40 protein-coding genes and 11 pseudogenes are annotated in these 56,804 nt (G+C 58.7%); 26 read left to right on the forward strand and 25 right to left on the reverse strand.

Translation table 11 applies throughout. The features are described from left to right. Together AAHG09_RS27645 and AAHG09_RS32000 are read left to right on the forward strand one after the other, a co-directional pair. The coding region (locus AAHG09_RS27645; RefSeq protein ID WP_342110928.1) for an integrase core domain-containing protein at nucleotides 1–145 on the forward strand (145 nt) is incomplete at its 5' end. A gap of 48 nt (nucleotides 146–193) precedes the next feature. Further along, a pseudogene (locus AAHG09_RS32000) lies at nucleotides 194–316 on the forward strand (IS3 family transposase); the annotation flags it as partial. A gap of 262 nt (nucleotides 317–578) precedes the next feature. Here AAHG09_RS32000 and AAHG09_RS27650 read toward each other — a convergent pair. From AAHG09_RS27650 to tnpB, 6 genes and pseudogenes are all read right to left on the reverse strand, one after another. Then, a complete protein-coding gene (locus AAHG09_RS27650; RefSeq protein WP_342110855.1) occupies nucleotides 579–884 on the reverse strand; it encodes a hypothetical protein in 306 nt (101 codons plus the stop codon). A gap of 193 nt (nucleotides 885–1,077) precedes the next feature. Continuing rightward, the gene (locus AAHG09_RS27655) at nucleotides 1,078–1,596 is read right to left on the reverse strand and encodes a hypothetical protein (protein ID WP_342110857.1); all 519 of its coding nucleotides are present in this window, start codon (nucleotides 1,594–1,596) and stop codon (nucleotides 1,078–1,080) included. Then, complete coding sequence (locus AAHG09_RS27660) at nucleotides 1,597–2,025, reverse strand: hypothetical protein (protein ID WP_342110858.1); 429 nt, start codon at nucleotides 2,023–2,025, stop codon at nucleotides 1,597–1,599. Between the two features lie 229 nt (nucleotides 2,026–2,254). After that, nucleotides 2,255–2,597 (reverse strand): annotated as a pseudogene (locus AAHG09_RS27665) (integrase core domain-containing protein); the annotation flags it as partial. A gap of 19 nt (nucleotides 2,598–2,616) precedes the next feature. Then, nucleotides 2,617–3,153: pseudogene (locus AAHG09_RS27670) on the reverse strand (IS66 family transposase); the annotation flags it as partial. After that, nucleotides 3,143–3,310: pseudogene (tnpB, locus tag AAHG09_RS27675) on the reverse strand (IS66 family insertion sequence element accessory protein TnpB); the annotation flags it as partial. The pseudogenes tnpB and AAHG09_RS27670, both read right to left, overlap by 11 nt. Nucleotides 3,311–3,803: 493 nt before the next feature. Between tnpB and AAHG09_RS27680 the strand changes: the two are divergent. The 6 genes and pseudogenes from AAHG09_RS27680 (at nucleotide 3,804) to AAHG09_RS27705 (ending at nucleotide 7,102) form a co-directional block, all read left to right on the forward strand. Next, on the forward strand, nucleotides 3,804–4,724 hold the full coding sequence (locus AAHG09_RS27680; protein WP_342110860.1) for a disease resistance family protein: 921 nt from the start codon (nucleotides 3,804–3,806) through the stop codon (nucleotides 4,722–4,724). 32 nt (nucleotides 4,725–4,756) lie between these two features. Continuing rightward, complete coding sequence (locus tag AAHG09_RS27685) at nucleotides 4,757–5,224, forward strand: hypothetical protein (protein WP_342110863.1); 468 nt, start codon at nucleotides 4,757–4,759, stop codon at nucleotides 5,222–5,224. A 115-nt stretch (nucleotides 5,225–5,339) separates the two neighbouring features. Continuing rightward, a pseudogene (locus AAHG09_RS27690) lies at nucleotides 5,340–5,793 on the forward strand (DDE-type integrase/transposase/recombinase); the annotation flags it as partial. Between the two features lie 108 nt (nucleotides 5,794–5,901). Next, nucleotides 5,902–6,174 (forward strand): hypothetical protein, encoded by a 273-nt coding sequence (locus AAHG09_RS27695; protein WP_342110864.1) that lies wholly within the window; start codon nucleotides 5,902–5,904, stop codon nucleotides 6,172–6,174. 181 nt (nucleotides 6,175–6,355) lie between these two features. Continuing rightward, nucleotides 6,356–6,907 (forward strand): transposase, encoded by a 552-nt coding sequence (locus AAHG09_RS27700; protein ID WP_412760100.1) that lies wholly within the window; start codon nucleotides 6,356–6,358, stop codon nucleotides 6,905–6,907. A gap of 3 nt (nucleotides 6,908–6,910) precedes the next feature. Beyond that, nucleotides 6,911–7,102 carry a hypothetical protein gene (locus AAHG09_RS27705; protein ID WP_342110868.1) on the forward strand — a complete coding sequence of 64 codons (192 nt, stop codon included), beginning with the start codon at nucleotides 6,911–6,913 and terminating at the stop codon, nucleotides 7,100–7,102. Nucleotides 7,103–7,388: 286 nt separating this feature from the next. On the opposite strand, the gene AAHG09_RS27710 is transcribed toward AAHG09_RS27705, so the two are convergent. Next, nucleotides 7,389–7,955, reverse strand: coding sequence for a hypothetical protein (locus tag AAHG09_RS27710; protein ID WP_342110870.1), 567 nt, complete (start codon nucleotides 7,953–7,955; stop codon nucleotides 7,389–7,391). 452 nt (nucleotides 7,956–8,407) lie between these two features. Next, the gene (locus AAHG09_RS27715) at nucleotides 8,408–8,935 is read right to left on the reverse strand and encodes a hypothetical protein (protein WP_342110872.1); all 528 of its coding nucleotides are present in this window, start codon (nucleotides 8,933–8,935) and stop codon (nucleotides 8,408–8,410) included. Nucleotides 8,936–9,051: 116 nt separating this feature from the next. Here AAHG09_RS27715 and AAHG09_RS27720 point away from each other — a divergent pair. From AAHG09_RS27720 to AAHG09_RS27755, 8 genes and pseudogenes are all read left to right on the forward strand, one after another. Further along, nucleotides 9,052–9,608: pseudogene (locus tag AAHG09_RS27720) on the forward strand (transposase); the annotation flags it as partial. Nucleotides 9,609–10,019: 411 nt separating this feature from the next. Beyond that, nucleotides 10,020–11,708 carry a trypsin-like serine peptidase gene (locus tag AAHG09_RS27725; RefSeq protein WP_342110875.1) on the forward strand — a complete coding sequence of 563 codons (1,689 nt, stop codon included), beginning with the start codon at nucleotides 10,020–10,022 and terminating at the stop codon, nucleotides 11,706–11,708. Between the two features lie 2,027 nt (nucleotides 11,709–13,735). Then, entirely contained in the window at nucleotides 13,736–14,101 is a 366-nt protein-coding gene (locus AAHG09_RS27730; protein WP_342110877.1) for a recombinase family protein, read from the forward strand. A gap of 30 nt (nucleotides 14,102–14,131) precedes the next feature. Then, a pseudogene (locus AAHG09_RS27735) lies at nucleotides 14,132–14,574 on the forward strand (transposase); the annotation flags it as partial. 178 nt (nucleotides 14,575–14,752) lie between these two features. Next, nucleotides 14,753–15,973 (forward strand): IS256 family transposase, encoded by a 1,221-nt coding sequence (locus AAHG09_RS27740; RefSeq protein WP_342110879.1) that lies wholly within the window; start codon nucleotides 14,753–14,755, stop codon nucleotides 15,971–15,973. A 247-nt stretch (nucleotides 15,974–16,220) separates the two neighbouring features. Further along, nucleotides 16,221–16,529: a hypothetical protein gene (locus AAHG09_RS27745; RefSeq protein ID WP_342110881.1), complete on the forward strand. Its 309-nt coding sequence runs from the start codon at nucleotides 16,221–16,223 to the stop codon at nucleotides 16,527–16,529. 132 nt (nucleotides 16,530–16,661) lie between these two features. Then, entirely contained in the window at nucleotides 16,662–16,922 is a 261-nt protein-coding gene (locus AAHG09_RS27750; protein WP_342110883.1) for a hypothetical protein, read from the forward strand. A 761-nt stretch (nucleotides 16,923–17,683) separates the two neighbouring features. Further along, the gene (locus AAHG09_RS27755; RefSeq protein WP_342110885.1) at nucleotides 17,684–20,392 is read left to right on the forward strand and encodes a Crp/Fnr family transcriptional regulator; all 2,709 of its coding nucleotides are present in this window, start codon (nucleotides 17,684–17,686) and stop codon (nucleotides 20,390–20,392) included. Between the two features lie 280 nt (nucleotides 20,393–20,672). Here AAHG09_RS27755 and AAHG09_RS27760 read toward each other — a convergent pair whose 3' ends face one another. Next, a complete protein-coding gene (locus AAHG09_RS27760; protein ID WP_342110887.1) occupies nucleotides 20,673–21,665 on the reverse strand; it encodes a toll/interleukin-1 receptor domain-containing protein in 993 nt (330 codons plus the stop codon). Nucleotides 21,666–22,006: 341 nt separating this feature from the next. After that, nucleotides 22,007–22,651, reverse strand: coding sequence for a hypothetical protein (locus tag AAHG09_RS27765; RefSeq protein ID WP_342110889.1), 645 nt, complete (start codon nucleotides 22,649–22,651; stop codon nucleotides 22,007–22,009). A gap of 403 nt (nucleotides 22,652–23,054) precedes the next feature. Here AAHG09_RS27765 and AAHG09_RS27770 point away from each other — a divergent pair, with 403 nt between their 5' ends. After that, the gene (locus AAHG09_RS27770) at nucleotides 23,055–24,434 is read left to right on the forward strand and encodes an MFS transporter (protein ID WP_342110890.1); all 1,380 of its coding nucleotides are present in this window, start codon (nucleotides 23,055–23,057) and stop codon (nucleotides 24,432–24,434) included. A 36-nt stretch (nucleotides 24,435–24,470) separates the two neighbouring features. On the opposite strand, the gene AAHG09_RS27775 is transcribed toward AAHG09_RS27770, so the two are convergent. Beyond that, a complete protein-coding gene (locus tag AAHG09_RS27775; protein WP_342110892.1) occupies nucleotides 24,471–26,795 on the reverse strand; it encodes a type IA DNA topoisomerase in 2,325 nt (774 codons plus the stop codon). Between the two features lie 570 nt (nucleotides 26,796–27,365). Between AAHG09_RS27775 and AAHG09_RS27780 the strand changes: the two genes are divergently transcribed. Together AAHG09_RS27780 and AAHG09_RS27785 are read left to right on the forward strand one after the other, a co-directional pair. Further along, nucleotides 27,366–27,878, forward strand: coding sequence for a hypothetical protein (locus tag AAHG09_RS27780; RefSeq protein ID WP_342110894.1), 513 nt, complete (start codon nucleotides 27,366–27,368; stop codon nucleotides 27,876–27,878). A 350-nt stretch (nucleotides 27,879–28,228) separates the two neighbouring features. Further along, nucleotides 28,229–28,843 (forward strand): hypothetical protein, encoded by a 615-nt coding sequence (locus AAHG09_RS27785; RefSeq protein WP_342110896.1) that lies wholly within the window; start codon nucleotides 28,229–28,231, stop codon nucleotides 28,841–28,843. Between the two features lie 84 nt (nucleotides 28,844–28,927). Here AAHG09_RS27785 and AAHG09_RS27790 read toward each other — a convergent pair whose 3' ends face one another. The 3 genes from AAHG09_RS27790 to AAHG09_RS27800 all read right to left on the reverse strand — a co-directional run bounded on the left by AAHG09_RS27790 (nucleotide 28,928) and on the right by AAHG09_RS27800 (nucleotide 31,030). After that, nucleotides 28,928–29,716, reverse strand: a complete 789-nt coding sequence (locus AAHG09_RS27790) for a hypothetical protein (RefSeq protein WP_342110898.1) — start codon at nucleotides 29,714–29,716, stop codon at nucleotides 28,928–28,930. Nucleotides 29,717–29,833: 117 nt separating this feature from the next. After that, nucleotides 29,834–30,100, reverse strand: a complete 267-nt coding sequence (locus AAHG09_RS27795; RefSeq protein WP_342110900.1) for a helix-turn-helix transcriptional regulator — start codon at nucleotides 30,098–30,100, stop codon at nucleotides 29,834–29,836. 108 nt (nucleotides 30,101–30,208) lie between these two features. After that, complete coding sequence (locus AAHG09_RS27800; RefSeq protein WP_342110902.1) at nucleotides 30,209–31,030, reverse strand: hypothetical protein; 822 nt, start codon at nucleotides 31,028–31,030, stop codon at nucleotides 30,209–30,211. Nucleotides 31,031–31,439: 409 nt separating this feature from the next. Between AAHG09_RS27800 and AAHG09_RS27805 the strand changes: the two are divergent. Next, a pseudogene (locus AAHG09_RS27805) lies at nucleotides 31,440–32,532 on the forward strand (IS3 family transposase). Between the two features lie 38 nt (nucleotides 32,533–32,570). Here the strand turns inward: AAHG09_RS27805 and AAHG09_RS27810 are convergent. Both AAHG09_RS27810 and AAHG09_RS27815 read right to left on the reverse strand, forming a co-directional pair. Further along, nucleotides 32,571–32,831, reverse strand: a pseudogene (locus AAHG09_RS27810) (IS481 family transposase); the annotation flags it as partial. Nucleotides 32,832–32,888: 57 nt separating this feature from the next. Next, nucleotides 32,889–34,664 carry a hypothetical protein gene (locus AAHG09_RS27815; RefSeq protein WP_342110904.1) on the reverse strand — a complete coding sequence of 592 codons (1,776 nt, stop codon included), beginning with the start codon at nucleotides 34,662–34,664 and terminating at the stop codon, nucleotides 32,889–32,891. A 298-nt stretch (nucleotides 34,665–34,962) separates the two neighbouring features. On the opposite strand from AAHG09_RS27815, the gene AAHG09_RS27820 reads away from it, so the two are divergent. Both AAHG09_RS27820 and AAHG09_RS27825 read left to right on the forward strand, forming a co-directional pair. Next, nucleotides 34,963–36,282, forward strand: coding sequence for a hypothetical protein (locus AAHG09_RS27820; RefSeq protein WP_342110905.1), 1,320 nt, complete (start codon nucleotides 34,963–34,965; stop codon nucleotides 36,280–36,282). Then, nucleotides 36,279–37,517, forward strand: a complete 1,239-nt coding sequence (locus tag AAHG09_RS27825; RefSeq protein ID WP_342110908.1) for a tetratricopeptide repeat protein — start codon at nucleotides 36,279–36,281, stop codon at nucleotides 37,515–37,517. The genes AAHG09_RS27820 and AAHG09_RS27825 overlap by 4 nt, the downstream gene beginning before the upstream one ends. A 778-nt stretch (nucleotides 37,518–38,295) precedes the next feature. On the opposite strand, the pseudogene AAHG09_RS27830 reads toward AAHG09_RS27825, so the two are convergent. Beyond that, nucleotides 38,296–38,460 (reverse strand): annotated as a pseudogene (locus AAHG09_RS27830) (IS630 family transposase); the annotation flags it as partial. Nucleotides 38,461–38,648: 188 nt separating this feature from the next. Then, a pseudogene (locus tag AAHG09_RS27835) lies at nucleotides 38,649–38,944 on the reverse strand (IS66 family transposase); the annotation flags it as partial. A gap of 39 nt (nucleotides 38,945–38,983) precedes the next feature. On the opposite strand from AAHG09_RS27835, the gene AAHG09_RS27840 reads away from it, so the two are divergent. Beyond that, nucleotides 38,984–39,532, forward strand: coding sequence for an integrase core domain-containing protein (locus AAHG09_RS27840; RefSeq protein ID WP_412760101.1), 549 nt, complete (start codon nucleotides 38,984–38,986; stop codon nucleotides 39,530–39,532). Nucleotides 39,533–39,641: 109 nt separating this feature from the next. Here AAHG09_RS27840 and AAHG09_RS27845 read toward each other — a convergent pair whose 3' ends face one another. The 7 genes from AAHG09_RS27845 to AAHG09_RS27875 form a co-directional block, all read right to left on the reverse strand. After that, nucleotides 39,642–41,150: a hypothetical protein gene (locus tag AAHG09_RS27845; RefSeq protein WP_342110910.1), complete on the reverse strand. Its 1,509-nt coding sequence runs from the start codon at nucleotides 41,148–41,150 to the stop codon at nucleotides 39,642–39,644. Between the two features lie 2 nt (nucleotides 41,151–41,152). Beyond that, nucleotides 41,153–42,196, reverse strand: a complete 1,044-nt coding sequence (locus AAHG09_RS27850) for a hypothetical protein (protein WP_342110912.1) — start codon at nucleotides 42,194–42,196, stop codon at nucleotides 41,153–41,155. A gap of 6 nt (nucleotides 42,197–42,202) precedes the next feature. Continuing rightward, entirely contained in the window at nucleotides 42,203–44,797 is a 2,595-nt protein-coding gene (locus AAHG09_RS27855; RefSeq protein WP_342110930.1) for a virulence factor SrfC family protein, read from the reverse strand. 13 nt (nucleotides 44,798–44,810) lie between these two features. Next, nucleotides 44,811–47,939, reverse strand: a complete 3,129-nt coding sequence (locus AAHG09_RS27860) for a virulence factor SrfB (protein ID WP_342110914.1) — start codon at nucleotides 47,937–47,939, stop codon at nucleotides 44,811–44,813. A gap of 7 nt (nucleotides 47,940–47,946) precedes the next feature. After that, nucleotides 47,947–49,419 carry a hypothetical protein gene (locus AAHG09_RS27865; protein ID WP_342110915.1) on the reverse strand — a complete coding sequence of 491 codons (1,473 nt, stop codon included), beginning with the start codon at nucleotides 49,417–49,419 and terminating at the stop codon, nucleotides 47,947–47,949. A 12-nt stretch (nucleotides 49,420–49,431) separates the two neighbouring features. Further along, nucleotides 49,432–51,159: a trypsin-like peptidase domain-containing protein gene (locus AAHG09_RS27870; RefSeq protein WP_342110918.1), complete on the reverse strand. Its 1,728-nt coding sequence runs from the start codon at nucleotides 51,157–51,159 to the stop codon at nucleotides 49,432–49,434. 350 nt (nucleotides 51,160–51,509) lie between these two features. Next, a complete protein-coding gene (locus tag AAHG09_RS27875) occupies nucleotides 51,510–52,523 on the reverse strand; it encodes a hypothetical protein (RefSeq protein WP_342110921.1) in 1,014 nt (337 codons plus the stop codon). An 883-nt stretch (nucleotides 52,524–53,406) separates the two neighbouring features. Between AAHG09_RS27875 and AAHG09_RS27880 the strand changes: the two genes are divergently transcribed. From AAHG09_RS27880 to AAHG09_RS27890, 3 genes are all read left to right on the forward strand, one after another. After that, nucleotides 53,407–53,901 carry a hypothetical protein gene (locus AAHG09_RS27880; RefSeq protein ID WP_342110923.1) on the forward strand — a complete coding sequence of 165 codons (495 nt, stop codon included), beginning with the start codon at nucleotides 53,407–53,409 and terminating at the stop codon, nucleotides 53,899–53,901. 182 nt (nucleotides 53,902–54,083) lie between these two features. Continuing rightward, complete coding sequence (locus AAHG09_RS27885; RefSeq protein WP_342110925.1) at nucleotides 54,084–54,779, forward strand: GDSL-type esterase/lipase family protein; 696 nt, start codon at nucleotides 54,084–54,086, stop codon at nucleotides 54,777–54,779. A gap of 1,031 nt (nucleotides 54,780–55,810) precedes the next feature. Continuing rightward, nucleotides 55,811–56,347 carry a M15 family metallopeptidase gene (locus AAHG09_RS27890; RefSeq protein WP_342110926.1) on the forward strand — a complete coding sequence of 179 codons (537 nt, stop codon included), beginning with the start codon at nucleotides 55,811–55,813 and terminating at the stop codon, nucleotides 56,345–56,347. Nucleotides 56,348–56,804: the final 457 nt, after the last annotated feature.

Here is a 56,804-nt window from a genome sequence, read left to right on the forward strand (position 1 = left end):
CCTGAACGAGCATCTGTTCCGGAGCCTGCCGGCGGCCCGGACCATCATCGAGGCGTGGCGGGTCGACTACAACACCTGCCGCCCGCACACGAGCCTCGGCGGGCTCACCCCGAACGCGTTTGCAACCCGGTCCAAACAGGACTAGAACCAGAACGGACTCTGGTTATGAGCGGGGGCAAACAGGGGGCAAGGTCAGACGGCCCAGGGCAAGAGTTTAGCCCATGCATACAAGGAGGCGGAGATCTCCGAGCAGAGCTATTACCGCTGGCGCAAGGAGTACGGCGGCCATCCTTCAGACGCTCATCAACGTCGAAAGAAACCGGGCTGACCGCGCATCGCAGCACCTCACAGGCCGACGATGCCATCACATCACGAAACCCCTCAAACCGCGAGGTTTTTGGATGTGCCCAGTCGTAGCTAGAAACAGAGCCGACGCGCGTTAAAATCTATTAATAATGGTTTCATAGCTTTTTGCATCTCAATGAAATCAGCAAATTTCAGATTATTTGATAATATACATATTATATTATGATAAGTCTTCGGTAATAATCAACCAATATCGCTACTTGAAAAGTTGTTCAATTCATAACGTTATTCTCGATCTCCTTGATCTGGTTTGGAGTAAGACATTTAAACTTTTTTAATTGCATGAATGCCGCTGCGTATTGCGCGGGAAATTTTTTTCTAGCCTTCTCTACCGCTTCATACACATCTAAAACGTACTCTGAGTTGTCGTACAATTCTACGCGACCAGTCAGAAAAAGTATTTCTGCCGCCTTCTTAGTATCCACTTCTTTCGAACTAGACATACGGATAACTTCGTCCGAAAGCTTGTTGGAGTCATCCACAGATAAATTTCCATTAGAAGCCTTGGTTTGACGCATACAAATGTCTTTGCATGGAGGACAATTTTCTCCAGCGCTTAGAGATCCAATTGCTGCGAACGAAAGCATTAGTATAAGATTCGTTCTCAAAATATGAATTCTCATCTTCGATATTTACTCCCTTCGGTGGCACTCGACAGATTTTTAAATTTCTTAAATGTTTATGTACGCTCCATTACATATGATAAAATTATCATTGCTTCGAGAAAATAAGTATTTCACTTTGACGTGACAAAAAAACTGAATTTGCCTTTTTTATAGGGCCGCTGATATAGGTAAAATCAAGACATGTCAAGCAAGTCGAGAATAGACTTATACGTTTTTCCGGATCAGTAATAATGACAGCTGTCAATCCCGTATCTTGCCCCAGCATTTCTTCCGCTTTCTGGCCCGATTTAAAGACAAGAGTGTATCCTTTAGCCTCCCAATGTCCCCATATTTCGTTATTCGGAGACATTTTTAATACGCATCTCTTTGTATTGCAATCTATGCCTGTTTTTTCTTTAATAGATGATGCATCTTTAATAATTTTACTATTTATACATTCTCTACGTTCAGATCCTGACGAAAATTTAGTTTTACAGTAACTCGGATAATCGGCGAAATCCTCAGCAACCGAAGGCAATAAGCTCATACTTACAAAAACTATGCCAATTAGCATGCTTAGACGATTTACATGCTTGTTTAGTTTGTAATAAACGACTTGGTACATCTACCCATTCCCACTTCGCATCAGCTTTCTTCCATATGCACGCTTAAGTTGTAAGTAATGTTGTTGTGACGGGTTCCTTTTTGATACCGCTGAGCTTAACTCATTCGTGTGCGTGTTCCAAATACCATCCAATTGACAGGTTAAATCAGTGCTGTTTTGTTTTTCTTCGTACGGTATAGCAGTAATCAGAAGATCTATGATACAATCAGCGTCTTGATTCGTTATGAATTTACGCCTACCTTTAGCAATAGGGGCCAAAAAAATTACAATTCTATCTATATTATCTTCAGAACTTACAGCTCCATTGGCAATCAATTCGGATCTTAACGTATTTGCTGCAACACAGATGTTGTTTTTATCTGCAAAACTTTGATTAAAAGGAAATACTGACCATAGCAATACAGCCGTCAGATAGCGATACCTCTTCATATTTATCTCCATTTTGATTTCGCTGAGCATTAAAATCTATAATTATATATAGTGATTTTGTATCACTGTATATAAGTGATGAATTATAGATACTAAAATTTTAAGTCCTTGTCTCGGCAAAGCCCCATTACCTTGGTTCTTGTCTATGACTTATCGCCCTCTGGTAAATTAGTTGCAATGTTATTGCACGCGCGGTTTGTAGCTTATCCAGTCTGCGGGATCCGGCGTATGCAAATTTTCGGTCTATGCCAGCTTGTTTCGCAAAGGCTCTGGACGTCAAGCCGCCCAGGACGGTGTGTGGTCGATCTTCGTTACAGTGTCACTTCCATCCCTTGATGCGCTTGCTGGCATCGACCAGCGATAGGAACCACGAGGCGTTCAAGCACTTCGCCCGTAGGTGACCATTGAACGACTCGATATAGGCGATATCGGTCGATTCTCTGGCTGCGAGAAGTCGATCTCGACCCCGTTCAGGTATGCCCCTGTTCGAGCATGCGGCCGGCAAACTCCAATCCATTGTCCACCTGTAGACTTTTGAGACGACCTCGCAGCCAGACCAAGACGTCGAGCGCCTAGGTCATACGCCGAGAGCCGGCTGGTCTTCATCTTGCCCACGCCGGGCGCCAGGATCGGCACCGTCGTATCGTCGCCATGCAGGGCGTCCGAGCCGGCGATCACCTCCTCGCGGAGCTGATCGATCAGCGGGGCCAGCGCGGCGGCCGTCGCGCCCATTCAGTCGGATATGGTCGAGGTCTGCAACATGACGCCGTCCTGCGCATAGATCTCGGCCTGACGATACAGTGGCACGTGATCGTCGAACTTTGCCACAGCGATATGCGCGAGCAGCCCGGGTCCGGCACGGCTGTGGGCGATGGCGTGGTAAGGCGCCGGAACCTGCACGACGGTCTCGCAGGCGCGATAGGAGAAGGCCTCGCGCAGGTGCCGCACCACCTTGAAGCGGCCCGGCACGTAATCGAGGCTCTCCGTCTCGTCCTCGCCGATCCGGCGCAGGCGACCGCCGCAGGCCGGGCAGGCACAGGGGCTGGAATGAGCGACAATCTCGCGTGACAGATGATTGGGCAAGGGTTGGCACCCCGGCCCCCGGCTTCGAGAACAAGCACAGCCCATGGCCGTCCCACCACAGGATCTTGATCAGCCGCCCCGCACGGCTGCAGAAGACGAAGGCCTAACCGGAGAATGGATCATGGTGCAGGTGGCCCTGGACCAGCGCGGTGAGCCCGTCAAAGCCCTTCCTCATGTCCGTGTAGCCGTTGGAAGGCCACACGCGCGGGCCCGAGGAACGGGGATCATCGATCCAGCAACGCCGCGAGAAGATCTCCCACTAAGGCTAGGGCCACTTTCTGCCGTGACAGGCTCGGCTTCCCACGCCGCGGCCGGGTACGATCAACTCCACAATATGCCCACCGCGGGCGATGCAAGCCGCTTCCTCACGCCTCTGCTGGTCGGCAATCTCAGCGTTGGAGAGACTGTGGCCATTCTGCATGAATATGATTTTTGTGACCATCATGGCGACGATGGTCCCTGCAAGAACCAGGGCAAGGAGCGACTGCCACCCTCCTCCAAATCGGAACTCATCCCACCACCCTTGAGTGCGGGTCCGCCTCATACCAGCCTCTTAAAACCACCGAGCAAGTTGCAAGCATCAAGCCAATTGTCCTCGCGCATTTTTGATAGCCTTCAAAATCCTACTGCAACTAGCTAATATAGTAATTTTGCCAAAATGATCACAATCGATATATCGTCAATCTTTGTGAGCTGTGCCGACGATCAATCTGACAGTGTTGCCCAGCGGCCTCTTCGTCGGACGCGATCTGTACCTGCAGGGCTGCATCGGCCTGACGACGCTGCCTGATGGCCTGTCCGTGGAGGGCAACCTGTCCCTAAGTCGTTGCACCAGCTTGATTGCGCTGCCCGACGGCCTTTCCGTGGGGGGCGACCTGAGCCTGTGGGGGTGCACCAACCTGACGGCGCGGCCTGACGATCTCTCCGTCGGAGGCAACCTGTCCTTGCGGGGCTGTACTGGCCTGACGGTAATCAGACCCAGCCTCTCTGTGGGGGATAATCTCCACCTGGACGGATGTACCAGCTTGACGGCGTTGCCTGCCAGCCTCTCCGTCGGAGGCAATCTCTACTTGGACGGATGTGCCAGCCTGACAGCATTGCCGAACATGTTGCATGTCGCTGCTGACCTGCACCTCAATCATTGCACATCCCTCACCAATTTGCTCAATAATCTCACCGTCTACAGCGGTCTGCATCTCTGTAGTTGTACGGCTCTGACTAACCTACACGATAACCTCGTTGTCTGCCAGGATCTCAATCTACGTGACTGCAGCCGCTTGATGCGATTATCCGACGACCTTGTCGTCGGGGGCGACCTTAACCTTGCCGCCTGCGCTAGTTTGCAGCGTCTGCCCGAAGGCCTGTATATCCCTGGCCGTCTCTACCTAAACGGCTGCAGCGCGCTCTCTACGCTCCCAGAACGACTCTCGGTGGGTGACTGGCTTGACCTACAGGGCACCCAGGTCGCAGCACTCCCGGCCGCAGCCTGGGTCTTAGACCACATCAATGGGGTTTCGCTTACCGACGCGCGCGCTCTCGTATATGGCTTCGTATGCTGGAGACAGTTGTCCCTTATGGCGGCAGCAAACGAACTTAGTTCCAATCGCGAGTATTGATTGCTATTTTGAACAGAGAAAATGATCATACAATGCGCAAAATGTACAGATTACCTATCGCGTCAGTAATGACGCTGTACTTAGCAGGACCAAGTTATGCCTTAGAAGCCGGTAGGTACGAAAACTACGTTCGACACATAATAAAATCCACCGTCAACGGTCGCAATGTCGAAGAAGATTTATTTGATAAGCAGTTGTTATCGTATTGGAATAAAATTATAAAAAAACATAAGTGCTTCACTGTTCAAGGCTTAGACGCGGAACTTTCGATGCATCAAGATAGCAATGTTCACAACATTATCATTCATACCCCCACTGCAACAAAGATTGGATATAAAGTCAGGGCCACATACATTGTGTCTGGCGATAAAATTGATAAAGATTTTTACCTTGTGGAGCAAAGTAATTCGCTAAAAATTTATGACGTATGCGATCATCCGTCTGTGGTTGGTGATCAATGCTACAGATTTATAATTAAAAAAGGGATATGCATGGATTGAAACATGTATATCGAATTATCGCACCGTATCTCAAATCCTCCTTGCATAGCTTTTAGTCCTCTCACGGGGGCGACCAGTGGTGCTGAGGCAGCCGGGTAGACGCCTTAATCTCATGAGCACACCGTGCCGGGTGTGGAACCACCTGTAGGCCGAGGTCCGCGCACAGATCGTCACCCTCGCGCTGGAGGAGCCGGAGCTCAGCCCGCGCGAGCTGGCTGTGCGCTTCACCGACGAGCGGCGCTACTTCGTCTTGGAAGCGACCGTCTACCGCCTGCTCCAAAGCTCAGAACCTGATCACCGGCCCAACCTACATCGTCGTCAAGCCCACGCACGAGTTCCGCGAAAAGACCACCGCGCCCAACCAGCTTTGGCAGACGGACTTCACCCACCTGAAGGTCGTGGGCTGGCGCTGGCACTGCCTGTCGACTGTGCTGGACGACTTCTCACGCACCATCGTGGAGTGGAAGCTGTGTCCGACGATGCAGGCTATCCACGTCACCGCCACGCTCGACCTGGCGCTGGCAGCCGCCGGTCTCAATCATGGGCCGGTGATGTATCGCCCCGGGCTATTCTTTTATCATCTAACTCAAAATTACTGCCGAAGAAAATTGCAAAGATGGAGACCCGATCTGGGCATTTGGGAGCGTATCCAGCGCGAAGAGCATTGACAGGTCTATATGCAGTTTCGCACAGTGCTTGATGAGAGGGGACGGATCTCGGATATGTATAAAATTTTTGCAATCTGCGTGTTGGCTGTGTATACTAATGCAACCGCATCTGCAGATATGTTGGTTATACCTGATGGTGCCATATTGCTAAATATAGAAAAAGATAGTAATTATAAAAAGCAGATACCTCCAAAAAACAACGTAAAATCAAAAGATAATTCCAAAGGTCGAACAGGAGGTAGGCGAAATAAAATAGGAATAAAATCATCTCAAGATAATTGAATATAGAAATTGGCCGTCAAGTTGTAATTACCCAGACACTTGCGCGGGTTGGGTTTTGCTGATTCCTTCGTGGGATGGGGCGCAGCGATCTTGAGCGGCTGAGCCGCGAGGAGCTGATCAATCCTTCGACAGGCTCAGGATGAGGCTGATGCTGCTCGCTCTGATCCCCTAGGCGGGGCGCATCTGGGCGCCACCGTTCCGGACCGCGCTGGTGCCGTCAGAGCGTGCCTGCCGCGGCCGGGGCCGTCGCCACAAGCCGCTGCTCGATGTCGGACGTCAACTCGCTCTGCAGGCCCGCCGCCGGCTGCCGGGGCGCGACCTCGTCCTGGTGGGCGATGGCGGTTTCTCGGCCCTCCTGTTCCTCGATGCGATGCGGCGCGGCGGCATCACGCCGATCACCCGCCTGCGGCTCGACGCAGCCCTTTACGAACCTGCCCCGCCGCGCCCGCCTGGCACGATCGGACGCCCGCGCACCAAAGGCGCACGGCTACCCACACTCGCTGCGCGCCTCGTGGCGAAGGACACGCGCTGGCGCAAGGTGGTGGTACCGGGCTGGTACGGGGCGGGCGAGTGCACGATCGAGATCGCCACGGACACCGCGGTGTGGCGGCACGGGGGCCTGCCCGTCGTGCCGATCCGATGGGTGCTCCTCCGCGATCCCGAGGCGCGCTTCCCGCCCCAGGCCCTGCTCTGCACGGATCCGACACGCGAGCCCGCGCAGATCGTCGGTTAGTTCGTGCGGCGCTGGAGCGTCGAGGTCACCTTCCAGGAAGCGCGTGCCCGTCTGGGCGTCGAGACGCAGCGGCAGTGGTCCGACATGGCGGTTGCCCGCACCACGCCCTGCCTGCTTGCCCTGTTCTCGATCGTCACGCTGTTGGCTGCGCAACTCCCAGCCCACCGGCGGCGACGGATCGCGGCCGCCGCGTGATACCCCAAACCGCGCCCGACCTTCGCCGATGCCCTGGCCGCCGTACGCTGTGCGATCTGGCGTGAGCGGACTTTGGCAACATCACCGCGCCGACGCGCCCGAACAAAACCCCGCTTCCAATTGCCCGCGCCCTGGGCCTATGGCCTCTGCCACGCCGCATGATGGGCCAAAGTCGAGCTAAGAGCCCGTCCGGTGATACCCCTGACTTGTCAAACGAGCTCTTACAATTTGCGATGCAGAGCACCTATAGAGAATATAACGATGGCAAACCGGCGATTGTGAAATTTTACTTGATATAACTAGAAGTTGATTTTCTGTATGTCGACCACCAAACGGTCGCGCCGCTCGCTCCTCCGGCAAGCCCCATTAGCAGATCAGTTATGACCCGATCGTGTGACGCAAATTCGAACCCAGATGAAATGAAGGTTATCAGAAATGCTAATACTGCTCCTAGAATGATTGCAACCCATATATTTTGAACACGTCGCCAGCAAATCAAACTCCAGATCTGGATGCTCATCGCAATAGCGATACTCCAACAAAAAATCATTATAATAAATAGCGCTAAGATGCCAAAAAACGATTCTATTTCACTGTTGGCAGGCGAAGTGATCGCAAACAGCTGCTGATCTCTAAATATGAGTGCGTAAGCGTATACAGAAACAATAGGAATAATCGGATAAATTAGTGCTCCTACTATCGCTCCAGGCAACACGCCCCTTAGCGCATCCCATCCCTTTGGCCCCTTGTGAGTTGGAAGCGGCAAGTGCAACTTTACCGCCAGACGATTACGGAATGATCGCCAAGAAATCTGTAATATAATTACGAAACATACAGCCATAATGAAAGTCATAATTTTTCTCCGGTTGTAAACAAGATACTATATATCATTTAAATACATACATATTGACCTGAACCGTCCGCAAGATTAGCTCACAACATCTCAATGAGCATTAATTTACGTACATTTATCAGTAATTTGGCTATGTTTTTTATTGATATACGTATAATCTATCTAAAATATTGTATGTATAAAATGCTTCGGTTCAAGTTGTGAAGTTTATAGCGATGTGCACATGGGATTATTTATATAGCAACAGGGCTCTAGAGTCGGCAAGCTGCGTCGAGTTGGAATATACGTTCAATAATGCCCCACGCGGCGGGCTCCGCCCGCCGCAGGGAGAAAGGAATTCGTATGTTTGGAGGACGTTCGCGACTCATGGTAACCCGCCTCATTCATAGCTTAGGATGCACGAAAGATGTGCGTCTAGCCTGAACTAGTTCGCTGGATCGGGATCATAGGCTCTAGTAGCCAACGTTGACGATGTATCCCTGCATCAGCTGCCCACGGATCGGGGTTGTGCAAGACAGTCCGACTTTCTGGAAGATTCCCGGACCAGAGAGGCCGTAAGCTGTGTAGCAGCGGTTCCCTATCTGACCACCGCCCTGCATTCCACGAGTGTCCCTATAACCCTGCCCCACACCGTACATCGGCTGAGCATCGGTATAGGCCGGGCCAGCGTTGATGAAGCGCTGAGACTGCTCTGCCTGACGGCGGAATTGGTCCTGCCGTTGCCATACGGTGCCGATACCCGCACCCACCGGACCCGCCGCCACCCCGCCCATGGCAGGGGCCAGCCGGTCGAGAGGGCGACCAATACCGGCATGGAAGGCATCCAGACTATTTGCTGTCTGCTTGTTGATCAAGCCTGCCCGGCAGGCAAGGTCTGCTAGGGCACCCTTGGAGCAGCCAGCCTGGGCGGAGTTTGTGCCGAGGCTCATGGTGACCATAGCGAGGGAAAGGCCGAGCGTAGTGAGCTTGAGCGTCTTCATGGAAGGTCTCCCGTCCCGTCTGGGACTTACCGGACAGCCCCTGTGGCCGTCTTCACGAAAAGACCATCGCTAAATTCCAATCCACCCTGTGTGGCTCAACCTACAATCGGAAGGCGGGCGTCGAGGGTCTGCTGCGCGACAAGACACGTCCGCCCGGGACACCACCCCATTCGACCGAGACGGTCGCCGGGGTGCTGGCGCTGACCTGCTCGGAACCGCCGGGCGAGGTCACGTACCGGACCGGACGGGCCATGGCTCGCGCGGTCGGGATCTCGTTGCGTGCCGTGCAGCGGATCTGGGACGCTCACCGCCTCCAGCCCCATAGGCTGCGCACGTTCAAACGCTCGCGCGACCCCGCCTTGGCCGCCAAGGTCGAAGACGGGATCCCATCGAACCTATTCTATGGGATCCCCGTGTGGTGGGCCTGTACATGGATCCGCCGGCCCAAGCGGTGGCGCTGTCCATCAATGAGAAGAGCCAGATCCAGGCGCTGGAGCAGACTCGCCCCGACCGTCCGCTCGCCTCCGGCCATCCCGCCGCCCAGACCCACGTCTACACACGCCACGGCACCACGACGCTTTTTGCCGCCCTCGACGTCCTGGCCGGCACCGTACTCGGCCGTTGCATGCAGCGCCATCGGAACGGTGAGTTCATCCGGTTCCTCAACGCCATGAGTTATTCCTCCGTCTAGGAAATGCGTGCTCTCCCACTTGAGTCTCGCGGAGTCGCAATTTATGCTACTAACTGAAAAAATTTAGTCGAGGCTCTTTGTCGTGAAATTTGATATACGCGCTATATGCTTGGCGGAGATATTGATTTATCCTTTTTTTAGCTGGCCATCCTCAACTATTCGGCCGGTGAAGACCTCGCATAAGGAGGAAAATTATACAGCGTCGACTAATCAAAAATTTGCTCGAAGTAGAGAGTCGCGCAGCGAGTATAATTGGTATGATCAGTGTAAATCGGAGTCTTAGCAATCCTACTGCTGCTCGATGATACCCTTCGATGTACAAAACTGCATTTGTGATTGAAAATCGGCCGATATTTGGGGTTAGAAATGGTCCTACCATACCTTCGATCGATTATGACAACTCTAATTTTGCTTCTAAATCTGGTATTTTCAATAACTGCATCCGCCCAAGTAGTTAAATCTAATGATTTTTCAACGAATAATGTCATCGATTCCATACCACAATCTGAAACTACATCCGTTGTGCCATTTGTCAACACTGATCGACGTTATGGAATTGACGAAGGTGGCTCATTGCTCAGCTTCTCGGAAGCCGAAATAGCATGGCTCAAGAGTGTAACTGGTTTGATAAAATGCGTTAATCCGAAAACACGCCGTGGCACTATGGCATCCGCGAGTATTATTGAGAATGGTGGTTATATCACAACAGCAGCGCATGTAATTTACCGCGCTAAGGAACTTGGGGCGCTAGACTGCCAATTCGCGCCAGCATCAAATCCCTCGCCTCCCCGCAAGGTTTTAATTAACAGCAGTTCCAACTTTCAAGGATCAAGCTCTAAAAGAGATAAAAACGACGATGATTACGCGGTTTTGGAATTGGCAAATCCCATAAAAGGTATCATTCCAATCGTAAGAGCGCCTCGATCATCGGTCAGCCTCGGCAGTCAAATATATATGGTCTCTGCCTTAGCCATGTATATGAAGAGACAGATAAAGCCTAACGAACCCATTGTTCAGAAGTGCATGGTTCGATCCGTAGACTTGTATAAAGATAATTCCAGCTCTCAGATAACTTATGATTGCATCACTACCCACGGACAATCTGGGTCCGTGGTTCTTCACAGGCGGCCAACGGGTAAACTTGAGGCTGTCGGAATTGCAATACAGTCAAGGACCGAGCACGGTAGAAATGAGGAAAATATAGGCGCTCCTTTTGATAATGAGAAAAACGCTGGTATCGGTGTGTCGATTGATGGAAATCTGGATGTTTATTTCCGAATGATTGATAATATCAATAAAGGTAGTGATATTGGATATCATACTGATTTGACTATCAAACATAGATCCACTGAAATTGATTACCAAACAACATTGCAGATTTCTAATATGATTGGTTCTGCGCTTGGAACCGTCGCTTGTCCTGGCACCGAAAATATCGCACCCTTGAAGGTATTTGCAACCTTGGTAGATCACAATGACCGTATCGTTATGCAGGCGCACCCCCTACTCACAAAAGAGGGTAGGATTCGGCAAGATATCAATAATTGCGAATTTTATAATTATGAAATTCCGACTATAAGAACTAAGCTAAAATTTTTTGATCCTGGAACTGTGTTAGGAACTAGAATTCCTAGAGACGAACCTTTGAGAGATTTTGCCATTGTTAGACTTGCCTCACCTTTAGGCCATGCAAGGCCTTTGAACTCGGCAGAGCAATATCACATCGATTCAGATATAGAAGAGGTGTATATTCCGGCTAACAATGTTATAAATTCTAGCGCGATCCCTCCTGACAACAATTTTACAGTGCGAAAATGCGCTCCGAAACTTGCTCAGCAGGAGTCTATATATAACGGATCGATATTGAGAACTAATTGTGTTTGGATAGCGGATAATGCTGGATCTCCCGTGCTGAGGCTTAAAACGAGTGGCAATGTTGAATTCGTTGGCATCGCGTCGCATCCACCCCCATTCAAGTTTCTAAAAGCGAATATTTCATCCCAAAAGATAACAAATACTGATGTGATTATTTTAAATGGGGATTTTTTCCGTCAGTTTGAGTGGAGCGGGAAACAGCCATAATAATCGTATGGTCCAGGTAGAACACATTACAAAATTTAAAATTTATATCGGTTACTTTATCTTAGGATTAGCGCACGTATCTTCCATATTATATAGAACGTAGACTAATGAAGAATTAGACTCAGGATTTGACAGCTTTGTTTGCGAAGGCTCGGAGTGTCGAGCCGCCCACACGGTCAGGCTAAACGGCAATGATCTACGGAAATCTGCTATGGTCCATAGCTGGGCTTTTCGCTGCCGTAGCGGCGGTATCCATTTTCTGGGCAATCAAAGCTAGTCGCGTGAGGCTATGGCGAGACATGTCGATCGCCTTAGCCGCTGCTCTACCATGTGTACTTATCTGCATAGCATTATTGATCTATGGATCGTACCAACCTACTACCAATATGCGCGCAAACGTTGGCTATCCCCCCAACTGGAGTTGTTTTAATCCGGGTCGAAGTGCAGGCACCATTTGTGGTCGTGATTCAAGAGGTTTCGAATAAGTACACTTTCTATCCTTATTTGGATTTTGATTTAGTATAAATACTAAAGTTAGCTAAAATAAGACAGACTATAGTACCGGATCGGTACGGTGTATGAAATTTCACCGGAGACAATCAGCTTTGTGTGACTTTAATTGCTCTATCCACGTTTTTCTACCTATCTCAGAAGCTGCGCCATCCCTCTCAAGGACAATGGTTGGGTTGGGTAGCGTATTGTACGAACGCGATGCTCCTACGAAGCACTGGCCCGGCCCCCCTAACTAGACGCCGTAATACTGCGAAGAGTTCAGTCGAACCGACCACTTTCCGCCCCAAGCAGTCATCCAGCTGCCTCAACCCTTATATATAGAAAACGACTGTTTTCCCGACGGCACGCAGCTCGCGTAAGGACGTACTATGGGGCAGTTTTTTCAACGCCGAGATCAGCCCGAACGCCAGCCTCCAGATCGACTCCACGATGGTAGTGACCGAACCTCGATCTGTCGGGACTGACGCTTACCAAGTTGCTACATGAGATCGCCCATATTGCCTGGTAGAACGGCTACATCGTCCTGAGTGGCCGCCCCAGTCTAACAAAGATTTTGGAACTTGCTAACGTGTCAACTATGATTTAGAAGACTGCACTGGCTTTTTAATATAGATCAATAGTAAACAGGACTTTTTATGAACACCTCGATAATCAGTCGGTTTGTAATTTCGGCCATTATTTTCCTTATACTCATAGTAATGTACAGCTTTACCAAAACAGGCAGTCATGTAAATCGATTCCGCACATCCGCACCTAATAAAGACGCTATAAAGAACCGCTCTATAGTTTACAATGCCGCCGTTAATATTGGGTAAAATAAAACCGAAAGGGAAATTAAAAATAAATCTCTGACCGCAGATTACCATCTAGACACTTTAGATCTTGCGGAAATATTTGTTGCATTTTGTAGAGAGAGGGAAGTCTCCTACGAGAAATTTGCGAATTTCTATAGAGTAGGTCGTCAAGAAGGACAAGCATTGAGGGACGATTTTGGAAATCTGGTTCAACGTGTTGGCATTCTATCCAAGAAATTTTCGGCGTCTGAACGCTCAAAGTTATTGCGCTCTGGGACGGTAGGAAACCCGACAGAGATTAGAGAAATTCCTGACGTTCTGAACACTGTAGAGGCTGTCGGAAAGATGTTTCGTGTCATCGAAGGTCTTAAGAATGATGACACCGACTGGAAAAAATAAGAATAAATATGTCATAACGTATATTATGTTCCTAACAGGTGCTTGACCTAACTGATCATAGGCGCTTCCCGTTAGCGGGCGTAGGGCTTTCGGCATTGTCTGAGGAGCCACCATCGCGCTCGGCATGCGGATCCTGATGGTCGGCCGACTCGTGCTACTTTGGCTGCGTGGCGCTTTTGCATGTGTGTCCGCAAGGGGATCGATCAGCGGACACTGAGCAGCACGGTAAGCGAAGAGTCGATCCACCTGCACAGCATTCGTCTCAATAGATTGGTACGATAAAAATTGCAGTGAAGGGACCTCATACGTTACATCGGGTCCATGACGCACGTTCTAATCGGCTACGCCCGCTGTTCGACAGACAAGCAGGACCTAGAGGCCCAGCGCCAGGCGCTGATCCAGCTCGGGGTGGCGCCTGATCGCATCTACACCGACAAGGGCTTCACCGGGACGAACCGAGCTCGCCCCGGCCTCGATCAGGCGCTGGCCGCGGTCCGGAGCGGCGACACCCTAGTGGTGCCTAAGCTTGACCGGCTCGCCCGCTCCGTGCCCGACGCACGTGCGATTGGCGACGCACTCGCCATCCGGGGTGTGAAGCTCCAGCTTGGCGCCAGCGTGCATGACCCCACTGACCCGATGGGCAAGCTGTTCTTCGTGACCTTGCCCCCTGTTCTGCCCTCGTTCTGAAGCTAGGGTCCGTCGATGAGGAGACGGACGATGAAGAAGAGCCGGTTCAGCGAAGAGCAGATCATCGGCATCCTCAAGGAGCAGCAGGCCGGGCTTCGGGTGGCTGAGATTTGCCGCCGCCACGGCATCAGCGACGCGACGTTCTACACGTGGCGCTCGCGCTTCGGCGGCATGGAGGTCTCGGACGCGCGCCGCCTGAAGGCGCTCGACGAGGAGAACCGCAAGCTCAAGAAGCTCCTGGCTGAAGCGATGCTCGACGTGGCGACGCTGCGTGAGGCACTGGGAAAAAACTTCTGACGCCCGGCGCACGGAGAACAGCCGTGAGCTGGGCCATCGAGGAGAAGGGCTACTCGCAGCGTCGTGCGTGCGGGCTGATTGGCCTTGAGCCGAAGACGTACCGCTATGCCTCGACGCGAGGTGACGATGCGGCCGTGCGGGTACGCCTGCGCAGCCTGGCCGGCGAGCGTCGCCGACCACAAATAGAAGAGTGGCACCCACGACGTGACATCCAAGCCGATTATTGACCAACCCAATTATAGAAGGCGCTTTAAGCCGATACCCGTAGCCGCATAATTGGTGTTTGGCTGGTCATCTGGGGACCGTCAGGAATTTCGTGTGGGGCGGCCATAGTGGATCCGAAGGAGGTTCCCGATGGCACAACGCAAAGCCCCCCACATCCCTGACGCGCTCCTGGATCAGCTCTTGGCCGGGGCTGACCCCAAGGCGGCGTTCGAGTCTGACGGCCTGCTGGACGCGCTGAAAAAGGCCTTGGCCGAGCGGGCGCTCAACGCCGAGATGGACCACCATCTGGCGGCCGAGGAAGCCGGCAACACGCGCAACGGCTATGGCCGCAAGACCGTGACCACCGAGACTGGCCGGATCGAGCTGGCGATCCCGCGTGACCGGCAGGCGACGTTCGATCCGCAGCTGACTGCCCGCTATCAGTGCCGGTTTCCCGGCTTCGACGATAAGATCGTGTCGATGTACGCCCGCGGCATGAGCACCCGGGAGGTCGTCGGGCACCTGCGCGAGCTGTACGGCATCGAGGTCTCCCCCGACCTGATCAGCGCGGTGACCGACGCGGTGCTGGAGGAAGTCGCCGCCTGGCAAGCCCGGCCGCTGGAGCCGGTCTACCCGATCGTGTTCTTCGACGACCTGCGGATCAAGGTGCGCGACGAGGGTGTGGTCCGGAACAAGGCCGTTCACATCGCGCTCGGCGTGCGCGCCGATGGTTCCAAGGAGATCCTCGGCCTCTGGCTGGAGCAGAACGAGGGCGCCAAGTTCTGGCTGCGGGTCATGAACGAGCTCAGGAACCGCGGCGTCGAGGACGTGCTGCTGGCCGTGGTCGACGGCTTGAAGGGCTTCCCCGACGCGATCCGGGCGGTGTTCCCCGAGGCGCTGGTCCAAACCTGCATCGTCCACCTCCTGCGCCACAGCCTCGACTTCGTCTCCTACAAGGATCGCAAGCTCGTGGCCGCAGCGCTGAAGGAGATTTATCGAGCCCTTGATGCCGCCGCTGGCGAGGCAGCGCTGTCCGCCTTTGAGACGGGCGAGTGGGGCCGGAAGTACCCGGCCATCGCCCCGAGCTGGCGGCGGGCCTGGGGCGAGGTGATCCCGTTCTACGCCTTTCCCGGCGAGGTTCGGCGGATCCTCTACACGACGAACGCCATCGAGGCCCTGAACGCCACGCTCTGCCGGGCCGTGCGCGCCCGCGGACACTTCCCGACCGACGAGGCCGCGCTGAAGCTGCTCTACCTGGTCTTGAACCGCTCCGAGAAGGCGTGGAAGATGGGCCCGCGTGAGTGGGTCATGGCCAAGGCGCAGTTCGCCGTCATCTTCGGCGAGCGCTTCACCCGGGCCATGGCGGCCTGAGGTTCAACCCGCCGCCCACACACGGAATTTCCGATAGTCCCGGTCATCTGTTCTGATCGTCGAATTGAGCCATTCTGACGAGGTGTTGTCTGTCTCACAGTTGGTCGAATTTAGCTGGAGGATGAAGGGGGCGTCGGAGCGGCCACGGTGGCCAGCCCCGAGACGAGACCGCCCAGGCCGACCCGATCCCGGCACATGCCGACGACCGAGCGACGCAAGCGCCGTCCCAACCTCCCAAGGACAGACTATGCGCCCCCTGCTCCTCGCCCTGCCGGCCCTGGCCATCGGCCTCACCGCCGCAGTCCCCGCACAAGCCCAGGGCTACTACGGCTACAGGCCCTACCCGGTCTACCGCCCGGTGATCGTGCCTCCGGTCTACCGCCCGGTGATCGTGCCTCCGGTCTACCAGCCGGTGATCGTGCCCCCGGTCTACCAGCCGGTGATCGTGCCAGCTGATCCCTACTCGGTCTACGAGCCGGCCTCCCCGCCGCCGGTCGTGCGCGAAGAAGAGACCACTACCCAGCGGCGCATCGTGCGGGAATACGCCCCGCAGTGACAGTCGGGCGAGGCTCGGCCTCGCCCTCCTCCTCGCCCCGGTGTGGCTTCCCCCACATCCGACCGCCTCAGTCCGCGCAATAGTCCGGCTGTCAGCACGGTCCCCGCCACCCGATCCAGACAGAAGCTCACCATGGCCACCAGCCGCACAATCCCCCTCGCCCTCGCCGCCATCACCCTCGGCTTGGCTGGCGTTCCCGCCGCTCAAGCCCAGGGCTATCGGCCCGCCCAGGTCGCCGTCGGCGTCCATGTCGATCCAGAGTTCGGCAACGTCGCTGTCGATGTCACCGTCGGCTCGGCCTACCCGTCGCAGCCGGCCTATCCGCCGGTCGTGCGTGAGCAGGTCGATGAGTACCACTCCGAGCGCCACACCACGCGCGAATACGGGCGGTGATCGTCCCTCGCTGATCCCGGAGGGACCAATCCCCTCCGGCTCACCCAGGCCTCCAACAACCGGACGCACTCCATGGACATGATCTACGCTATCCTGCTCAGCGGAATCTCCAGCCTGTGGGTATGTAGCTCCGCCATGCCGCCGGCCTCGTCGTCTCCGGTGACCGACGGGCCCGCCACGAGTGCCCTCGCCGGGCGCGCCTTTCCTGAGGGCGAGACTGGTAAGGGGGCAGTACCGGCCCGGCCTCCGCTGCGGTTCGACGCTCGCCCTGAGGGGCGGCCGGTGGTGACCTGTCGAAGCCAGAGCTCCGGCTGGAGCCGTACGACTTTGAACGGGCGAGTCACGGCGTTCAATCGGGACGAGCCGACGATCTCGGACACATGCAATGCGGACGAGCCAATCCGGCCGTTAGGGCCCCCTGGCGCCCGCCCGCGCCCCAAGCAGGCGGAAGGGATTAGAGGCGAGAGCATCTAGACGGGTATGCACCGCGTGCGGCTCACGCGGGATGGTAACGGCGATCTGGGTCAAGGGGCGTACAATCAGGTTTTGGAAGCGGTCGAGCCTGACGGTGAAACGATCGCTCCTCGGGACATCGCCATCCTGGCCGACGCGCTATCATTGATCAGGGAAATCCCGGCATTCATCATGATGATCCCCCCTGAAGGCTGCTGCGCCGCGCGGCAGAGTACTCCTGAACCCCCACACCTCAATCGGCGCATCAGTTCCGACGCCCAAGCTCCATCCGGATTTTGGAGGTAGATTTGTCGATAGACGACCTCGACTACAATAGAGTTGCGCCGCTGTTCGGCAACTTGGCGTTGGAGACCATCAGTAACCTACTGCCTCGTCAGCGTCCCATCGCGCTACGGCCTGGGGATTTCATCTACCAGCAAGGAGATCCTGTTGACGGCATCTGTGTCCTAATGCCGGCCGATGTCGTCGCTTTGCCGCAACTCGTCGACGTGACGTGGGCCAACCAGACAACCGGCCGGACTTTGCGCCTCGAACGGATCCGGGCGCCGGCGATGCTCGGGTATATCGAGGTGGTGCAGTCCAGCTTTTTGCTTCGTCATGGAAATGGCGGTCGCCGCCTCGGCGCGGCCCGCACCCGCCTGACGAGCGCCCAAGCAGTCACCACGCTCAAGCTTATGCATATTCCCTACTCTGCCCTCGAACGTCTAAGTTCGGATGAGGCGACCGCGCTGGCGGCGATCCTAGGACGCAAGGCCGCCGATGCGTTCGCCGGTAGCCTTGCCGTCCTGCACGATGCGTTCATCGATGACAGCACGTACCGCCTTGCGGCTTGGCTGCGCCAAGAGACAGCAGGCTCACCCTATGGAGGGGCGAGCGGGAGTACGGCGCGTACGCGACCACTGAAGCAACAAGAAATTGCCGATCAAGTCGGATTGGGCCGCGAAACCCTCAACCAGAAGCTTAAGGCAATGGAAACGGGCGGTATCATCGCAGTGCTGCCAAGCCGCGAGATCGTTGTCTACGACCTCGAGCGCTTGGATCAGCTCGCCGACCTCGCGATCCGGTCGGATTTCACCACCTTCGACACAGCGCGGGGTACGATCAATGACGCTTTGCTCACAGGGGACGCGTTCCGGGCGCGCAACCTCGCGCTGGAGGTCCTCGGCCGCTTCCCTAGCCATCCGGAGATCCGCCATCAGGCGGTATTGGCAATGCTGCGCTGCGGCTCCTTTGAAGAGGCGGCTGGCCTGCTTGCGACCTTCGGTTGGGACGGTGATCTAGACACCGTACTGTCGAGCATTGACGATGGGTACGCTTCGCCTCACGGAGTAAAGCGGCGCGACGAGCTCGACTCCGGTGAGCAACTCGACGCCGACGAAGAGAAGCGCTGGTGGCGCGACCGCCAAAAAAATGAGCGCCGCCTGCGCGTCGACATCCCAGCCTTATCGGCCCGGGTGGCCAAGGAGGTTGCATTCGCAGCACTGCGATTGGGACAGCAAAGCTTTGCTCCAATCGTCGCCCAGGCGGCGGCACGATACGCAGCCATCGCCGACCGCTTCTCGGACACCTACTGTGCGATCAACGTCGCGGCTATGGCGCGGGTGTTGGGCGACGCAGACAAGGCCGAGAAGTATGCCCGGCGCACGCTTATGAGTGGGACGCCGCGCACCTACTGGGACTTCGTGACCGCGATGGAGGGTCACTTGATCCTCGGCGAGCGCGAACCCGCCCTAGCAGCTGCACGCGACGCTGCTGCGGTGGAAGTCGCTGAAATCTCGCGCGCCGGGATGGTTGCCTCGACCCGGCTACAGCTCCGCCGTCTCGCCCCATCCTGTGGGGCGCTGGCGATGGAATTGCACGCTTTGTTGCGGCAGAAGCGGATAGCCTATGTTAGCGGCCACCTGCCGCCGCAACCGGATCTTGATCTCTCGCTCTGGCGGGACATCGAGCCTGGGCTGAGCACGGCGATCGACCAAGCCTACGTCGAAGCTGAGATCGGCGCTGTAGTCTGCGCACTAGCTGCTGGATCTGATCTGCTGATGGCCGAGCGTGCTCTTGCAGCGGAAGCATCCGTGCACGTCGTGCTTCCCGTGCCGATCGATGTCTTCCTCGAACGTTCGGTTCTGGTTGGCGACGCGGTCGCTTGCCACCATTGGAAGGCACGCTTTGACGCAGTATTGTCCAAGGCGCGGACTGTTAGGGTCTTGGAGGAAGATAAGCCGACTAAGGTTCGGCTCGCGTTCGACGAGGCAGTCTACGTTGGAAACCGCCATGCGGCAGGGTTGGCACTGCTGCGATCGGATGAATGGGAGAGCGAAGCGGTAATGATATGCATCCACGATGGTTCGCCCCCCGGCTCGATCGCCGGAACCTCGCGGGTGCGCGCTGACTGGCAAGCCCTCGGTCGTAGGACGATCCCACTGACCTGCAGCTGGCGGGCCGGCAGACCCGCCATGCCGCAGGAAACGCCCCCGACTTGCTTCGGGGCAGTGCTGTTCATTTGGCTTGCGCTACCAGACGATCACGACCGTCATCAGAAGAAAACCACTCGGCTGATCGACGAACATTTCGAACGGGCTGAAAGTGTCCTGCGCTTCCATCTCCAGGACGGCGAGCGTTTAGAGCGGCGCGTCCTGACCAATCAAATGGTCGGCTTCTACATAGGACTTCGCGATCTTATGCGCGCACAGGACTTGGCCGCGGCCATTAGCCGGACGTCGCTGCCCGGTCTCGACGGCGCTCGCATCGTATTGGATTTCGGTGGGGTATTCGTGGGCTCTCGCCTCTCCGAGACGCGGGTGGCTGCCTTGCAAGGCGCACGTGATAACATTGAGCTGCCGCTTAGTATGGTGGTTCTGACCGAGGCGTTCGCCGCGGAGGCGCGCTTGCTGACGCAGGCGCCCGCCCCCTTCGCTCAAGTTGGACTGCAGGCGCGCAAACCGGGGGTGAGCGGCGTTCCCCGCGCTGCAACCCGCTACTACCGAAGCTCACTGTAAGCTATCTCATGGCACTGTCTCTATCTCATCAATGATCGATTTCATATGCAAAAAATTACTTTAATTCGTCTCATAATAAAAATAGAAAGCAGTCACTTATACGCAATTTGTAGCAGTCTGCTTTCCGCAATTGGGAAGTAACAACTTTACTCCACGTCAAATTTCTCAAGCTATGCATCTCTTTAGTCTTGGTGAGTTTATCAAGTGTATGCAGATGCTATATTCCCACTGCAGACTTGATAATTTACAACCTTATGTGAATTATGGTATGATTTTAAAATTATTCCTCTTCTTCGTATCGAATAAATTTGAATAATGAACGAGTCATAGAGATGATGTCCAGAAAAATATGTCCGGCAAGTCTGAGTAATAAATATAGAAACGCACCAGCCATGATAATAGATATTAATTCGTTCCTGTACCATGCGGAACTAAAAATTTCATTGCCATAATCAGGGTAAATGTTATAACCAATGCGTGACAAAGCTGTTGGTATTAAAACGACACCGATAAAGCAAAGTTTATTTAAAAAATTTGACTTATACTTATTTTTAGCTCTTTTTCGGGATCTGTCTTCAATAATTTTATCTTCTACAGTCACCATTGGATTTTGATATGGGACTATGCTGTTTTTGGAATGCAAAGCATAGTGGTGTATGAGGCTGATTAATTTAACCCGCTGCTGATTGAGTCTTAATTCATCTGTAGGGTCGATAGGTAAACTGGAATTATCCATAGGTATTTTGCAAATTAGATCTTGTCTTAAAGCAGTGCGAATGGCTCTCGATATATTTTCCAAGAAACGTCCAACTTCACTAGAGTTGTAATCACTCAAACGATGTGACCGGAAATCAGCCCACTGTCGACTGTGAAGAAATTCAAAAATCGTTGGATCATGACAATCATTTGGATTATTTGGTTCGAGATGTGAAGTATCTATGAAGTGTATCGGGAATATCAATCGATCAGATCCAATATTAATTTCACGCCTACGAAACATTTGTATCTCTTTGCAGCACCATTCACTTTGTAAAAGTGCTGGAGTCACAACAATGATCAAAAAAGAAGTATTTTCGATGGCTGTTTTTATTTGTCTTTCCCAGTCTGATCCTGATGGAATGGCGGCAACGTCCTGCCAGATATTGACAACCGGAGCGCGACCTATCTGCTGCTGAAGTTCCTCAGCTAACAGTGAGCGTAACTGACTTAGCTTTCCTCGCGAAAATATATCGTCAGAGCTTGTATAGCTCCAAAATCCCGTGGGTTTCAGCATGGATCTGTTTGACTTCTGCTATTTTGCAACAAAATATTATTATTTGATAGGCTAGAGAGAAATTTTGCATGCTTTAGCCGCTGCTTGTAGCACCATCGACGCCTTCGAAATAGTGCAGCGGGCGCCATTCCATAATCTGCCCCTTATGCGAAAGGCCCATCGCAGCTCGCGGCGTCCGCTTACGGGACGTCGTCAAAGCCGTCTGAATGACCGGAATGGGCGCTTTGCAGAATGTCCGCTTACGGGCAGAGCCTCAACTTCCCCAATCCGCCCTGAGCCACCGTCGCCGGTGGCCGGCAAAGCTTGGGGCCTTGCCGGCCAGTAATTTTATTCGCTTAAGATCAGGCTTCGGCCGCCGCGGCGGCGTTCGGGTGCAGCAAGGCCATCTCGTCGCGACAGCGCATCAGCAGCGGCAGATCAGGCCAGTCACGCCATTGTAGGGTGAACTCGCCACCGGGCTTCGAGGCGACGACGACGGCCTCATACCAGCCGTCCTCCTCACCTTCGGTGATCAGCACCAAGCTGCCGATCGCGATGCCTGCCCAGCTGCGGGGGTAACGAGGATCAACCGTGTTTGCCCCACCAGGGCAGCCCTCGTCGCCATCAGCGGGCTTCTCATGGCTTGGCGTGGCCAGCACGATGCGGGTAGTTGCCGATCCCGCAGATGAACCAGCCAGGGCTTGCAGGCGCTCATAGACCTCCTTGGCGACGAATGGCACGAACGCGCGGCCCGAGCTGAACACCCGCCCTTGAGGCAGATCAGCGGCGGCCGAGCGCTGGGCGTCGTCACACAGCACGAGTGCGCGGAAGCCGATGGTCGCGGCGGCCTTTGTGGCCAAGCTCACGTCGGGGGTGGGAAACCAGGCGGCGTGAGGCTTGCCGCCCTTGTCGGCACCGAACACGACAAGGGCTGGCGTCGGCTTGGCAAGCGGGCTCTCGGCCGGGGTGAGTGCGCCTTTGGCTTTCGTAGCAGTGGCTGCGGTCATGGCAGGCTCCAGAAATGCGAAGGGGGCCTCGGATGAGACCCCCTTGGGATGGTTGCGGAAGGCTGAGGCTGAGGCAGAAAGCCGGGCGGTAGCGCTCGGCAGTTCGGCTTCAGCGTGTGTGGCGGGTGCCTCATGTCGACCCTCGATGAAGGCTACGAAGCAGCAGCCTGTCGACCTTTTAGCAGATTATATTCCTATTAGTCAAGGCGGGGCGATCGCAGGCGGGGGCCGACGCTGCTGGTCTTCGCTGCAATCGAGATACCCGCCGGATGTAAAATGACACCCGTTACTGATAGGGTACGATGGTCGCGCCGTTCCGCGTGGAGGAGCCGCTCACTATTTGCCAAGGTGCGGAGAGAGGCGCAGTTCAGGCCGCGCCCTGAACGCAGGATTCTAAGCCTGAATGACTGAGACGATCTCGAACCCGACTGCGGCTGCTCGCGATGGATCGCCGCCGGGCCAGCGTGGGAAGGCAATAGCCGCGGTGCTCACCGGAGTGGCACTCGCGACACTCGACACCGCCATCGCCAACACAGCCCTGCCCACCATCGCTGGCGATCTCGGAGTCGATCCAGGTGCCTCGGTTTGGATCGTGAACGCCTACCAGCTCGCGGTCGTGGCGACGTTGCTACCGATTGCGGCGCTCGGTGAGATCGTCGGGCAGAAGAAGATCTACGTCGTCGGCCTTCTCCTGTTCACTGCGGCGTCGCTCGTCTGCGCCCTGGCCTGGTCGCTACCAACACTCGTCGTCGCGCGCGTGCTCCAGGGGGTCGGCGCAAGCGCGCTGATGGCGGTCAACATCGCGCTGATCCGATTCATCTACCCCGCGAACCAGCTCGGCCGCGGCGTCGGGCTCAACGCCTTCGTCGTCGGCGTCGGCTTCGCGATCGGCCCAACCGTGGCATCGTTGATCCTGCTGGCGGCGCCATGGCCCTGGTTGTTCGCCGTCAACGTGCCGATTGGCCTCGGCGCCCTCGCCTTGGCCTGGACTGCGCTGCCCGAGACCGGTCGTTCCGGCCACAGCTTCGACCTCCCCGGCGCACTGCTCAACGCCGCTGCGTTCGCGCTCCTGGTTCTAGGGTTGGGTGAAGCCGCACACGAGGGGCCGCTCTGGCGCATCCTCGTGGAGATTGCTGGGGCGCTCGCCTGCTTCGCCCTGCTCCTGCGTCGCCAAGCCGGACACCCGGCGCCGATGCTGGCCGCCGATCTCCTGAAGCGCCCGCTGTTCGCCTTGTCGGCTCTGACCGCGGTGTGCTCGTTTGCGGCACAGGGGCTAGCGTTCGTCTCACTACCTTTCCTGTTCCAGCACACGCTTGGCCGCTCGCAGGTCGAGACCGGCTTTCTGATGACCCCTTGGCCAGTGGTGGTCGCGCTGCTAGCCCCGGTGGCCGGACGCCTCTCGGATCGTTACGCTCCCGGCCTGCTCGGCGGGATCGGGCTCGCCGGGCTCGCGATCGGCATGGGGCTGCTCGCGCTGCTACCTGCCGATCCCAGCGTCACGAACATCATCTGGCGGATGGCGATCTGCGGGGCCGGATTCGGCTTCTTCCAGGCCCCGAACCTGCGCGCCATCATGACGAGCGCGCCGGCTGCTCGCTCGGGTGGGGCGAGCGGGATCGTGGCCACGGCGCGACTACTCGGTCAGACTCTAGGCGCCGCCCTCGTCGCGGCCTGCTTCGCGATCGCGGAGGCGCACGGGCCTGCAGTGGCGATGGGGCTCGGAGCGGCCTTTGCCGGGTTTGCCAGCTTGGTGAGCTTCACGCGCCTTGCCGTGACGTCCTGAGGCTCCCTTCCATCGCGTCACCTTCAGCCGATCGCTTCAGGCCCGCCGTCGCGCAGTTGGCTGCTTCGGCGTCGCCCTAACCCGGCGCTTCCCGTGTGCGGCAGTCTCTACAGTTTCGGTTTTACCGGAACTTTGCGCTCTCGATCCACGCTGGGGCTGCGAGGCGTGCGCGTCGAGAAAGCGCCGGCAGGCGTCGAAATCTGTCTCAGCCGCTGGCGGGCAGTTGATGCCACGCTGCTCAGCCAGGCTATGCGCGTACTTGAGCATCGCTGCGCTCGGAACTTTGCGATCGGTGAATTGGTCGGTGTTGCCTTCCTGGGGTGCACGCGGCCCGGCATGGGTGTCGAGGAAGGCCCGGCAGACGCTAATGCTGCTCTTGCAGCCCCGCGGCAGCTTCACACCCTTCCGCTCGGCTAAGCTCGTCGCGAACGACACCATGGCTGGCGTCGGCGGACGATCGTCGGCCTTACCGGGCGGGATCAGGCTCGGGTCGAGGCTGACGACGGGCGAGTTCGCGATCGCGGCGATCAGCTCATCCAGTCGCGCACGCGTGCGATGCCGGAAGGCGTTGGCGCGCTCGACGGCCTCAACCCGCGTGGCCGCGCGACCGATCTCGGCCAGTTCCGCCTCGAACAAGGCGCGTCCGACCGGATCACCGTAGGTCGGGAACACGCGGCGCACCGCCGCCATGAAGGCCAGTCCGACCTCGGTCACCTCAATGGCCGGGTCCTTGCCATTGGCCAGGGTGATGTACCGGCTCTTGAGGAGCTTGGGCAGGATCGTGTCGCGGGTGGCGGCCGTGCCGAGGCCCTTAGGCTCGTTCGGGTTGACCGGGTTCTCCAGGGCGCGCTTGGCCACCGGATCATCGACCTGGTCGATCAGCCGACCCATCACCACCGGCAACTCGCCTCGGGTGATCCGCCGCGGCGGCTCGGTGATCGCGGCGGCGACATCCGCGCCGGCAGCCGATGCGCCCTCCCCGTCGTTCAAGAGCGGCAGGCGCGGCGACGTGGCCTCCGCCTCGCGCCGGGCCTTGCCAGGCACCACGTCGGCTTCGAGTTCAGCTTCGCTGCCGTAGACCGCACGCCACCCAGGGGCACGGATAACGCTGCCCGACACGGCAAACCGCTTCGCGCCGAGCGGCGTCCCGACCTCGGCCGTGACACTCGTGCGGGCGTCGATGCCGTCGGGGAGGTGGGCGGCGAGGAAGGCTTTCGCGACGAGCCCCCACAACCGGAACTGATCAGCCGAGAGGCGGCTGCGTTCTGGCACCTTGCGCAGGGGCACGATGGCGTGGTGCTCGCCTGGGTCCTTGACGTAGTGCCCCTTCGCCCCGCGTCGAATCAGAGGCGCCTCGCCTGCCGGGACGACGTCGCGCACATTGGTCAGCACGGTCGCGATGGCGGTGACGATCGCGGCGGCATCGCCTGCCTGCCCTTCCGGTAGGTACTCGGACTCGGTGCGTGGGTAGCTGAGGTAGCCCTGATCGTACAGCTCCTGGGCGATCGCGGCCGTGTGCTGCGGATCCCAGCCGAACCGCTTGGCGCAGCGCCGCGCCAAAGTGTCCTTCGAGAACAGTCGGGGCGGTGCACGGCGCACATCCCTGTGCTCGACTGCCAGGGTGCCCGACCACGTCGCGGCGGCCGTCCGGATCGTCTCGGCGGCCGCCGCGTCGAAGATCCGCTCCTTGGGCGCATGCCACAGGGTCAGCGTGGCACCGGACTGGGTCCCGAGGTGCAAGGCGACCTTGAAGAAGTCCTGCGGCACGAAGGAGCGAATGCGCTCCTCCAGGTCGGTCAGGATGGCGAGGGTCGGTGTCTGCACGCCACCGAAGCGCCAGGGCTCGCGAAACGCGGGCGGGCGCAGGCGCAGCGAAATGGCCCGGGTGCCGTTCAGGCCGAGGTGGTAGTCCTCATACTGCCTGCACAGCGCTTCGAGGTAGGCGGCGTAGTCGCGCTCGCCCGAACCCGGCTCCTTGGCAAGCGCCGAGAAGGCGCGGCGGATCGAGACCTCGTCGAGTGCGCCGAGCTTGAGCCGGTCGACCCGCCCACGCCAGCCGAGGTGCTCCAGCACCTCCCAGGCAATCATCGATCCTTCACGCCCGGGATCGGTGGCGATGATCACGCGCTCGACCCCGCTCAGCGCCTGCCGGATGGCGGCAATCTTTGGCTCGTGCGACTGGCCGGACCGGTTCGTGCCACAGCTGACCGGAATCGTGGCGAGCTTGATGGGCAGGGCATCGAAGCGCCAGGGCTTCCACTCCGGCCGGATGCTGCCCGGCTCCTCGGCGGATAGCAGGTGCCCCTCGGCGGCCACGCAGACGGTGTTCGGTGAGCGGAAAAAGCGCTGCAGCTGCCGCATCGCTGAGGGCTTCTCAAAGAAGAACAGCGTGCGGCGGGAACTCGGAGGTGACATGTCAGTGCCCGCGAAGGCGCCGGCTGTACGCGGCAGTATGTTCGTATTTTGTTCCAAAAAGAGTTCGCGCGCAATCGCGTTGAGGGAGAAGCCGCAACGCCCCCACGCTGAATTCGATGATGTGCGATCTCGAAGGTTCAGCCGGTGTTGCTTCAAGCACACGCGTCGGCCGACGCGGCTTGTTGAAAGCCTCCTTCCCAACGCACGCTTTTTGGAAGGACGGCGGCGGACAGTTGATTCCTAGCCACTCCCTGTATCAGGGCAGCCGAATCCGACAGACATCCTAACAGTATTAGCTGTCCTTCACCGACTTATACATCCCCGGATCATTCCGATCTCTTCCCGAAGAGTGCAATTTGCTTTGCTGCAAGAAAGCTGCTCGTTGGCGAAACTGCGCCGGCCCTGAATAGTTGAAATTTTCGACCGAATAAAAAAAATTTAAGAAATCCGTACATCTAAGAGATTCGTAAAAGTCCTTTGGGCGATCCGATTGGTATCGGCCTGAGGAGAAAATCCATGTTGGGACTATTTACGAATTCGATCAACGCGACGATCATTCGTCCGACTTGCTGCAGCGGCTGTGGCACTGCAGTTTCTGAAATTCGCATCAGCTGTGAAGACACGTTGAATTTTATACAGCCTCGCAATGTGATCGAGTTCGAGGGGCTCGCTACGAGCAATCCTGAGCTCAAGCTCAAAATTGATAATTTGGATGAGTTTGTTGAGTGGATCGAGGAAACGAGCGCTCGCGATCTTCACAGGCTTGAGGGGCCATGCGACTTCGCGATGGCCGCGATGGTTTCCGCCCTCAATGCGTTGATAGCGGCCCCTTCTAACGCAAGTTCGGCTGATCTCGCACGGGTGTGTCTCGCCGAAATTGCCAAATTGGGAACAGGCGCGACAACAAAACCCTGGAAATTAGGACGGGACGCCATGTACCCGCGCGGTCCCGGTTCGGTCGAGCTCGTAGGATGTGTTCGCTACGAGGCTGCCGCGAATTGGAGTTGGGCTATCGCGCCGAATCGATAAGCCTCATGGCTGGCGGGAACGAGTAGCTCGTTCCCGCCAACTGTCGCGGCGTCGTGAAGCTCCTGCAATTGCAGCGCCTACGTCACGAGTATCGGGGCGTCCATAAGCCGGGAAGGCCGAGCGAGAACGCAGGAACCCGCCGTTGCGACTCTCTCATGATCCCTGGCGACGCGATCGTGAGGCCAAGAAGTAGCCTTCGCAAAACTCGTAAAAGCCAATTGAAAACGTAGGGCAAAGCAACGCGTGGAAGCGCCCGCTGCGCCGCCCCTACTTTATCAGAAGAGCCAATGCACTGCAGACCTGCTGTGTATATGGCGGCCTATTGCTTGATGGGACAAGGAACAGCTGAAATGACGATGCCTGATACGGACAGCTTCACTACTCGCAAAGCCTACATCGAAGCCTGGGGCACATACTTCAAGGAGAAGATGGATGCAGGAGGGGAAGGCTACCTCATCACCCTGATGTTCAAACAAATTTCTGGATCCGAGGCAGCCAAGTTGCGGGTCATGGAACAGGAGCTGTACCGGGTGTACGCCACCCACCTGAGCCGCCTCTTTCGCCGGCCAAACGCGCCCACCAACCGCGGCAAGCTGCCGATTTGGATCGCCTCGCCCGACTACCCCGTCGCCAAGCACGAGAAAGTGTTGCTCGACGAGGTCCGGATCAACGACGGCCTCCACTTGCATGTCGCCGCCTTGTACCACCGCGACCGACGGTTTGCGGGCAGCATAGAAGACCACTTCGCCGATCTCATGCACATCTACATCCACGGACATCACGAGCTCCTGCGGATGCATATTAGCCCGATCGAGACCGAGGAGCGTTACGTGGTCGGGTACGGCTTCAAAACCGTGGTCAAGCGCGCCTCGATCGGCGTCGACGGCCTGATCGTGCTGCCGCGGACCTCTGGCGAGGTTCAATCAAGCAGCCGCGCGGCCGTGCGCCCGAGCCTGTGGGTCTGAGAATTGGCTCTGATCGAAGCTGTACACTGAACGAAAAGGGCGTGGCGGTTCATGGCCGCCACGCCCTCCCCGCTCGTAGGGCCGCTACTTTTTCTTGGGGTAAAGACCGAATTTTGTAGCCCGGTAGGGTTTGTACGCCCCCTGCCCTGCTTCGCGCACCGCGACGATTCGGATTTTCTTGCCAATTGGCCGCTTCATGGCCCTTTCAAATTCTTCCTTCGTCAAGTCGACGCCAAGGCGGTACGGGTTTTTCTTTGACTTTTGGCTGTTTTGTTCCTTGACGCTGCTGGAGTTTTTCTGTTCATCTTCATCATTTTCTTCATCGTCGTTTCCATCATCGGCTACTAAATCGTCGCCGTAAATATCCTTCGCTTGTGGTTCTGGCAGCTCCTCGACATCGAGCTTTTTGTAGCGTGGGTCACCCTCAGCGACTTTTTTCAGAACTGCCTCGATGCCCCCATCAGCAGAAATCTTGGCTTTGAGCTTTACAGGATCGATGCCTAGATTGAAGTAGTGATCGAGAATTCTGCCGTACTTTTGCGCCCGGTTGATGCGAACGAATTTTTTACCGGCGAATAGAAATAGGCCCGTAAAGTGTGATCGCATCGGACTGTTCGTATCTGCGTTCGGCCGGTATCGAGGTTCGCGTTCTTCCCAGTACGGTTCGTCGCACAGGGTTTGCCATTCCTCGTCGTCCTCGTATTTTTCCCTGACAACCAAGGCGCCAGCCAACATTCCGTAGAGTGTTTCGTTATGCCGTGTCATCTCCGTGTTGTAAAAAACCTGCAATCGTCGCGCGATTTTGGCTGCACTTTCCCAGGCGTGGAATTCTAGCTCCGGCGTCTTCGTCTTCTTCAGTTTAGTCTTTTTCATCGCTGTCGCTCATGATTTAGCCAGCCACGAGCACGCAGTTCCGCGTTACGCGAAGCTGGCGGGGGTTATTCGGTGGGGAGGGGTAAGAGCGGCGCTGCAGTCGCCGCGTTGAACGCTTCAGCCTCGCGAGGACTGAGCTTCGATGAACGCCCGGATCTCTTCCGCGCGCCAGACTGTCGTTCGTGGGCCGAGCTTGATGGGTTGTGGGAATCGCCCATCGGCGACGCCCTGCCACCAGCTGCTCTTACTCATCGGGATTGGTCCGCTCGGCGCCAGTATCTGGCTCAACCGAACGAAGCCGTATCTAGGCCAAGCATCTTCTGCCGTTATTGCATCATCGACTTTGCTTTGCACGCAAGTAAGTCCCTCTCGTTTCGGGACCATCTATTTCTCACGTGCCTTCGCGCTTTACACTGTTCCGGCAGCATTATATGTCACTGAGAATGCTGGCAGAGGACTTTCAACTCCCTGTCAACAAAGCGCTTTTTGCATTCAGCGGATTCTTTCTGCCCGGTTGCGTTTGTAGTCCTCGAGAGCCTCATATCCACGCTTGGGAAATTTGGGGATTTTCACTGCTACCGGTTTGAGATTGGTAGGCAATTCGATAAAATCATTCTCGGTCATCGATCGTGGATCGATCCGCTCTATTAATTTCTGTTGCGTCCATTTTACTTTTCCAAAAAAATCAATTAGCTCGCCTCTGTCATTGGCAATATCGGCAATGCGTTGGAGAAAACCGTCAGCTTGTGGGTCGATATACCAGTCGATTGAACTGCCCCACGATCGGACGAATTGAAATGATGCTGATCTTTTGAGCATTTTCCATTGTTGTTGATGGGTGGCAGGGCTTGGTTTATAATATCTAATGAACCCTTTTGGTCGATCGAAGCCCCCATGCTTATTAATGAACTCGTATGCTCGCCCTAGGCTTGCTTGGAGTCTTCTATCTTTAGTTGGAGGATTATAAGTCAGCATGAACCTCACAATATCTGCGATGTAATCTATTTCATTATAGTTCTCAAACTCATGCTTTTGCCATTTATATGGTATTGCAATCCAGTGATTATCTATAATATGTGATATTTCTACCGGATCGTAAAACTCCTTCAGTATCAGGGGTTCGATTTCCTTACCTTCTGATCGGAAAAGCGCCCAAATTCTATTCAGCACAACAAAGAATCCTGACTGAGCTTCAAAATCCTCGTCAGATGAGTTGATCCAGGAAGCAAACGCGCCTGCTGCCAACTCCCGTTCATATGCAATCCCGGTAATTTCGGCACCGAGGAGAATGCGGATCGCGCGTTCGATTTTCATGGCTGGAGGCCACCTTGCAGAAAACACATTTGCACACTGAAAGTTTTAGGGTTCGGTCTCGGTCAGCACCAGAAGGCGATGACGGCGGGCAGAGTGATCGGCATCCATGTGATGAGAATCCCTCAGATTAAGAGCGCCTAACAGAACGGGCACGGATCGCGTGGGCAGGCGTTGGTCGTGATGGCTCGTCCGCTTCTGCCCGATGAACTCTGGACCGAGATCGTGTCGCTGTCCGTCGTTAGGTGATTTGAGACGATCAGGGACGCACAGGAACGGAGGCTCTGGTCCATCTGGGTTGAGAGGTTAGGCAGCCTGCGCGCGATGACGCAAGCGGCGATCTGTCTGACCTGACCGGCTGGCTTTGGACCGGGCTGATTGAGAGGATCAGTCAGGACCACAGGAGTTGGACATGCGGCGAGGTCAGAAGACGGGTGCGGAGCAGGTCGTGCTGAAGCTGCGCCAGATTGAGGTGCAGACAGCCCAGGGCAAGAATTTGGCCCTCGCCTGCAAGGAAGCCGAAATCTCCGAGCAAAGCGACTCACGCTGGCGCAAGGAATACGGCGGCCTGCAGATCGACCAAGCGCGCCGGATGAAGGATCTTGAGCGTGAGAACGCGTGATTGCCGCGGCTCGTGGCTGATCTGTCCTTGGAGAAGCAAGTGCTGGCGGATGTCGCCTCGGGAAACTTGTAGCCCCCGAACGACGCAGGCGGGCGGTCGACGGCATCCGAGAAAAGTATGGTCTCTTGGAACGTCACGCCTGCCGGCCGATGAGGATGCGCTGACCCGCGCCATCATAACCTTGGCGTCCGAGTAGGGACGTTACGGCTATCGCCACGTCACCGCGCTGCTGCAGGCAGCGGGGTGGCAGGTGGGCAAGGACCGGGTCCAGCGCATCTGGCGTCGCGAGGGGCTAAAAGTCCCCAGCCGACATAAGCCCCGCAGCCGCCTGTGGCTGAACGACGGCTCGTGCGTGCGCCTGCGCCCGCTCCATCGCAACCACGTCCGGAGCTTCGACTTCGTGCAGGCCCAGACCCACGACGGCCGGAGCCTGCGCATCCTGACGCTGATCGACGAGCACAGCCGGACCTACTTGGCGCTGAAGGTGGCGCAGCGCATCAACAACCTCGGCGTGATCGAGGCTTTGGCCGATGCGATGTGCCTGCACGGCATCCCGGAGAACATCCGCTGCGACAATGGCCCAGAGATGATCGCGAAGGCGCTGCGCAAAGGGGTCGCCAAAGCTGGCTCACAGATCCAGTATATCGCACCAGGATCCCCGTGGGAGAACGGGTACTGCGAAAGCTTCAACGGCAAGCTTCGGGACGAGTGCCTGCGCCAGGAGATCTTCTACTCGCTGAAGGAGGCGCAGATCGTGATCCGTCTATGGCAAACCACGTACAATTGCGTCCGACCGCATTCGTCGCTGGGCTATCGGCCGCCCGCGCCCGTCCGCTACCCGGATCTGGCCTTCCGTCTACCCATGGCCGCGACCATGCAGTAGCCTCTCAATCGGCTCGGTCCAAAATACCGGTCAGGTCAGAGGCAGTCGTCCAATCGCAGGAGCGTATGACGGCGAAAGGCGACGACGACCGCCTCGTCCTCCTGTGACAGCACCGTCGAGCGGGGATCCTTCGGACCCGTGCGCTGGTCGGCGACCGAGGTCCGCTTCTTCCACTTGGCAACTGTCTTCGGTTTGATCCCGTAGCGCTTCGAGAGCGTCCTTCGGCTCGCTTGACTATGCTGGATCACTCGCCGGATCGTCTCAGTCGTCGTGGCACTGCCGTGAAGAACTTGGCCCATAGCGCGTCCCCACACTCTACAGTAAAGAGGGCACTATCAAACCCTGGGATCAAACATTTAGTTCGAGCACGGCACGCGATAGCGGTCATTGTATGGCGGCGTCATGGAGCGCCAGATCTTCAAGACCTCGGCTTCGTAGATACTCGCCTGCGCGGGTGGGAATCGCCCCCCGACGTGGAGGAACTGGTCCCGGCTGGCGACGCGTGTGGTGACGATGTCGATGCTCATGACATCCCGCACCGGCTGGTTGGGCAGCTTCATGCCGCGCCCCTTGAGAACCCAGCCATAGTAGCCCGGTGGTGGCGTGGTCGAGGCTTCGGAATAGGTCACGCTGACGGTCCGCTTCCCGACCTTGCCGAACCGGAGATAGGCCTCTGGAGTCAAGCACTGCGAATTCGCGAGGACCTGGATGTAGATAACGACGGCCGTGCCCAGGTCTCGCGAGTGGAAGGTCGTGCTGACCTGCGTCTTCGACGCCTCGTCGACGTCGTTCCCGTCCGGTGACACGTACAGAAGCGTGCTATCGTAGTCGTAGCTCCAACCCGTCTGGCTGACGAAGCGGGTGCGGCTCACGGCTGGAAGAGGGGTTTGCCGATCGCAGGCCGCCACACGCTGCTCGAACTGGACCCCGAAGGTCCGCCAGGGGTAGGTACTCCGGTAGCGATCGGCTGCCGCCTGGAACGCCGGTCCGCACGGCACATCGGTCTCGGCGAAGGCGACCTGTTCCCGGGCGCGGAGCTCGGCCAACGCGAAGTGCTGCACACCCTCGAACTTCTGCTCATCGGTCTGGCAGGCGGAGAGGCGCGCCCGGGCGTCCGAGACGGACAGCACTCCTTCGCCGGGGTTGTTGCACGGCGTGTCGAGCGTCGAGAAGTAGCGGGTGGGGGCAAAGGCGAACGAGGAGGAGATATCGGGCGATCGCCGCAGCGAGAATCCGCCGCGTTCGACGGACGCCCCAAGCCGGTCGAACAGGGTCGAGAAGACGAGGCCTTGTTCGCCCATCAGGCCTGATAGGGTCCGGGCGAAGCTGGTCTCGTGGTCAGCCACCATCTCGGGCCCGCGAACGGAGATGAGACTTACGCCCTCCGCGCCCGGGATCCGCGCCATGGAGCACGGATCCCGGGGATCGTCGAGGCGTCGGCAGTTGGTGACGATGCCGACGAATTGCGACGGCCGGCTTTTCTTGATCGTCCGGAGGACGAGTCCCAGGGATAAAGCCTCGGTCGGCAACGACGCGGGATCCGCGACGGCGTTCGGGGATGCATCCTCGGGCAGGAAATAGATGTCGCTCTCGTCGCGAGCGTAGGTTTGGCCCACGGCGAATAGGGCGACCTCGGAGCCCGAAGGCAATTTGGCGAGGTCGCGGATCGCGGCGTCGGCGTCGAAGCGCCGCGACGGGCCGATCGTGGTGACAGTGAAGCCGAGTTGCCGGAGCTTCGACTTATAGCGGTCCGCGGCCTCGCTCGAACTTGTTTTGGCGGGTCCGGGCGCGACGACGATGGCAAAGCGGCGCCCGTAGACGGTGCTGCGCGCGATCGGCTCATACACCGCCCTATCCGGAGCCAGGGCCCTTACCGCGGGCGCGAAGATAGAGGCCGCCAGCATCAAGGAGACCGCCCAAAGCGTGAGCCGCGCCCCGTGCCTCGGCGTCCGGCGGCCCTGCAGGTTGGCCGTACGCCCGAAGACCCCGCCATCAATGTCCAATGCGCCCGCCACCACCGCTTCGTCCACTCCAGCGCAATGCGCCTGCCGCGCATTGCGGCGATATCTCATAGTCGCTGCTAAAAAATGAACCGGCCCAATCGAAACGACAAGCAGCGCCTTCGAGGTCATGAACATGAACCCGCGGGCAGGTCGCGGCGAAACTACGTAGGGGACCACTGGTCACATGGGAGATTGCTAAGAGAGGCTGTGGAGAAGCGTCGAGTTAGCGATTACAATCTTCACAGATGCCCTTTGACCTGAACATTGATCGAGCTGTCCGCGGCCGCCCGGCCCTCGTGAAGGTGAGTATAGGAATGCGAGATCTGGCTGGCGGTGGCGGAGAACGAGACTGTGCTAAGCGGCCATCGCGGGCGCTCGAGGTCTTCGCTGCGGACGCCCCAGTCGACGCTCATGATAGGCAGACGGCATGGCCGGAGCACTGACGGTTACCAGCGTTGCCGGGCTCGAGTTAGTCGACCATCGCTTGACGACGCAGTACGAGGCGATGACGGCCCAGATCCGACAACGGCTGTCGCCCGATCACGCCTTCCTTTTCGCACGCCCGGAGCCTGCGCTCGAAGCGGAGCACCTCGCATGGTTCACCGAGGGCGACGAGGATGGCACGCCCCTGTCCGCCCTCTCCGAGGAGAGCCGCGCCCGAGCGCAGTCCATGCTCCATGCGTTGGAGGCGGACCTCGAGGCGTTGATCGCCGAACTCGGTCAGGGCGGGCCTGGCCAGAAAGCGCTCGCGAGCCTCATCGTGAACGCGCTGATGCGTCCCTCCGAAGATGACGTCTGGGTGGCGGGCGATAGGCCGGTGCTCGTGAATTGGGGTTTCCGCAAGGCCGGACAACAGGCGATCCCTCGTGCGGCCGCTGTCGTCGTCCTAGATGGACAGGCCTCGCGCTGGGCGGGTATCCCCGCCCCGCCATCGATCGCCGCCGGAACGACAACGCCACGCCCGAGCTCGGTGCGACTCATGCGAGGCCCTATCCCTTTGCGGAACGCCCTCCTCTGGGGCCTGTTCGTCGTGCTGCTCGGCGTTAGCGCCCATCAGTTGCTGCTCGCCTGCGCGCTGTTCGGCGCCGGGATGCCCAATAGTCTGAGGCGCTTCGGGCCCGACACCTGTCCGGCACCCAGGACGAACGACGACCTCGCTCAGGCGCTTGCCACACTTAAAGCCTCCATCGCGGAGGACGAGCGCTCCCTGATTACGAAGGCGCTCGACTGCCAGGCCTGCGCGATGCCCCCGCCTCCCGCTTCGACGCCGGTCGTCACACCGCCACCCACACCTCTGCCTCTGCCCGAACGGACGAAACGCGGGAAGCTCGAGATCAGCCTGATCTGGTCGGGCCAAACGGATCTCGATCTCATCGTTGCTTGTCCAGACGGCACGAAGCTCACACAGGACCGACTCAACAAGTATAATTGCGGCGGCGAATTCGTCGTCGACATGAACCATGCCGAGAAGCGCTCCCAGACGCCGATCGAGCACGTGATATGGGAGCGGGAAGAGGATGCCCTACCAGGTTCCTACCGCATCCAGGTCAACCCCTACGACACGAACGGGCAGCGGGCCGCCACCGTTCCCTTCGAGATCGTGATCAGTCGCAACGGCCAACCGGTGAAACGTCAATCTGGGACGGCGCGGCACTTCTCGCCGCTCGAGTTGATCGACGTCATGACGGTTACGTTCCCCCTGCCGGCCGAAGAGCCGCGAGCCACACAGCCTGGAGGCAAACCGTGAGCGCGATACGATGGCAGGGCTGCGGCGCGCGCCGGGTCCGAGCATGGCTCGCTCCCGCCGCCATCGCCGGGCTGCTGGTCGGGGCGAGCCTATCGACGAGGGCTGCAGCCAGCGACACCGCCTGCAAAGGTCCGGACCTGTGGCCGACGAACCCCGATCGGCTGGCACGGGAGATTGCAACAGCCTGTAATGCCCTGGTCATCCGCGGATCGGCTGATCCTAACCAGCTTTCCGAAGCTTATAATATGCTATCCATTTGCTTGGGAATTTTAGGACTTAACAAGGGTCGCCTCGATCTATCGTCGAAGGCTATCGAAAAAAGGCCGGGCGATGCGGTGCTCTACGATAACCGTGGTCGAGTCTATTTCGGCGACGATGCGTTGGAGCCTGCGCTAGCCGACGCAAAGACCGCAATGCGTCTTAATTCCAGCCTTGTGCGGCCCCTTCTACTTGCCGGGAGAGTCAAGGCGAGATCTGGCGACGAAGACGCGGCACTATCTTATTTTCGACAAGCAATCACCGTCAACAAAGACCATCCAGAGAGTTATATGGAACTTGGGAGGTTCAACATCGCTAGAGGTCGGCCGCGGCAAGCGCTAGACGATTTTGTGCGTAGTGAGTATCTCATTCAGAAAGATGCATTCGGAACCGAAGCCCACAATTGGACTCTGGATTTTAGGGCAAAAGCTATGGAGGGTCGCTGTCGTGCTCTCGCGATGCTCGCGGAGGCGAGTGCAGGCGCTGTGTGCGACCGAGCTCTCGGAGAGCGTCCCGCGAGCGCAAATGCGAATCTTGGAAAGGGCTTGATCGACCTTGCCAACCGTGACGACGAAACTGCGTTAAAGCATTTCAACGGCGCGGTGAGGAGTGACCCTTACTTGTCCGAGGCGATCGTCGCACGGGGAAAAGTTTACGAGTCACGAGGCGATCTCGAGCGGGCACGGCAGGAATATGACCGCGCCATTGAGCGCCAGCCTAAACAGGCCTGGGGGTATCTCGCACGCGGCGAGCTTTTTGAGAAGGAGGGTCAGGGCGCCAAGGCAGAGCAGGCTCTCGCGAAAGCGATCGAGGTGCAGCCACGCCTCCCCCAGGCTCACAGCGTAATGGCAGCCTATTACGAACGGAAAAACGAGACCATAGAGGCCGTCGAGCAGTACAAGCGGGCGCTTGAATTGGACCCGGGCAACCAGGAGGCCAAATCAGGGCTCGCGAGACTCCGCAATCGGACGGATTGACAGTATTACTGCCAGTTATTACCAACAAGAAACGCGTTTCTGTGATGTTACATAGGATATAGATTTATTCTGCAGGATAGCTTGAGAATCTAACAGTTTATACTATTAGAATTAGCAGCCTGATTTCTACAACATCTTAGTTTTCCCAAAGGATTTCAACATGAAGGCCAAGTTATGGCTTACAATGCTAGCGCTGATTGCTTCGAATCAGAGCTCGGCGAGTGAGATTAAGTTCAAAAAAAATTGGAATCACAGAGTCTAATGGCCTTTCGACAACCCTTCGGATTTTTCAAGGACGAAAACTGTTTCTGTCGAGCCGTGGGGAAAATTCTAATTGCAGCAGTTCTGGTATCAAGGCAACACTGAATTCGAGGATTCACTATACGGTCCGCTGTGGGAATGAACCCATTGGAGACAAAGTTATGAAGAGTAGTTCTTTTGCCACATATAATGGTCATACTATCAAAATTGACTCCCGAAGCGAAACAGGAGGTACAGTTTATTTTACGCATTCGTGGACTGTAAATATTATTGGTGAAAGCTGCATTGGCAGTGTCCATATCGAAAGTACATTTGGAAAATTTGACAAAACAATCGTCAGTTGCAGAATTTACTACCGATAATCGACGGCGGCAAACAGGTATAGTTCCGGAACCAGTCCGATAGAAATGCCGGTGGCACGAGAAAGTGAAACCACTGTAGACGCCATCCTTCGGGCAGAGTTCTAGGTAAAGATTGAAGTACAATTTACCGTTGGCGAGTAATTGTGCGACCGTCTCTAGTGATCTGAGTTGGAAGTTATTTGGCAGAAGCGTTTGATGCTGGCGAGGATGGCATCGGCTGACTTGGTCCAGACGAACGGCTGTGGTTCGGTGTTGGTCTGATCGATGTAGGCGTGAATGGCGGTCTTCAGATCGTCCGTGGTCTCGAACACGCCGCGTTTCTGGATCGATGTCGAACCATGACCCCGTCATGGATGTTGCCAAATAGCTCGCACGACGAGCAAATTTCAATTCTCAGCGGGGTCACGATCGGCGCCGATCGTGACCCCGCTTCTCCGGCAATTTTAGCCGAGACTTGAATGACTTGAGCTAATTTTTGAGAGGGGTGATGGTTCGGTGCCGATCCACAGATCTGCTCGGCGACGCTGACGACCTCTGCCGGTAGAGCGGCATGCAGGCTGGCGCCGCAGCGCGCAGACGCCTCGGGACGATGCTGGACGATCGTATCGGGATCATCGGTCATGACGCGGCTATGAACCTCGTGACTAGGCTTGGCGCCGCCGGGCTTGGAGTGCTCGCGCTGCTCCTTGCGATCCGTCGCGGGCGGCTTGGATGAGGTGCGCCAGGTCGTCTCCGGACGTTGCAGCCGCAGCACCAGCTCGATCAGCTTTCGCAACTCAGCCGTTCCAGTTCGCTGCGGCCTATCTCACGAGAGAATCAGCGAAATCCGCTCCGCGCAAGGGCATGGGTAATTACGTCGCCATCGACCGCACGACCAAGTTCGCCTTCGTCGAACTTCACGAGAAAGGCACGCGGCGGGTCGCAGGCGACTTCCTCCGTCACCTCATAGAGGCCCTGCCTTACAAGGTGCATACGGTGCTCACCGACAATGGCACCTGCTTGACGAAGCCCGGCAACGTCGCCTCGGCCGCATCCATCATCAAGGAGGCGATCGCAGTCGAGGAGACCTTCCGAGCACACAGCTTCGAACTTGCCTGCGCCCGCAACGATATTGATCATCGGCTGACCAAACCGCGCTACCCCTGGACGAACGGTCAGGTCGAACGGATGAACCGCACGATCAAGGACGCGACGGTCAAGCGCTACCATTACGACAGCCACGGGCAACTCCGGGCGCACTTGACCGACTTCGTCAGCGCTTATAACTTCGCCCAACGCCCCAAGACCCTGCGCGGCCTCACGCCTTATGAGGCCATCTGCAAAGCATTGACGGGCGAGTCCAACCACTTCAGGCCAGACCCGCTCCACCACATGCCGGGACTAAACATCTAGTTCATTCAATTAGCTCAATGGTCTCGAAGAGCCACGTCCCAATTTTTTCCCATCGTGCTCTATAACATTCTCTCGGAAATTTGGGTCACAGTCCTTCGTCGAACCCGTCCTACTGGCAGAACTCCCTGAATCGCTGATCCCGGGCCTGCACGTCCTGGTGCTCACGGCAGAGCTTGTCGAGCGCTTCGCGCTGGCGCGGCGAGCGGTCGCGCCACGCACTGTAGTAGGAGCCGGCCCGGGCCACATCGGGCCTTGGCACTGCGGACCGCAGGACCTTGTCTGCGACGGTCGGATCGTAGAACCGGCCCATGCGCCACGAGGCCTCCTCGTCCGAGCGCCAATCGATCTCGTCGAAGGCGCGGAAGGCGGCCGGACCAGCATCGACCGCGAGGGCTGCGAGGCCGGCCGCACGGAGTTCGCCCGCCGAGGCGTTTGACTGGACCAGCCGCTCGATCTCGGAGGTCACCTGGGTCACGGCTTGCTGACGCTCGACGCGGTGCTTCGCCTCGTCCCTAGCGTCACATTCAATGACCTGGCTTTCGATCGGCCCCCGCCAGCGGCTCGCTGGATAAACGGTTAGGAAGGCGCGCGCCTTTGGGAGATCGTTGCAGGCCCGCGAGACTGCCTTCACGGCCGCCTGCTCGAGGGCGACCGCGAGCTTCGTCTTGAAGATCTCGGCGTAGGACCAAGTCTGCGTCGCCGTCCGGCAGCTTTGAACGAGCGCCTCGGTATCGGTCTCGCGGATCTGCTCGATCGTCAGCGTCGCGTCAACGACGTTACAGGGGATCTGCATCTGTTCGAAGAGGTTCGACGGCCAGAACGCGAAGGTGTTCGACAGGGCGAGCGTCGGCGTCACGTTCAAGTTGCTGCCGACAAGCTGCTTCTGCAGCCGCTCGTAGAAGCTCAGAAAATCCGCGCCCTCGACCGTCATGGCATTCAGGATCGCGTCACTGGCCGAGGGCCGCCAAGCCAGGGGGCGACCGTCGGCCGGAGGGGCGGTGATGCGGCTGGTGGCGACGATACCGACATCGGCGGCGGCGCTCGCCGCTCGGGCGACCGTGTTAATCGCGCAGGGCTCATTGGCGGTGGGGCTGCACTCGTCCACGATCACCGACAGGGTTCTTGGCCCGGCCCGGGAAAGCCGCCGGAGGGTGTCGCTGAGGCGCAACGCCTCGGTGGGAAGCGAGCTGAGCTGCGTCTCGACTTCCGGCGGCGCATCGCCGGGCACGATCCACACCTCGTCTCTTCCGGAGACGAAACGGCCGAGGGCGAAGACGGCGACGTCGTCGCCCGTTCCAATCTTTCCGGCGGCCTCGCGGAGCTGGCGGTCCAGATCGGGCCGATTGGCCGAACTGATGGTGACTGTCGTGAAGCCGAGTTCGTTCAGCCGCTTGCCGATCGCGCCCGCATCTTCGCTAGCCCGAGCCACGCGGGCGAGTTGCGCCGGATTGTCGCCGATGATGAGGATGCCGACCCGATTTGGCCGTCCGGTCGCACGGGCGACAGGCTCGCGGATCGTCGCGTCCGCGGCGCGTGCCAGAGGCGACGTTGCCATGACGAAGGCGGCCAGGAGGATCGCACCCGCAGACGCCGACGTTTTTCGCGATCCACCGGTCATGATCAGTTCCTGCACTCATCAGCAAACTTCACGTTCGTGCGCTTGAGATCGGGATAGGCGCCGCACAGTCGGTTCAGGGCCTCCGCGCAGCGGGGCGAGGTCCGCTTGCAGTAGCCGTAGTAAGGTGATGCCCGCTCCGGACGGCGGTTCGGAACGGATGAGTAGACTGGCTCGGTGACGAGTGGATCGTAGATTCGTCCGATCTGGAAGGCAGCCTCTTCGTTCTGCTTCGGATCAACGACCTGCTCGAAGGCCCGGAGGGCGATGATCGAGTAGCCGGCTGCAAGGGCCTTCCGGCCCATTTCGACGAACTGTGCGTCTGTCGCCGAGCCGTTGATGAGAGCGGTGAGCTGACTTTCAGCGTCCGGCCCAGTCAATTGCGGCGGTGGCGCGGGGGCCGGACCGGGGGTGACAGTCGAGCGGCCATGCGGGCAACCGGCGATGCCCGCCATTCCGCAGAGATCGATGGTGCCGCTGACTTGCAAGGACGCGGCTGCGCCGGCCGCTGCGACGACAACGAGGCCGACCCAGAGCGGCAGGAGCGACCGCACCCTGGGGGGCGGCTGGGTGATACCCGGCTCGGACGAGGGCGCCGGCGGAATGACAGACGGTGGTTTCGGCTTGGGCGGTGGCGGCACTGATGGCAGCGGTGGGGACGGCGGCCCAGCGGTCGTGACGGTGGCGGCGGCCGGACGTGCATTCCACAACTCGCGCCCGTACATGAGATCGAACGCGGGCCGGGCCATCTCGGGCCAGCTGACGGTGCCGAGTTCGCCGATGCCGTCTGCCACGATCTCGATCCGCTCGAACTCGCCAATTCGGCTCACGACCATGGGGCCGACGCGGGCGATGCTCGTCTCGCCGTTCGTCTCGACCTCGTGGACTTCGAGCCATGCGATCTCGGGCTGCCAGCCTTCCTTGCCGAGGTGGCGCGGCTCGTCCTCGACGCGTTGGAACGACAGCCGCACGGGCGTCGGCACCCGCCGACCGAGGTCTATTCGCGCGAAGCCGATGCTCTCGTTGTCTTCCCAAACCCTTAGAGCCATGCGCCGCTACTTCGCCTCCACCCGTAGCCCATCGATGATTGCCTTGAGCCTGTCGTTCTGGCCAAGATCGACCTGGATGCCCTCGGCGCTCGTCGCGTTGTCCTCCACAATCTTGTAGAAGCCGGCGAACCAAGCGCTCGCGTACTGACTCGCGAATGGCTTCGCCTGTGTGCCGAGCCCCTTCGCGTCGAAGGTGACCGGGCGGGGCTCGAATGCTTTGGACTCCCCGTCGATGTCCGGCCGCCGGTCCGCCGGAGCCTTGCCGAAGCCGAAGTCGCCGACGATGCGGTTGATCTCGGCGCAGACCACCAGCGCGATGCGTGCGGCGTTCTCCGGTTCCGGATGGGAGCCGTTGACATGCTCGGCGATGCGCTCAGCCAACCGATCCTGCAGTTTCGTGCGGCGCACGAGCCCGATGATCTCGTCGACGATCTCCTTGGTTTCCTCCCGAGGCACGTGGGTGGTGCGTGAGACGATCTCGTTCTCCGCGAGCCGCCGGAGACGCGCGACGAAGGCGTCGATGGCGTGCTGGGCGAGCTGGTGTTCCGCCCGCTGCCGCACCGGCACCTCGAGCCGGGGCGCGCGGGAGGCTCCGGGCCGGATGACCCCGGACGCCGCGGGCCGGGCCACGGCGCCGTCCGGCGCCGAAATGCCCGCGCGCAGGGCTGCGTAGATCAGCTCCGACATCTCGGTCGTATCTACCATCAGGAGGCGCAGGAAGGTCGCGAAGGTTCCCCGGTTGATCGCGACCTCGAGAGTATCAAACACCCTGCTGGCTACCTCCCGGCGTGCGGTTAGCCGGGTCCCCACGTCGAGGGGAACGTGGAAGCGCTCGATCAGGGCGACCATGTCGCGGCCGACCTCCGACAGGGCGGACAGGACCTGCTTCTCCTTCAGATCAGGACGGCAGACGTGTTCTAGGTTCTCGACAATGTATCCCGCTCCGCCGTCGTTGAGCCTGAGCCCCTCGTCGAAGGCTCGGGCCGGCTCGGTGAAGTGCTGCCCTGCCTCGGGGATCGAGAGGAATCCCTCGCGCAGCTCGTCGATGCGCGGCTTCATATCCGGCAGAACCTCGACCTCGCGCCGGCCGTCGTAGCGGATGATCGAGGGAGCCGGGTAATTGGGATTACGGAACCAGTAGGCGTTCGCGAAGGGTTTCCCGGGGGTCCACTCGTGCGGCCAGCTATGGGCCTTGCCGAAGAAGCCCAGCAGGGACGCCTCCATACGAGCCTTGAACCGTCCAGAGGGCGAGGCCGTGTCGCCGGCCTTGTCGATGAAGTGGGTGTCGAACCACGTCAGCACGAAGAACAGCCCGACCGGGCGGCCGAGACGCGCCTGCGGGGTGCGGCCATGGGTATCGCCGATCCATTCATCAATCATGTCCGGCAGCGTGACGACCTCCTGGGCGGAGGGGCGCACGCACAGCATCATCGCGGTCAGCTCCTGCTCAGCCACGTAGCGGTCGAAGAGATAGGCAACTTTCCCGCGCAGGAACGTTTCCTTAAGGCCCGACTCGTTCTCCGATAGGTAGGAGGCCAGATGAAATTTCTGGCGGCTGCGGGCGCCGGGAAAGTCGAGCAGATCGGTATGGGCGAACATCGCCCGTGGCTGCTGCGCCATCTCGATGCGAAGCTCCGCAATCAGCGCAGTCGCTAGGGCGCGGGGCAGCGAGATCTTGCCGCCCGCCGCATTCTGCAATTCGATCGATGCCACATCCTGGAGCCCGAGCTTGCCCAAAGTCGCAACATCGATGACGCTGGTCTCGCGGGGCAGCAGCGCCCCGATCGGCGCGTAGGCGTCGGAGGCGCGACCGAGGCGCTCGATCGCCGAGGTCAGGGCCTTGTAGAGCCAAGTGAATTTCTCGTGCCGGCCCCAAAGCCAACCGAACAGTTTGGCGCGTCCTTCGAGGTCGAGCTTAGGCGCGAGGCGCTCGACGTCTTTCCAATAGTTCGAGACGATGTCGATCAGTCGGTTGCCGACGAAATGCTTTTGGAAATAGTCCTGCAGGTCGATGATGTCGTCGACCGTCAGCCCGCTGTCGGACCGTGCAACCGCGGAGAGGGACTCGACCGTCTTCTGCAACTCGTCGGCGGAGGGGACGTCCTCCTTGGTCTGATCGCCCTCGTTGAAATAGGTGTTTCCAAGGATCTTGATGATGTCGAGTTCGCTGAGGAGCCGCAACGAGACCGGGAAGCCCGGGGGCGTCGGCTTCGCGGCCCTCTGCGTCGTGAAGCGGGTCACGAGGCCGGTCGACTCCTTCTCGCCGGCCGGATTGATGTTTTGGAGAAAGTCGATCGGATCGAGTCCGTCGAAGCGAGCTTCAAGAGCCGCCCCGCCCTCCGGGCTCGCAATGACGCTGACAAGGTAGGACTTGCCGACTTGGCTCGGGCCGAAGACTGCCACGCTCATGGAGCGGCCGGCGGCGGCTTCCAAGCGTTGCGCCTTGATGCCCAGTTTGCGCATCGAGCGCGCTAGTATGGCGCGCTCAGGGCCGATCCGCTCGGCGTTGCGAGCGTCCTCGAGCCATGCCTCGGCCTCGCGGCTGAGCGACGTAACGGACTGACAGGCCGCGATGAGGGATTCGGACGTCACGTTCACCATCTCTCCGCGCCCATCACCCGAGCCCGAGCACGCCGGTATCGAGCCAGTAGCCTTGCTCGCGATCCATGGTGTCGAGGGAGAAATCCATCTTCGGTTTCGCGTCCTTGCCGGACAGGTCCATCGCGTCGGCGATCTCAAAATCCTCTTTCATCGATTCCGTCTGGATGAGCGCGTCGGGTTGATCCTCGTCGGGCCGGTCGCCTTCACGGCGTTGGATCGTGACGGTGATGGGCGTGCGGAACTGCGCGTTGTCGATGCCGGCATGAAGTCGCAGGCGGTAGAGTGGGGTGGCGATCCAGCGTTCCAGCGGCAACTGGCGGTAGCCTATTCGCATCCGCGCATAGTAGCGGAATTTTGCCTCCTGGCCGGCTGCGCCCTTGGCGTCGAGGTCGACGTCGTCGAAATAGACGTCCCCGCTCTCGATCCGGTTGTTGCCGTCGAGCTTGCCGATGTACTTTGCGGTGGAGCGCAGTCCCATCCGCCCGGTTTCAAGGGCGAAGTTGGTGAGCTGCTGGTTCTCTGCCAGCGCGCAAAGCATCGCCCCCACCACCGTCGTGGTCTTGGGGTCGCCGATCCGGCGGGTGTCCCGGTCGCGGAACGGGTACCAGTTGCCCGCCTGGTAGAGATGCATTGGCACCACCCGGTCGGGCGTGACCGCGAGACGGTTCGCCAGCAGGTCGATGACGGCCGGCAGTCGCGAGGGGCGACCGGTCAGCAGCACTACGTCTGGGTCGAACTCGTGAATCAACTCGCAGAGATTATCGAAGACGTCCCCAAGCACCGCATTGACGGCTTGGCGAATTACCTTGGAGTCGCTGACGAAGACACAGTCGGCAAGTCTGAAGTTTGCGGCTCCGGCGGCATGGGCTGGGGCCTCGATGAAGTCCAAGAGCGCTTTCGCCGGCATGCCGCTCTCCTTCTTTCGGCCCATTGGTGTCGGAAAGAAGTCTGCGAAGCTGCGCTGGGTACTCGCCTGCTCCTCGGTCATCGAGTGTTCGGCGGCGTCGCCCAGCATAGCGAGGCCGATCGGCTCCAACACCCGGCGCACGAACTGCCGGCGCTTGTGCTTCTCCAGCTCAGACATGTTGGCTCGATCGCCCCCGAACAGCTCGTTGAAGAGGCGGCGGGGATCCTCCATCCCCGCATCGCGCAGATGGCCTTCAATGGCGGGCAGCACGAGTCGTTCGATGACCTGCTTCAACAGGTCGTCGCCGGCGATCCGGAAACCCTCGCGGAAGTTCTGGACCGGTCTCAGAAGGGTGTTGGCCTCCTGATAGTAGGTCGTGATCATCAAGTCGCTGGTCCCGCCGCCGATGTCGATGGAGGCGATCCGAACTGAGCGTTCCTCGACGGCTTCCGGCGCCGGCGACTTTTCCGGCTCGGCGAAGCATCGCGGCCGGCCGATCAGATCCATGAAGCCGCGGATCGAGCCGCCGAGCTTCTGCGTGATCTCACCGTACAGGTATACTAATTGCACACAACTCGCCTCGTCCCAGGCGACATGCACAACCGGCGGGAAAACTCCGCGTGGAGGCTTCTCCCACCATCCCATCAACTTCCAGATCAGTTTTACCGCACCTTCGGCGCGCGAGCGCAGAAGCCGCTGCTCCTGCACCGGCATGGCGGGGGGAAGGGTGAGGATGATGCGCCGCAGCCGCCGCGGCGCATCGCGGGGCGCCCGGTCTTCCCGCACCGCCGCATCGTTGATCATCACGATGGCCTGCCAGATGATCTCGGCGACCATGAAGGTAAAAAAGGAGGAGCGTGAGAACGACAGGTGCTGCGCCCCGACCCTGTCGTCGCTGCGGACCTTGAGGTTGTATCTCCGCCGATCATATTCCAGCTGCTCAATGACGTCGCCGCGGCTATTGACGAATTGCCGGATGGCCTTGTCGATCAACGGGCTGGACTTCCGTCCCGTGTCGTAGGGGTCGTAGTCGCGCTCCGCGAAGCGCCATTCCTGCTGCAGCGCACCAGTATCGCATAGATAGCGCTTCGGGCTGGACAGGCCGGTGACGACCTCGTTGCCGTGGGCCGATTGCCGGAAGCGCGCCGCCTCCGGGCCGACCCGCACGGGGCTCGGCCAAAAGAACGCACGGCTCACGCCGGAATGGACCGAAAGGTGGTCGCGGCCGAACCGGGCCTGGGCGAGCTCGACGTGGCTTTCGAACGGGTCGGAGTAGACCCTCTCCGGTTCGCTCAGGTCGCGCAGGTGCATAACGAAGGAGTTGTTGAGATCGACGCGGTTGTCGTTCGGCCGGGACTCGATGCAGATGCCGCAGGTGCGGCTGTTGCCCACGTCGAGGATCAGATCGACGGCGATCGGCTGAATGACGGGCGCGTCCGACACTGTATCGAGCATCCGCACGACCCGGGGCTCGATGGTCTGCGACAGGTATTCGAGAAAGACGAGGTAGCGGGCAATGTGCTCGAGGACGGGGTCGTCCTCGTTCTCCCGCAGGGGCCGGCCTGGCCGCTGCGCCTGCTTGAACTCGCGGAACATCTCCAGGAGCCAGGCAGGCACCCATTTCTGGAATTGCGCGAGCGCCTCGCCGTCCTCGCCGCCTAGGGCCGCGCCAAGATACCAGGCAATATCGCGGTACTTGTGCGCGAAGCGGAACTCGTGCTCGGCCTCGGCATCATCCGGGCTGGGCGACGTATAGGGACGGTTGGTGCGCCGGTCGCGCAGCTCCGTGTCGATGGCAAAGGTCACGTAATGGCTAACGGGATCGTCCGGCGCCCGGTCGACGATCTCGACAATCCGCGCGCGAGCCCAGTTGGTCGGACCGAGGTCGAACTCCGCGCGGCCATCCGGATCGATCTTCACCCGGAGCATGGGCACCGGCACCCACTTCTCCATGAATATCTCAAGGGCGGCGCGCTCGGAGACGGTATACTCCTTATCCGATGGCCGGGCGCTTACCTCAATGCCGTTGCGCGGGTCGTTCTCGTCCCAGGCCGGGATGAGCTGGTAGGGAATCTTGCCATTGACCAGCGGTGCGCTGTCCACCGGCCGCTCGATGAAGCGGCGGGACATGCGTCCGGCCTCCTCGGCGCGCAGGGCATAGGTAAGGAACTGCACGCCGCTGTAGGGCGTGAGGCGCACGGCGGCGCTCGACGGATCAATCAGCTTGGCGAACATGCACTCCTCAGGGCTTCGGGCCGGGCACGGGAGCCGGCGCCCTCTCTATCGACGCTCCGCCGGCGCTGCCGATCCGACAGGGCTGCCCTGAAGGTGTGCGCCCCTCCGTGACGGGCGCGGTGTCAGATGGACGCTCTGCGAGCGGAAGGTCGAAGGTGAACATCCTGATTCTCTCACTACTCCCGAACTTCGTGGCGACCCCGGACCGTTGCTCGATCACTCGGCCCCGATAAGTGAGATATACGTCGAAGGGGATACGTGCGGCAGTCGATGCTCTCTTAGCGAAGGGGGTCACGACCGCCGTATATCGCCCGGCCGGAGCCTGGGCGACATTGGCCCAGATGATGTGCTCGACAGGCGAGAGTGAATCGTGTTCGCCGTCATTCATGTCGACGTTGTGCCTGGCCCCACACCCAAACTTTGGTTCGACATAGCTGACCTGCACACCGTCAGGACAGACGATACTGAGATCGAGATCGGACGAACCAGCCCACTTCAAATCGAGCTCCAGCTCCCCGCGATCGGCGGTCGATGGAAGTTCCACCGGCGAGCAGACCTCCTCGTGGGGCGGGGGGGGCGGGGGCGGCGCCACTTCGGTATGCCTGTCGGGCCGGGGGGGAATTGGACACGAGGCCGGGCAATTCGCCGCCTTGAGGACGAGCGAACGCTGGTCGGCCTCGATCTCGTTCTGAATCCGGTTGAATTCGAGGCGCATTTCGGTCTGGGGACCGGCCTCGTCTACTCGGCACCCGTTCGGCAGCAGCGTCTGGAGGAACGGAGCCCAGGCCGGCACGGCCAAGGCGCAGGCGCGCAGCAACAGGTCGCCGCAGATTAGAAGCAGCGCCGCGAAGAGCAGCCAGAGCAGCGAGCCGGCGACGTTGCGGGACCGCCCAACGGCGCGTGGCGGCGGAGGTGCTTGGGGGGCCCCGGCCCTCTCACCGGAAGCCGGGGCCGCCTCGGTTGCCGTCGCAGCTGTCGCAGCTGTCGCGGTGCGGCTGCCCGCGACGGTCACCAGCCCCGGGGCGACCTGAAGCGGGGCGCGGTCGCCCGCAACCCGCAGGCCCCAATTCACGAGCACCGGCCGGCCGTCCACGACCCAAACAGGCTCGCCGAGTGGGCGCTCCAGGGCTTTCTCAATCAACCGGCCCAGATCGGCTGAGAACGGCCCCGCCGATTTCAGCTCCTCTGCGAGCTTGCGGATGTCGTCTTCGATCTGGGCGAGACGGCGCTCGATAGGATCCCGCCGCTCGAGCGGAAGATCCCGAAGCTGCGAAGTTTCGCCGACGCCGTCGACGAACCACGCGGTCTGATCGCTGTCCCCGCCGAGGGATTGTTCCGGCCGCGAGAAGATAAAGGCATGATCGGGGGATAGCCGGGCGGCGATCTCCGCGATCATCTGGTCGTATTGGGTGCGCAACTTCGGATCGACCAGTTCGAGACCGGTCCGGCGCGTGATCGCGATTGCGGTGGTTTCGCTCATGGCCCAATCCCGTTACGGCGTCGGCCGGGCGGGGGGACGCGCGTCTCCGCGCGGGGCGGGTGCCGCAGGGGCGGCACGTGGCGAAGGCGACGTCGCGGCCGCCGTGGTGGTCGGCTGGCACGGGCTCTCGTCGATCGGGATCGACACGCCGTTGGCAATGAGGAACCGCCGCAGCCCGGCGGCGCCCAGCGCGTAGAAGGCGGAGACCGGCATCTCTCTGTCCACCCGCACGAAGGTGTTCACTCCAACCACCCGGCCGCAGTAGTCGATCAGCGGGCCGCCACTGTTGCCCGGTGAGATGACGGCAGAGTGGATCACTAGCGTCATGGTGTCGTTCTGCCGCTGAGTCGTGTTGATGTCGCCGCGGGTATCGGTGGGTGAAACCTCCTGAAGCGCCGAGCGGTCACCCTCCATGGCCCGGGCAAAGGCCGGGTTCGTACCCTGATGGAGCTCCGGGAAGCCGCTCGCCACCACGGGCTGAAGCTGCGGCGCGCTGCTCGTGAGGGTAAAGGGAAGTACGCTGGTCTGCGGCGCGACCCGGAGCAGGGTGAAATCGTCCAACTCTCCGTTGCCGCTTTCGGCGACGATCCGGGCGGGCGTGACGCCGACATATTTCGACGCCACATAGACCGTCCCCTGGCCACCTTCGGTGACGTGTCGGTTGGTCACGACGAGGTCCGGAGCAATAAAGAACCCGGTCCCCTGCGAGTTGTCCCGCAGGACGAGCGCGACGCCGCGAGCCGCCCTGGAGGGCAGGTCCGTCGGGCTGGTCGGCGGCGGCGCGGCGATGAGCGGCGGCACAGGGGGCGCTTCCGTCGGTGGCGGCACGGCGGCGGCGCTGCCTGGGGTGGTCGCGGCGGACGGCCCGGCAGGCGGCGCGACCTGAACGTCCCGGGGGGCCGGCCCGATCACGCTGCCGAGGCCCGCCCGCAGATCGTTGCATTCGCGCCCGAGGAGAGCCTTTAGGTCCGCCGACCGCTTGCGCAGCGACTCGAGGATCGCCTGCGCCATCTCTCGCTTGGCACCCGGTGCCCCCTCTCGGTTGGGATAGCGCAGGACACCGGGGATCAGCAGCACGACGGTCACGATCCCGGCGAGGATCGTGGCCACCAGGGGCGCCCTGATCGAGCCGACGGACTTGGCGCGCACGGCGCGGCGCGGCAGGCCCAGGCCGGTCTCGGCGATCGCGGGCTCCGATTCCGGGAAGGCTTGCCGCCATTCGGGACGTGAAATCGGCGGCATCCCGATGCCGGGCGTGAAGGGCGCTAGCCCGGAGGCATAGAGCCGCTGGCGCGCTTCCCTGTCCTGGAGCACCGCGATGGGAAGAGTTCCCCATCCTACGAGGACCGGCTCGCCGCCGACGCTGACGATGGAGTCGACGGAGGGGATGTTCAGCGAGGCTGCGAGAAAAGGCCCGAGTGCGGGATCGGATGAAAGCGCGACGATGGCCTTCGCGCGTTCGCCGAGGGTCCGCTTTACGGCGGCGGCCGAACCCGGATCGAGATCGTCGAGGGGCCGCACCACGCCATCGAAATTGCAGTACCAATCGATCCGCGATTCCGCGACGCCGTTGCCCCGCGTCAGCCTCGGCTCGGCCAGGAGGCCGGCGGCATCCCGCCCGTAACGCTCTTGGATGAGGCTGGCGAGCAGCTTGTGGCGCTCGATGACCGGCTGGCCATCGATCTCGACGAGCGCGATGCCTCGCAGCGTCTGTGAACGGACAAAAAATTGCGCAGCCACAGACCCGAAACTCCCATTCCGTCCGAGACTGCGCATCGCAGCGCTTCGCGGTCAAGCTTAGAAAACTACCGCTTTCGCTCCGGTCCTCGCCATAAACTGTGCATGCCAAATTCAAAACGTGCTGCGACTGATTTCTCGATGCAACAGCATCAAGATCATGAGGGAAGTTTCCCGAGATGGTGTGGCTAGGGTCGGGGGTGGAATGCCGCAGCAATCATCACCGCCCAACCTGTCAAGGGAGGCTCGTTCGGTTCGGGCGCGGAGTTGCGAAATTGCCGCAGCACACCATTCCTTGGCGTCCCTCGATCGCCTCGCCGCTCGGAAGCCGATGCCTGGCGATTGAGGTGCCGCTACTCGCATCTCCTGACGCCGTTGAAGAGAAAACAGTGCGAAGGATGTGGCGGCGGCGGCGGCGGCGGCGGATGATAGGAAGGCCGACTCGAAGTCTCTGGCCTCGGCGGACGGCAGGCCTCCAGGAAAGCCGTAGCCTCCCTTATGTAGCGGCCGGATGGGTAGTTCGACTTGTAACCGTCCCTGGATTTCGCGACTTCGCAGAGCTTTACGCTGTTCTGGAAGACCCGCTGCTCCAAGCCCGCGTCGCGTTTCGCGCGGAAGCTTGGGACGTAGGGCCATCGCCGCATGGCCGTGGAACAGGCTTCGATCGGTCCCGCCAAGCTCGCCGTTCGAGCCCGGGCTGCGCTCGCACCGACCGCGATCCTGTTGCAAGGGCTGTCGAGCCTGTCGAAGCGATGCGGATCAAAGAAGTGGAACGATGTCGAGAGAGCCCTGCTTGTGAAGACGTCCAGCGAACCGTCCCGCGCACTGCTTCGAAGCTTGTTCGCGAACTGTTCGAAGGTAAGACCTTCCTCCTTCATTGCGCTCATCACCCGTTCGACGGGGTCTGTTCCCGGCGGGGAACCCGTCTTCTTGAGACATAGGACGCTGACTGGTACGCCCGCGAGCTGGGTGCCATGATCGAACAGCTCGGCCGTCGCACTGCAATCGTCGAGCACCGCAACGATCTCCTTCGGCGCGGCAGCCGCCAACCGACGAAACACAAAGGAAAGTCGGATCGTCTCGGCATCGATGGTGGCCTGCCCGTTCGCAACCTCGGCCGAGACATCGGAGGGCAGGATGAACAGGTCGTCGTCGCGCGCAAGGACTAGGCCGGTGACGAGGACGGCGACCGCGGCTCCGGCTGGCACGTCGGCCGCACTCTTTCGGATCGACTGGTCCAGGATCGGCCGGGATTGCGGGCCGATGGTCAGCGCGTCGAAACCGAGATCGACCAGCAATTTTCCGTATTGCCTGGCGTTGTCCTCCAAACGAGCGGCCAGTTCGCGATTCGAGCCGTTGGAGACCACGATCAGAGCCCTCTTTGGAGGCCCAGTCGGGTCCGACACGTCCGATCGCGTCCAATTGATCGACTGCGCGAGAGCAGCCGGCGGGTCTTCAAGCCAAATAAGTAAGGTGATAGCAAGGATCAGCCGAACGATATTAGTAAAAAATTCCGAATGATTGGCTCTAATTCCTGCGGCCGACTGGGAATAAATTCCAGCATCACTTGTTGGGCGCGTAGCCTCATGTCCAAAAAATTTCAAGCTGCACCGCTCGCACGATAGGCCGATCCGGCAGATTATACCGATCACGGCGTGACTTCGAAACCACATCGACTCTCGAAATTGCCAATTACCGCGGGATGTTGACGATTTGCTTATGTCAATCCTCCCCAGGGCTGCCATTCCGACTACCCTTTGCCGCCGCCATGCGATAGCCTGTGTCACAATCAAATTTCCTGCAAAAGCCGGTGGCCGCCGGATCGGTGGAAAACGCGTCAATCGGAGGGGAGAATGAGAGATTTCAAAACGACCATCTTCGCGCCCATCCTTCTGTGCTTGTCGATCGCAACGGCCGCGGCCTCACCCTATGTCGCCTCTACGTCGACCTCTCCTCCGCCCATGACGCCCTATCGGCATTTGGCCGACAGCGATCCGTATCCTCCGGGATGCCGGAATAAGGAGAGCTTCGATGCGTGCGCGCTTCGAGGTGCTGGCTGCAGCTTAGGCACCCGCCGCGCTTGCCGCGTGATCTGTGAGGGACTCTGCAACGACTGATGGAATGCCCGGTGCGGGTGGATCCTCGCCGTCCTCCATTGTAACCAAACACGGGATGGCCCGTTTGCGCCGGCTTGCGACCAGAGAATCTCGCTCGGCATGCAATGCCGTCTTCCACACTTCACGGTGCACCATGCTGAGCAGTATCCGTGCGGTTATGGCACTGGCCGCCCTCACGATCTCCCCTCACGCGCTGGCCGCGGAAGGTTTTACTGGGAACACGATCGTCGCGAAGCTCAAGACGTTGGCGCGCATATGTCGGACAAGCACCGGAGAATGCACTGACGTCGAAACGCTGAGCGGGATGAGCGTTTACTTTGGCACCAAGGGGACGGTCTATATCTATACAGCTGAAGGTGGCGGCTTGGAGATCCCGCTAGGTGTCTGGTCCAGCGATAAGATGGGACACTTAGTGAGGTGGAGCGCGAGTCGAGGCCGCGCGGTGTGGGAAGCGTCCAGTGAGGGCAAATATATCAACACGATCACCTTCGTGCGCAAAAACTCGACCTGCCTCATAAATAACCAGTGGTCCAGCAGCAATCCCGGTATCTTTCTGCAGAGCCGCGGCGTCGTCGTCAGCTACTGTTATGTCAAGTCTGGAAATCAACAGGGAGCAAATCTTCACTAATCTGAGCAATGAGTATTATAACAGTGTATGAAGTCGACGCAATCGATATTATAGAATTTTTACGATGGAAGTCGGACTACTTGAAAAATAGACATTGTTGGCCTGTGTAGTTGGAAATTTGAGGTGAATTATTTGGAGGTGGTTCGATGAGAGTATTTAGATCCCCGAGATCAAAAATTTGGTTGCTGCAATTTGTTTTCAGCATGCTTTCGGTTGCACAATCACCGGCGCATGCGACTTCATGCGACGGGGAAGAAACTTCTATCCCCAAAATGCCGTCTCGGCCGGTTCAGATCGACATCTTTAATCAAAAGATGGCAAACCTCCCAGGACCACAAGATGTGGTGTTCGTGGGCGATTCGCTTGTCCAATTCTGGCCGGACAAATCACTGAGGGAGGCAGCCCTTAGCCCCAGGTTTTTCAATTTCGGCGTCGGCTTGGACCGAACCGAGAACCTGCTTTGGCGACTGCAAGCGCCGCAACTTCCGGCGCTGAACCCAAAAACTGCCGTGATTCTCATCGGCGCCAATAATTTGCGGGCGAACAATAGCGCCTGCGCCATAGCAGCCGGGATCGAGGCGGTTGCAGGGAGGGTCCGGGACATCTGGCCGAAGGCGAACCGCATCCTGATTCAGGTCCTGCCGCAGGGGGACGATTTTTCGTACCAAAACGATAACCGTCAGCAGACGAATACACTTGTTAGAGAATACTTGGAGCGCTCGACAAACGTGCGGGTGTTGAACGTCGACAGTCTCATAACCTGCAATTTTGAGCCATCCTGCCCGAATTATTTGGCTGACCATTTGCATCTAAGCCAAGTCGGGTACGAGACCCTCGGCAAGGTCGTCGCTCGAGCGATTAGAACGAGTTCACGCTGACTGCATCGCCGGGATGATCTGCCATCCACCGTAACGGGACTGCCTTGCGGGCGATGTGCTGAAGATATTTTCTGGGGCGGGGCGGCATGTTTTAGACGGAATATACCGGAAGGCTAATGTTAAAAATTTATTTCTGCTGTTTTTGGACGGCTAGGTCGGAGAAAGAAGGCTAAGTTTGCTCATGTCCGGCCGAAGCTGATGAGTGCAGATTGTTTATAACGTCCAGTCAAATCACGATTTGTGATTTTCAAAGATTTGGGCCTACGGTATTGACTTAAAGTCAATCAAATCGTTTGGATGCAGGGCGTCATGAAATATGGCATTTTCAGACAGAATTTGCGGAATATTGGGAGTGTGGCAACATTGGGACCTCTCCTCTGTCTTTCATCCGCTACAGCCGGCGACATGCCTCGTGGCATACGACTGCACATCGACCGGACGATCGGATGCTCGAATGGGAGCGACGCACGTCAACTCATCCCGCAGCGTACGTTGCATTTTCAAATCTATATGACCCGCAAAGGCGAGATTTTCGATTTTGACAGCAATACAACGGATCGGGGTGTAAGATACATTCCGGACGGACGGCCCCATGCCATCAGTAAACTCTCGCGAATCGGAGGGAGGCCACTCGAAAGCCGCGGAACCGCCTCCGCCGAGTGGAGAAGCGGGATCCTTGATCTGCGGGAAAACCATACTCTACGAAGCGCCGGTATAGTGAACGAAGTCAATGATCGGTCCACCTATTCGATCGACCTGAACGCCAAAGCCTGCGCGACGCGATCTGTCAATTTTTCTCGACGTTATATAGATAGTGACGTACTCATGGTGGATGTCAATTGTAGTAGACTGATTTCTCAGACTTGTCGTTTGGAGATCCGTCCTTGACACGCGCAGGAGCTTTGCGCCTTACGCTGCTAAGTCTTTGCTTGGCTGCTGGATTTGCACGCCGCGATGCCGTAGCCGCGGGTAGTTCAGAACTTCCTTCGCCGTGCTACGGCCTGGTAATGTTGACGAGTGCCGATAATCTGGTGATCGACAAACGTTATGCAACCACGTCGAATTTTGCGGGAACCGCATTCGAACAGGGTATCGACTATGTCTGCCTCCACCAGATCGCGGCAGCAAAACTTAAGAACGCATCGCGACTATTAGAGTCCAGGCGCCCGGGATACAGATTGGTCATTTTTGACGCCCTTCGAACGGTCAGCCAACAGAAAACGATCTGGAATATCGTCAAAGGCACGGATCGCGCTCGATATGTTGCCGACCCACGCAAAGGATCGATCCACAGCTTCGGTTTTGCCGTCGATCTCTCGATCGTCGATAGGCAAGGAAAAGCGCTCGATATGGGGACGGATTTCGACTCCTTCACTGCTCGCGCCGAGCCGCGTCGTGAGACAGAACTTCTCAAATCAGGCCAGCTTACAAGGCATCAGGTTGTAGACAGAAGACTTTTGCGTGATGTCATGAGGAAAGCGGGTTTCGAGCCACTGTCCATTGAATGGTGGCATTACGATGCCTTGCCTCCTCAACTTGTTCGATCTCGGTATCGCCAATTACCTTGATAAACGTAGCGCCGGATACAGAGTTCAGGCATTGCTGCCCAAATACTAAAAAAGGCAGATAAGGCCTCATGACGTTGGACGTCGTCAGTTCGGACCGAAGCAATTCGCTGAAGTATGCCGGCGGACCTACCTTTGAATTGCGGTGGGCTCAGAATGAGGATCGGGGCCGGGTCGGCGCGGGCTTCGGCACGGAGCCGACGGCCAGTTCTCCCGCCATGGCATCACTTGACGGATTTTTGTGACGCGTCGGAAGCTCACCGGCGCGGCAGCATGGAAGCTCATGCCATCGGCCCCAGTGGACGGGCGTCTCTGCAAAGGGTTCGCGGGCGGTGACCTTGCCCCCTGTTCTGCCCTCGTTCTGAAGCTAGGGTCCGTCGATGAGGAGACGGACGATGAAGAAGAGCCGGTTCAGCGAAGAGCAGATCATCGGCATCCTCAAGGAGCAGCAGGCCGGGCT

It is taken from the genome of Methylobacterium guangdongense (assembly GCF_038442355.1).
GTDB classification, from domain to species: domain Bacteria; phylum Pseudomonadota; class Alphaproteobacteria; order Rhizobiales; family Beijerinckiaceae; genus Methylobacterium; species Methylobacterium guangdongense.

Excerpts from the sequence above, each read along its gene's own strand:
- AAHG09_RS27650 (WP_342110855.1), bottom strand. The coding sequence starts at position 884 with ATGCGTCAAACCAAGGCTTCTAATGGAAATTTATCTGTGGATGACTCC.
- AAHG09_RS27655 (WP_342110857.1), bottom strand. The coding sequence starts at position 1,596 with ATGTACCAAGTCGTTTATTACAAACTAAACAAGCATGTAAATCGTCTA.
- AAHG09_RS27660 (WP_342110858.1), bottom strand. The coding sequence starts at position 2,025 with ATGAAGAGGTATCGCTATCTGACGGCTGTATTGCTATGGTCAGTATTT.
- AAHG09_RS27685 (WP_342110863.1), top strand. The coding sequence starts at position 4,757 with ATGCGCAAAATGTACAGATTACCTATCGCGTCAGTAATGACGCTGTAC.
- AAHG09_RS27695 (WP_342110864.1), top strand. The coding sequence starts at position 5,902 with ATGCAGTTTCGCACAGTGCTTGATGAGAGGGGACGGATCTCGGATATG.
- AAHG09_RS27710 (WP_342110870.1), bottom strand. The coding sequence starts at position 7,955 with ATGACTTTCATTATGGCTGTATGTTTCGTAATTATATTACAGATTTCT.
- AAHG09_RS27715 (WP_342110872.1), bottom strand. The coding sequence starts at position 8,935 with ATGAAGACGCTCAAGCTCACTACGCTCGGCCTTTCCCTCGCTATGGTC.
- AAHG09_RS27725 (WP_342110875.1), top strand. The coding sequence starts at position 10,020 with ATGACAACTCTAATTTTGCTTCTAAATCTGGTATTTTCAATAACTGCA.
- AAHG09_RS27730 (WP_342110877.1), top strand. The coding sequence starts at position 13,736 with ATGACGCACGTTCTAATCGGCTACGCCCGCTGTTCGACAGACAAGCAG.
- AAHG09_RS27740 (WP_342110879.1), top strand. The coding sequence starts at position 14,753 with ATGGCACAACGCAAAGCCCCCCACATCCCTGACGCGCTCCTGGATCAG.
- AAHG09_RS27745 (WP_342110881.1), top strand. The coding sequence starts at position 16,221 with ATGCGCCCCCTGCTCCTCGCCCTGCCGGCCCTGGCCATCGGCCTCACC.
- AAHG09_RS27750 (WP_342110883.1), top strand. The coding sequence starts at position 16,662 with ATGGCCACCAGCCGCACAATCCCCCTCGCCCTCGCCGCCATCACCCTC.
- AAHG09_RS27760 (WP_342110887.1), bottom strand. The coding sequence starts at position 21,665 with ATGCTGAAACCCACGGGATTTTGGAGCTATACAAGCTCTGACGATATA.
- AAHG09_RS27765 (WP_342110889.1), bottom strand. The coding sequence starts at position 22,651 with ATGACCGCAGCCACTGCTACGAAAGCCAAAGGCGCACTCACCCCGGCC.
- AAHG09_RS27770 (WP_342110890.1), top strand. The coding sequence starts at position 23,055 with ATGACTGAGACGATCTCGAACCCGACTGCGGCTGCTCGCGATGGATCG.
- AAHG09_RS27775 (WP_342110892.1), bottom strand. The coding sequence starts at position 26,795 with ATGCGGCAGCTGCAGCGCTTTTTCCGCTCACCGAACACCGTCTGCGTG.
- AAHG09_RS27780 (WP_342110894.1), top strand. The coding sequence starts at position 27,366 with ATGTTGGGACTATTTACGAATTCGATCAACGCGACGATCATTCGTCCG.
- AAHG09_RS27785 (WP_342110896.1), top strand. The coding sequence starts at position 28,229 with ATGACGATGCCTGATACGGACAGCTTCACTACTCGCAAAGCCTACATC.
- AAHG09_RS27790 (WP_342110898.1), bottom strand. The coding sequence starts at position 29,716 with ATGAAAAAGACTAAACTGAAGAAGACGAAGACGCCGGAGCTAGAATTC.
- AAHG09_RS27795 (WP_342110900.1), bottom strand. The coding sequence starts at position 30,100 with ATGGTCCCGAAACGAGAGGGACTTACTTGCGTGCAAAGCAAAGTCGAT.
- AAHG09_RS27800 (WP_342110902.1), bottom strand. The coding sequence starts at position 31,030 with ATGAAAATCGAACGCGCGATCCGCATTCTCCTCGGTGCCGAAATTACC.
- AAHG09_RS27815 (WP_342110904.1), bottom strand. The coding sequence starts at position 34,664 with ATGACCTCGAAGGCGCTGCTTGTCGTTTCGATTGGGCCGGTTCATTTT.
- AAHG09_RS27820 (WP_342110905.1), top strand. The coding sequence starts at position 34,963 with ATGGCCGGAGCACTGACGGTTACCAGCGTTGCCGGGCTCGAGTTAGTC.
- AAHG09_RS27840 (WP_412760101.1), top strand. The coding sequence starts at position 38,984 with ATGGGTAATTACGTCGCCATCGACCGCACGACCAAGTTCGCCTTCGTC.
- AAHG09_RS27845 (WP_342110910.1), bottom strand. The coding sequence starts at position 41,150 with ATGACCGGTGGATCGCGAAAAACGTCGGCGTCTGCGGGTGCGATCCTC.
- AAHG09_RS27850 (WP_342110912.1), bottom strand. The coding sequence starts at position 42,196 with ATGGCTCTAAGGGTTTGGGAAGACAACGAGAGCATCGGCTTCGCGCGA.
- AAHG09_RS27855 (WP_342110930.1), bottom strand. The coding sequence starts at position 44,797 with ATGGTGAACGTGACGTCCGAATCCCTCATCGCGGCCTGTCAGTCCGTT.
- AAHG09_RS27860 (WP_342110914.1), bottom strand. The coding sequence starts at position 47,939 with ATGTTCGCCAAGCTGATTGATCCGTCGAGCGCCGCCGTGCGCCTCACG.
- AAHG09_RS27865 (WP_342110915.1), bottom strand. The coding sequence starts at position 49,419 with ATGAGCGAAACCACCGCAATCGCGATCACGCGCCGGACCGGTCTCGAA.
- AAHG09_RS27880 (WP_342110923.1), top strand. The coding sequence starts at position 53,407 with ATGCTGAGCAGTATCCGTGCGGTTATGGCACTGGCCGCCCTCACGATC.